The organism is Aminipila sp., assembly GCF_032051575.1.
GTDB lineage: Bacteria > Bacillota > Clostridia > Peptostreptococcales > Anaerovoracaceae > Aminipila.
On the sequence record NZ_DAMBYD010000008.1, the window covers coordinates 57,672 to 115,342 of the forward strand.

The 57,671-nt window shown below is 36.9% G+C and carries 52 protein-coding genes (2 of these 52 cut by a window edge); 47 read left to right on the plus strand and 5 right to left on the minus strand.

Annotation, left to right across the window (positions count from 1 at the left end; genetic code table 11):
- Positions 1-1,026 carry the 3' portion of a sensor histidine kinase gene (locus RTW14_RS12035; RefSeq protein WP_312651690.1) on the plus strand. 627 nt of this gene lie to the left of the window's left edge, so 1,026 of the gene's 1,653 nt are visible here — the last part of the coding sequence; its start codon lies beyond the left edge, outside the window; the stop codon is at positions 1,024-1,026.
- Between the two features lie 84 nt (positions 1,027-1,110).
- Here RTW14_RS12035 and RTW14_RS12040 read toward each other — a convergent pair whose 3' ends face one another.
- Positions 1,111-2,553, minus strand: coding sequence for a Na+/H+ antiporter NhaC family protein (locus RTW14_RS12040; protein ID WP_312651694.1), 1,443 nt, complete (start codon positions 2,551-2,553; stop codon positions 1,111-1,113).
- A gap of 297 nt (positions 2,554-2,850) precedes the next feature.
- Between RTW14_RS12040 and RTW14_RS12045 the strand changes: the two genes are divergently transcribed.
- The 11 genes from RTW14_RS12045 (at position 2,851) to RTW14_RS12095 (ending at position 15,232) form a co-directional block, all read left to right on the plus strand.
- Positions 2,851-4,866 (plus strand): transporter substrate-binding domain-containing protein, encoded by a 2,016-nt coding sequence (locus RTW14_RS12045; protein WP_312651696.1) that lies wholly within the window; start codon positions 2,851-2,853, stop codon positions 4,864-4,866.
- Entirely contained in the window at positions 4,866-6,245 is a 1,380-nt protein-coding gene (locus RTW14_RS12050) for a sigma-54-dependent transcriptional regulator (RefSeq protein WP_312651698.1), read from the plus strand. Before RTW14_RS12045 ends, RTW14_RS12050 begins: the two co-directional genes overlap by 1 nt.
- A gap of 177 nt (positions 6,246-6,422) precedes the next feature.
- Positions 6,423-7,589: a cyclopropane-fatty-acyl-phospholipid synthase family protein gene (locus RTW14_RS12055; protein ID WP_312651700.1), complete on the plus strand. Its 1,167-nt coding sequence runs from the start codon at positions 6,423-6,425 to the stop codon at positions 7,587-7,589.
- A gap of 97 nt (positions 7,590-7,686) precedes the next feature.
- Complete coding sequence (gene surE / locus RTW14_RS12060; protein WP_312651702.1) at positions 7,687-8,451, plus strand: 5'/3'-nucleotidase SurE; 765 nt, start codon at positions 7,687-7,689, stop codon at positions 8,449-8,451.
- 19 nt (positions 8,452-8,470) lie between these two features.
- Positions 8,471-9,403 (plus strand): DUF2156 domain-containing protein, encoded by a 933-nt coding sequence (locus RTW14_RS12065; protein ID WP_312651705.1) that lies wholly within the window; start codon positions 8,471-8,473, stop codon positions 9,401-9,403.
- A gap of 357 nt (positions 9,404-9,760) precedes the next feature.
- On the plus strand, positions 9,761-10,939 hold the full coding sequence (locus RTW14_RS12070) for an acetyl-CoA C-acetyltransferase (RefSeq protein WP_312651707.1): 1,179 nt from the start codon (positions 9,761-9,763) through the stop codon (positions 10,937-10,939).
- Positions 10,940-11,129: 190 nt separating this feature from the next.
- The gene (locus RTW14_RS12075) at positions 11,130-11,975 is read left to right on the plus strand and encodes an amino acid ABC transporter substrate-binding protein (protein WP_312651710.1); all 846 of its coding nucleotides are present in this window, start codon (positions 11,130-11,132) and stop codon (positions 11,973-11,975) included.
- A 14-nt stretch (positions 11,976-11,989) separates the two neighbouring features.
- The gene (locus RTW14_RS12080) at positions 11,990-12,733 is read left to right on the plus strand and encodes an amino acid ABC transporter permease (protein ID WP_312651712.1); all 744 of its coding nucleotides are present in this window, start codon (positions 11,990-11,992) and stop codon (positions 12,731-12,733) included.
- A complete protein-coding gene (locus RTW14_RS12085) occupies positions 12,709-13,476 on the plus strand; it encodes an amino acid ABC transporter ATP-binding protein (protein WP_312651714.1) in 768 nt (255 codons plus the stop codon). The genes RTW14_RS12080 and RTW14_RS12085 overlap by 25 nt, the downstream gene beginning before the upstream one ends.
- 174 nt (positions 13,477-13,650) lie before the next feature.
- Entirely contained in the window at positions 13,651-14,223 is a 573-nt protein-coding gene (locus RTW14_RS12090; RefSeq protein ID WP_312651716.1) for an RNA polymerase sigma factor, read from the plus strand.
- The gene (locus RTW14_RS12095) at positions 14,216-15,232 is read left to right on the plus strand and encodes a hypothetical protein (RefSeq protein WP_312651718.1); all 1,017 of its coding nucleotides are present in this window, start codon (positions 14,216-14,218) and stop codon (positions 15,230-15,232) included. The genes RTW14_RS12090 and RTW14_RS12095 overlap by 8 nt, the downstream gene beginning before the upstream one ends.
- A gap of 60 nt (positions 15,233-15,292) precedes the next feature.
- On the opposite strand, the gene coaBC is transcribed toward RTW14_RS12095, so the two are convergent.
- On the minus strand, positions 15,293-16,507 hold the full coding sequence (gene coaBC / locus RTW14_RS12100) for a bifunctional phosphopantothenoylcysteine decarboxylase/phosphopantothenate--cysteine ligase CoaBC (protein WP_312651720.1): 1,215 nt from the start codon (positions 16,505-16,507) through the stop codon (positions 15,293-15,295).
- Between the two features lie 192 nt (positions 16,508-16,699).
- Here coaBC and RTW14_RS12105 point away from each other — a divergent pair, with 192 nt between their 5' ends.
- The gene (locus RTW14_RS12105) at positions 16,700-18,376 is read left to right on the plus strand and encodes a glutamine--tRNA ligase/YqeY domain fusion protein (RefSeq protein WP_331654442.1); all 1,677 of its coding nucleotides are present in this window, start codon (positions 16,700-16,702) and stop codon (positions 18,374-18,376) included.
- A gap of 84 nt (positions 18,377-18,460) precedes the next feature.
- Positions 18,461-19,612, plus strand: a complete 1,152-nt coding sequence (locus RTW14_RS12110; protein ID WP_312651722.1) for an NAD(P)-dependent malic enzyme — start codon at positions 18,461-18,463, stop codon at positions 19,610-19,612.
- A 113-nt stretch (positions 19,613-19,725) separates the two neighbouring features.
- Here the strand turns inward: RTW14_RS12110 and RTW14_RS12115 are convergent, their stop codons facing one another.
- Positions 19,726-22,314, minus strand: coding sequence for an ATP-binding protein (locus RTW14_RS12115; protein ID WP_312651724.1), 2,589 nt, complete (start codon positions 22,312-22,314; stop codon positions 19,726-19,728).
- A 168-nt stretch (positions 22,315-22,482) separates the two neighbouring features.
- Between RTW14_RS12115 and yhbY the strand changes: the two genes are divergently transcribed.
- The 26 genes from yhbY (at position 22,483) to RTW14_RS12245 (ending at position 48,682) form a co-directional block, all read left to right on the plus strand.
- Entirely contained in the window at positions 22,483-22,785 is a 303-nt protein-coding gene (yhbY, locus tag RTW14_RS12120; RefSeq protein ID WP_312651726.1) for a ribosome assembly RNA-binding protein YhbY, read from the plus strand.
- Positions 22,786-22,796: 11 nt separating this feature from the next.
- Positions 22,797-23,600 carry a tRNA pseudouridine(38-40) synthase TruA gene (gene truA, locus RTW14_RS12125; RefSeq protein ID WP_312651729.1) on the plus strand — a complete coding sequence of 268 codons (804 nt, stop codon included), beginning with the start codon at positions 22,797-22,799 and terminating at the stop codon, positions 23,598-23,600.
- Positions 23,601-23,663: 63 nt separating this feature from the next.
- Complete coding sequence (locus RTW14_RS12130; protein ID WP_312651731.1) at positions 23,664-24,113, plus strand: deoxycytidylate deaminase; 450 nt, start codon at positions 23,664-23,666, stop codon at positions 24,111-24,113.
- A 7-nt stretch (positions 24,114-24,120) separates the two neighbouring features.
- Entirely contained in the window at positions 24,121-25,410 is a 1,290-nt protein-coding gene (locus tag RTW14_RS12135; RefSeq protein WP_312651733.1) for an MraY family glycosyltransferase, read from the plus strand.
- 12 nt (positions 25,411-25,422) lie between these two features.
- Positions 25,423-26,529, plus strand: a complete 1,107-nt coding sequence (gene wecB, locus RTW14_RS12140) for a non-hydrolyzing UDP-N-acetylglucosamine 2-epimerase (protein ID WP_312651735.1) — start codon at positions 25,423-25,425, stop codon at positions 26,527-26,529.
- Between the two features lie 59 nt (positions 26,530-26,588).
- Positions 26,589-27,881: an MATE family efflux transporter gene (locus RTW14_RS12145; RefSeq protein WP_312651737.1), complete on the plus strand. Its 1,293-nt coding sequence runs from the start codon at positions 26,589-26,591 to the stop codon at positions 27,879-27,881.
- Positions 27,882-28,568: 687 nt separating this feature from the next.
- Positions 28,569-28,895 (plus strand): hypothetical protein, encoded by a 327-nt coding sequence (locus RTW14_RS12150; protein WP_312651739.1) that lies wholly within the window; start codon positions 28,569-28,571, stop codon positions 28,893-28,895.
- The gene (locus tag RTW14_RS12155; RefSeq protein WP_312651741.1) at positions 28,882-30,855 is read left to right on the plus strand and encodes a V-type ATP synthase subunit I; all 1,974 of its coding nucleotides are present in this window, start codon (positions 28,882-28,884) and stop codon (positions 30,853-30,855) included. Before RTW14_RS12150 ends, RTW14_RS12155 begins: the two co-directional genes overlap by 14 nt.
- An 18-nt stretch (positions 30,856-30,873) precedes the next feature.
- Entirely contained in the window at positions 30,874-31,365 is a 492-nt protein-coding gene (locus RTW14_RS12160) for a V-type ATP synthase subunit K (RefSeq protein WP_312651743.1), read from the plus strand.
- A gap of 45 nt (positions 31,366-31,410) precedes the next feature.
- Positions 31,411-31,989, plus strand: a complete 579-nt coding sequence (locus tag RTW14_RS12165) for a V-type ATP synthase subunit E (protein WP_312651745.1) — start codon at positions 31,411-31,413, stop codon at positions 31,987-31,989.
- Between the two features lie 38 nt (positions 31,990-32,027).
- Positions 32,028-33,026 (plus strand): V-type ATP synthase subunit C, encoded by a 999-nt coding sequence (locus RTW14_RS12170; RefSeq protein WP_312651747.1) that lies wholly within the window; start codon positions 32,028-32,030, stop codon positions 33,024-33,026.
- Positions 33,019-33,339, plus strand: a complete 321-nt coding sequence (locus RTW14_RS12175; RefSeq protein ID WP_312651749.1) for a V-type ATP synthase subunit F — start codon at positions 33,019-33,021, stop codon at positions 33,337-33,339. The genes RTW14_RS12170 and RTW14_RS12175 overlap by 8 nt, the downstream gene beginning before the upstream one ends.
- 53 nt (positions 33,340-33,392) lie before the next feature.
- Positions 33,393-35,171 carry a V-type ATP synthase subunit A gene (locus tag RTW14_RS12180; RefSeq protein ID WP_312651751.1) on the plus strand — a complete coding sequence of 593 codons (1,779 nt, stop codon included), beginning with the start codon at positions 33,393-33,395 and terminating at the stop codon, positions 35,169-35,171.
- Complete coding sequence (locus RTW14_RS12185; RefSeq protein ID WP_312651753.1) at positions 35,164-36,546, plus strand: V-type ATP synthase subunit B; 1,383 nt, start codon at positions 35,164-35,166, stop codon at positions 36,544-36,546. Before RTW14_RS12180 ends, RTW14_RS12185 begins: the two co-directional genes overlap by 8 nt.
- Before the next feature lie 17 nt (positions 36,547-36,563).
- A complete protein-coding gene (locus RTW14_RS12190; RefSeq protein ID WP_312651755.1) occupies positions 36,564-37,250 on the plus strand; it encodes a V-type ATP synthase subunit D in 687 nt (228 codons plus the stop codon).
- A gap of 658 nt (positions 37,251-37,908) precedes the next feature.
- On the plus strand, positions 37,909-38,211 hold the full coding sequence (locus RTW14_RS12195) for a hypothetical protein (RefSeq protein ID WP_312651757.1): 303 nt from the start codon (positions 37,909-37,911) through the stop codon (positions 38,209-38,211).
- A 40-nt stretch (positions 38,212-38,251) separates the two neighbouring features.
- Complete coding sequence (atpB, locus tag RTW14_RS12200; RefSeq protein ID WP_312651759.1) at positions 38,252-38,944, plus strand: F0F1 ATP synthase subunit A; 693 nt, start codon at positions 38,252-38,254, stop codon at positions 38,942-38,944.
- 134 nt (positions 38,945-39,078) lie between these two features.
- Positions 39,079-39,297, plus strand: coding sequence for an ATP synthase F0 subunit C (gene atpE, locus RTW14_RS12205; protein ID WP_312651762.1), 219 nt, complete (start codon positions 39,079-39,081; stop codon positions 39,295-39,297).
- A gap of 45 nt (positions 39,298-39,342) precedes the next feature.
- On the plus strand, positions 39,343-39,849 hold the full coding sequence (atpF, locus tag RTW14_RS12210) for a F0F1 ATP synthase subunit B (RefSeq protein ID WP_312651764.1): 507 nt from the start codon (positions 39,343-39,345) through the stop codon (positions 39,847-39,849).
- Entirely contained in the window at positions 39,837-40,370 is a 534-nt protein-coding gene (gene atpH / locus RTW14_RS12215) for an ATP synthase F1 subunit delta (protein ID WP_312651766.1), read from the plus strand. Before atpF ends, atpH begins: the two co-directional genes overlap by 13 nt.
- A 16-nt stretch (positions 40,371-40,386) precedes the next feature.
- Entirely contained in the window at positions 40,387-41,895 is a 1,509-nt protein-coding gene (gene atpA, locus RTW14_RS12220) for a F0F1 ATP synthase subunit alpha (RefSeq protein WP_312651767.1), read from the plus strand.
- Positions 41,896-41,917: 22 nt separating this feature from the next.
- On the plus strand, positions 41,918-42,784 hold the full coding sequence (gene atpG, locus RTW14_RS12225; protein WP_312651769.1) for an ATP synthase F1 subunit gamma: 867 nt from the start codon (positions 41,918-41,920) through the stop codon (positions 42,782-42,784).
- Positions 42,785-42,819: 35 nt separating this feature from the next.
- On the plus strand, positions 42,820-44,214 hold the full coding sequence (gene atpD / locus RTW14_RS12230) for a F0F1 ATP synthase subunit beta (protein WP_312651771.1): 1,395 nt from the start codon (positions 42,820-42,822) through the stop codon (positions 44,212-44,214).
- A gap of 28 nt (positions 44,215-44,242) precedes the next feature.
- Entirely contained in the window at positions 44,243-44,677 is a 435-nt protein-coding gene (locus tag RTW14_RS12235; protein ID WP_312651773.1) for a F0F1 ATP synthase subunit epsilon, read from the plus strand.
- 133 nt (positions 44,678-44,810) lie between these two features.
- Entirely contained in the window at positions 44,811-47,036 is a 2,226-nt protein-coding gene (locus tag RTW14_RS12240) for a transporter substrate-binding domain-containing diguanylate cyclase (protein ID WP_312651775.1), read from the plus strand.
- A gap of 263 nt (positions 47,037-47,299) precedes the next feature.
- Positions 47,300-48,682 (plus strand): citrate/2-methylcitrate synthase, encoded by a 1,383-nt coding sequence (locus RTW14_RS12245; RefSeq protein WP_312651777.1) that lies wholly within the window; start codon positions 47,300-47,302, stop codon positions 48,680-48,682.
- A 69-nt stretch (positions 48,683-48,751) separates the two neighbouring features.
- Here the strand turns inward: RTW14_RS12245 and feoB are convergent, their stop codons facing one another.
- A complete protein-coding gene (gene feoB / locus RTW14_RS12250; RefSeq protein ID WP_312651779.1) occupies positions 48,752-50,785 on the minus strand; it encodes a ferrous iron transport protein B in 2,034 nt (677 codons plus the stop codon).
- Positions 50,778-51,020: a FeoA family protein gene (locus tag RTW14_RS12255; RefSeq protein WP_312651780.1), complete on the minus strand. Its 243-nt coding sequence runs from the start codon at positions 51,018-51,020 to the stop codon at positions 50,778-50,780. The genes feoB and RTW14_RS12255 overlap by 8 nt, the downstream gene beginning before the upstream one ends.
- Before the next feature lie 135 nt (positions 51,021-51,155).
- Between RTW14_RS12255 and RTW14_RS12260 the strand changes: the two genes are divergently transcribed.
- The 7 genes from RTW14_RS12260 to RTW14_RS12290 all read left to right on the plus strand — a co-directional run.
- Entirely contained in the window at positions 51,156-52,304 is a 1,149-nt protein-coding gene (locus RTW14_RS12260; RefSeq protein WP_312651782.1) for a radical SAM protein, read from the plus strand.
- 227 nt (positions 52,305-52,531) lie between these two features.
- Positions 52,532-53,629 (plus strand): lytic transglycosylase domain-containing protein, encoded by a 1,098-nt coding sequence (locus RTW14_RS12265; protein ID WP_312651784.1) that lies wholly within the window; start codon positions 52,532-52,534, stop codon positions 53,627-53,629.
- A gap of 215 nt (positions 53,630-53,844) precedes the next feature.
- Positions 53,845-54,510, plus strand: a complete 666-nt coding sequence (gene sdaAB, locus RTW14_RS12270; protein WP_312651786.1) for an L-serine ammonia-lyase, iron-sulfur-dependent subunit beta — start codon at positions 53,845-53,847, stop codon at positions 54,508-54,510.
- A gap of 19 nt (positions 54,511-54,529) precedes the next feature.
- The gene (sdaAA, locus tag RTW14_RS12275) at positions 54,530-55,417 is read left to right on the plus strand and encodes an L-serine ammonia-lyase, iron-sulfur-dependent, subunit alpha (protein ID WP_312651788.1); all 888 of its coding nucleotides are present in this window, start codon (positions 54,530-54,532) and stop codon (positions 55,415-55,417) included.
- Positions 55,418-55,485: 68 nt separating this feature from the next.
- Positions 55,486-56,559, plus strand: a complete 1,074-nt coding sequence (gene mtnA / locus RTW14_RS12280; protein ID WP_312651790.1) for an S-methyl-5-thioribose-1-phosphate isomerase — start codon at positions 55,486-55,488, stop codon at positions 56,557-56,559.
- Positions 56,560-56,584: 25 nt separating this feature from the next.
- The gene (locus RTW14_RS12285) at positions 56,585-57,469 is read left to right on the plus strand and encodes a DMT family transporter (protein WP_312651792.1); all 885 of its coding nucleotides are present in this window, start codon (positions 56,585-56,587) and stop codon (positions 57,467-57,469) included.
- Positions 57,459-57,671 carry the 5' end (the start) of a segregation and condensation protein A gene (locus tag RTW14_RS12290; protein ID WP_312651794.1) on the plus strand. Its footprint extends 567 nt past the window's final position, so 213 of the gene's 780 nt are visible here — the first part of the coding sequence; it begins with the start codon at positions 57,459-57,461; the stop codon falls past the right edge of the window. Before RTW14_RS12285 ends, RTW14_RS12290 begins: the two co-directional genes overlap by 11 nt.

Consider the following 57,671-nt stretch of genomic DNA (forward strand, 5'->3'; position numbering starts at 1 on the left):
CTTATAGAACAGACCTTTTCCATACTAAATAAGGAAAGAGAAGAATTTAAATCAATAACGCAGAACATGAATGAGGGGTTAATTGTATTAAATTCTATGGGAGAAATGTTAGTTGTAAACCAGAGGGCTGCTGAAATCTTTGGGAAGATAGTGGAAGGACATTATCTTACACTAAACAGAAGTGCTGAATTTAGGGAAGTTGCTGAAAAAGCGCTGAGTGGTGTAGCGGCGGAGAGCAGTTTAAAGCAGGATGGAAGGTTATATCATTTAATGGCAACACCTACATTTTCTCAAGATAAGAAAAATGCGAAGCCTGAAGGTGTCGTGGTGCTTGCACTGGATATTACAGAAAAAGAAGAAACGGAGCAAATCAGGAGAGAGTTTTCTGCAAATGTATCCCATGAGCTAAGAACGCCGCTGACATCTATCTCAGGGTATGCTGAAATTATTAAAGAGGGCATTGCTAAGCCTGAGGATATAAACGATTTTGCAGCAAAGATATATAATGAGGCGAAAAGAATGATATCTTTGGTTGAAGATATCATGAAGCTGTCTAAACTAGACGAAGGGGTTATGGAATTACCTGCTGACACCGTAGACTTACACATGGTTTGCCAGGATGTGATAGAACGGCTTAAAGAGAAAGCGCAAAATGCAGAAGTTTCCATTGAATTTGAAGGAGTACCCGGGGTTCATGTAATAGGTGTAAAAGCAATGTTAGATGAATTGGTATTTAATCTGTGTGAGAATGCTATAAAGTATAATAATAAAGGTGGAAAAGTGAATGTTAAGCTAACGAATCATCCAGTTAAACTGGCAATCGCTGATACGGGTATTGGTATTGCACAAGAAAACCAAAAGCGAATCTTTGAACGGTTTTACCGAGTGGATAAAAGTCATTCTAAAGAAACGGGAGGCACAGGTCTTGGACTTTCCATTGTGAAACATATCATAAAACAGACGAATGCAAGTATTAACTTAGAAAGTGAACTAGGAAAAGGAACAATAATAGAAGTTAAATTTTAAGATAATGAAAAGGCTTGTTCGCCAGACAACTTAGAAGTAGTTGCGTGGTTGAACAAGCCTTTTCAATTAATAGGTTATATGTAATTAATTGTTGTATTCAGCTCTTTGTTCAGGTGAAAGCTGATCCATAAGATCCTTTCTGCCAATGCCTAAGAAAATTGATACAATCATGACAGCAAGCATGGTGTAGCAATAAAATGCAAACGGCATAACATCAAAGGCGGTAATTGGATTTGAACTATCCGCCGCAAAGCCGAGAGTGTATACCATTGCAGGTGTCCAAGGCAGGCAATACACAAAGGTATTGGACTGACCATCCATAAGATTTGCAGTTCTGTAAGGACTGATACCATGTTTTTTAGAAAGCGGTTTTGCAAAGGAAGCTCCAACAGCAAGTATTGCAGGGGCATTTAATCCCATTAAAGCGGAAAGCGCTATAATCATAAGAGAAATGGTGATTTCTGCACTGAATGCATTTTTTGCAACCTTTCCTAATGCATTAAGTAAACAAACATCCCCTTCACCTTGTCGCATAATAGATATTGCGCCAAATAATAGCAGGGCTAAGATACAAACTTGCAGCATGCTTGCTATGCCATTATAAATAACACCATCTACAGTTCTGTCCAGGCCTTCTCCTGAAACGGATATAACTGCTGGAACCTGAGGATTCGCCACATCAATCTGAATAAAGTCGAACAAGCCGAAAGCACAGGCTACGACAATCCCCACAACAGTACCAATTGTAGTTGCAATAATGATATCTCCTGTTTTAATTGCGATATAAATAGTAAGGATAACAGGGAAAAACATAGTTAAAACCATAGGATTGTATTCATAAACAGAAGTTACTGCGCCTCCACCTCCACTCATGATTCCAGCGACAACGATGCAGATAATTGTAAGAACACCAGCTGCTATAGAATATTTTAAACGGGAACGTACAACACCAGGAACATCTACCCCCTGAGAAGTGGCAGAACAAATCGTGGTATCTGAAACAGGAGCCAGATTATCTCCAAAGGCTGCCCCTGAGATGATTGCACCTGCAATTAGTCCAGGATTTGCTCCCAAAGCAATACCGGCAGGATAAAGAACTCCCATCCCTGCGGCAATTGTACCAAATCCAGTACCGGAGGCTGTTGCAAATATGGCGGAGGCAATAAAAACAATAACAGCAAAAACTGTACTATCAACACCAAGGTTTGCGGCAATACCCGCAACCCCACTGGCTAATCCGGACATACGAAGAATTCTGGAAAATACTCCGGCGAAAATCCAACACACTACAGGGATGATTGCTTCTTTACTAGCCATGCCGTCTATAATTGCACTTGCGTAGTGTCGCTTATCCTTAGCTAGAAAAAAAGGAATAAGCAATGCACTAAAAGCAGGAACCCAAAGTGCTCCGTCAGAAATAGAACCCCATATGAAAGTAGTAAGAATAATTAGTACTAAAAAAACAATAAAGGGTAAAAATGATATCCATGGGCCACCATAAAATTCTAGGCGTTTTTTCTGTTCCATATTAGAACCTCCTTATCAAATTTAAAAAAATAACAAATATAACTATGTAAATATTAAAAGCAAACTTTGTGCCAAAAAAATAACAGTACTATTTTGTCTGAATTGCACGTTTTTTCGAAAAATTAGTACTAAAAAATAAATAGTGGAGAAAAATTACTAGGAAAAAAATTTCCATGTGGCAAAAAAATGCCTAGCGGTTTTTGTTAAATATGGTTTTAAGACACCTTGAAATACATATAAAAAGCCCATATAATGAGGGTATTAGTTAAACAAGAAAGAGTAATTAGGAGTCGGCAAATGCAACATCAAATATTTAAATCAGGTAGTCAGACTACAGAAAAATGGAAAAGAAGAAGAGTGGGTTTCATTAGTGCTGTTTTAGCCTGCCTACTGATTGCAGGATTCTTTGTTTGTATGTCACAGGAACAGATTAACAAGCAAAAGGATCAAAAGATTTTAAAAAAATATTTAAGAGAAGGCGTGTTTATTTACGGAGCAGATAAAAGTGCGCCTCCATTACGGTTTATAGATGAGGACGGGACATATAAAGGTGTAGTAGTTGATTACATGAATCAATTATCATTGGAATTGGGAGTAGAAATAAAGGCCGTGCCTTATCAATGGCAGGGTGCACAAGAAGCACTAAAGAACGGAGATACTGATTTTGCGGATATGTTTATAAATTCAGAACGTGCCAAGTACTTTGCGTTTACAGATCCTATTTACAATCTTCGTACAGTTCTTGCGGTCAGGGTGGGAGAAGAATACACGCTGGCTGATGTAAAAAATATGGTCATTGCTACTCAAAAAGGGGATTACGCAATTGGGTATTTAACCAAGAATTATCCAGAAGCAAAACTGGTTCTTGTAGAGGATGTTGCAGAAGGATTAAAGCTTTTAAGCGAGAAAAAAGTGGATGCAGTTATTGGTGATGAGCCAGTTGTTTATTATTATATAGAGAAACAAAAAGAAGGCAGTCAGTTTCAGATGATTAATACGGCTTTATACGAGAAACCGGTTGTATTAGCACTTCCAAAGTCTAAGGCGGAAATTGTACCTATCGTAAATGAAGCCATTAAACAAATTAATAGAAAAGGACTTCTTGAAAAAATACAGCAAAAGTGGTTTGGAATATCCACACCATTATTGAGAACTACTGGAAATATATTATGGTTGAAAATTCTTACTGCATGCGTAGTTGTGGTTGTGATCTGGCTGCTTCTAATGCTGCATAACAATAAGAACCTGAAGAAGCTGGTAAAAGAGCGAACGCATGAGCTGGAAAGCAGCAGAAACGAACTACAGATTATTTTTGATGGAATACCAGAATTTATCGTTGTATTATCAGGAGATAAAAAGGTTACAAATGCTAATCAAGGATTATTAAGTTATTTAGGATTAAAAAGTGAAAATATAAATACAAAGTCATGTGAATATATTATTCATGGGTTTTGCGGAGAGTGCCTTAACTGCATTGTTGATCAATGCATAGAGGTAAACAAAGAGGTGAAAAGGGAAGTATCTTACAACGGAGAGATTTATGAAATGATTGCTTATCCTTTAGAGGCTGCAGAAGGTACTCTTGTAATGTTCAGAAATGTTACTGTGGACATAATAAAGAGAAAACAGTTATTGCAATCCAGAAAGATGATAGCTGTGGGTCAGCTTGCAGCAGGAATGGCCCATGAAATCAGAAATCCTTTAGGTATAATCCGAACACAAAGCTTTTTACTTCAAAAAAATAAGGAACTGCCGGCAAATGCACAAAAATCATTGGAATTTATAGATGAAAGTGTTCGTAGAACTGGAAAAATTATTGATAATGTCATGAACTTCTGGAGAGAAAGTGATGATAGTGTTGAAGAAGTAAATTTATATGAAAACATTCAAAACATATTGGAACTACAGAATGAGTATATAAAAAAGAAAAGAATTCAAGTTGCTGTGGATTGTGATAAGGCAATCCATATATATAGTAATGGGGAAACCCTGAAACATATACTTATAAATCTTATTTCAAATGCTGTTGATGCCATGGAAAGGCATGGAAGGATATATATAAAGGGTTATATAAGACAAAGAGAAGTAATAATTGAGTGTCAGGATTCAGGAGCCGGTATAGAGGAGAAGGATTTAGAAAATATTTTTAATCCTTTTTTCACCACAAAAGACCCGGGTAAGGGAACAGGACTGGGATTGTTTATTGTATATTCTGAAGTCGAAAAGTTATCGGGGACCATAGAGGTAAAAAGTTCTATTGGAAATGGGACAACATTTATTATAAGAATACCTGCGGGACGAAAGGAACAATAATGGAAGTTAATAATAATTTGTTTAAAATATTAATAGTAGATGATGAAGAGGATTATAGAGAAACTTCAAAAATGCTGCTTGAAGAATTTGGTTACAGAGTAGAAACGGCAGCTTCTGGAGCTGAGGCACTAAAAATAATGGAGATTGAATATTACCCTCTCATTATTACGGATATTAGAATGGGTGGACTTAACGGAATAGAATTTTTACAGAAAGTTAAAAGTATCTATAACCAGAATGTAGAAGTAATCATGGTAACAGGATATGGTAGTGTTGAAACTGCCGTACAAACTATGAAAATGGGAGCATTTGGTTATTTTATTAAAAGTCATAATCCAGAAGAGTTAATTTTGGAGATAGAAAAAGCTAAAGATGTAATTGATTTAAAAAGATTAAACAACTTACATAAAGAAAGTAGAGAACAAAACTATTTAGTAAATAGTAAAAATATAAAAATGCAGAAAGTTTGGAATCTGGTAGAAAAAGTAGCTGAGTCAAATGCAAATATTCTCATAACAGGGGAGTCGGGTGTGGGTAAAGAGATCATTGCCAATAAGATTCATACCGCAAGCTCAAGAAGGAATAAGCCTTTTGTCCCTATTAATTGTCAGCATTATCCGGATAAATTAATTGAATCAGAATTATTTGGGCATGAAAAAGGAGCGTTCACAGGGGCTGTTGCAAGACGTCTTGGGAAACTGGAGGAAACCAACGGGGGAACGATATTTCTTGATGAAATTGGAGAGATGGATTTAGGGACTCAGGTGAAGCTTTTACGTGTGTTAGAGAACCATGTAATTGAGAGGATCGGCTCAAACCGTTTAATTACAGTAGATTTCAGGCTAGTCTCAGCCACTAATAGAGATATTTATGCAGCGGTTGAAGAGGGACTGTTTAGAAAAGATTTCTTATATCGAATAAATACTATTGAAATTGATGTACCTCCACTTAGGGAAAGACCTGAAGATATTGAAGATTTAATAGACTTTTTCATAGCAAAGTTTGCAAAACAGACGGGGAAAAAAATTATTGGCATTGAGCCAGAATCAAAGGCCATATTAATGAAATATAAATATCCTGGAAACGTACGAGAACTTAAAAATATTATAGAAAGAATGATTATTCTTTCTAATGAAGGAATACTGACTCTTGATAATAAGAAAGCTTATGGCATAAATACAATACAATATGCGCAGGAGGTTTCCCATGCGGTGACGAGTTTATCTTATAAGGAGGCAAAACAGGAGTTTGAAAAGCAATATATAACAGGCATGATAGCTGCATGCGATGGAAATATTACACATGCTGCTGAAAGAATGGGGATGAGCAGAAGGCAACTTTTTAATAAAATTGCAGAGTATGGTATAAAAAACAGCTAATTATTTGTTTTTACCAATAAAATGGTAAAAAACGCAACTGGGGTGGATTAATTAAATTGAAAGTATTAAAATATAAAAGATGGATAAAACTAAATTAATTATTGTTTAATTGATAGAACCTGACCAAATGTAGTTTGTACAGAGCAAGGCCAGATTATTAAAGGGAGGAAATCTATTATGAAAAAGAAACAGGAGTTACTGATTGACTTTATTAGTCAGTTTGATGAGCATCCATTCACCGTTGAAGTGGGGGGAGAAAAACATCTGATAGGCAAAGGAGAATCAACTTTTACAGTAAAAGTAAATAAGCCTATAGATATAAAAGAGCTGACTATAAGCACCTCTATTGCATTGGGTGAAGCCTACATGAGAGGTGACATTGAAATTGAAGGAGACTTGTATACTGCACTAAATAATTTCCTTGGTCAGCTAGGAAAATTCTCTACAGATACTAAGGCCTTAAAAAAACTAATGCTTACATCAAAAGGAAAAAAGAATCAAAAGAAAGAAGTTTCCGCACATTATGACATCGGTAATGACTTCTATGAATTGTGGCTGGATGAGTCCATGAGCTATTCGTGTGGTTATTTTAAAAAGAAGAGAGATACACTTTATGAAGCTCAGATGAATAAAATTCATCACATTTTAGATAAACTGAGCTTGAAAGAGGGTATGCACTTATTAGATATTGGCTGCGGCTGGGGCCAGCTGCTGATTGAAGCAGCTAAAAAATATAAGATTAAAGGCTTAGGAATCACATTAAGCGAGGAACAATATAAAAAGTTTAACGAAAGAATAAAAGAAGAGGATTTGGAAGAATACCTGACAGTAGAAATTATGGATTATCGTGATTTGCCAAAGCTAAAAACTTCTTTTGACAGGATAGTAAGTGTAGGGATGATAGAACATGTGGGCAGAGATAATTACAATCTGTTTATGTCCAGTGTAGATAAAGTGCTAAAGCCTTCTGGCTTATTTTTATTGCATTATATAAGCGGTATGAAGGAACATCCGGGTGATGCGTGGATGAGAAAATATATATTTCCAGGAGGAATGTTACCAAGCTTGAGAGAAATTATAAACTTATGTGCAGATTACAATTTCTGTATACTTGATGTAGAGAGCTTAAGGAGACATTATACAGAAACTTTACTACGATGGGATAAGAATTTTAATGATCATAGAGCAGAAATTGAAGAGAAAATGGGGATAGAATTTACGCGGATGTGGGACTTATACCTTTGTGCCTGTGCAGCTACGTTTAATAGAGGCGTGATAGGATTACATCAGATTTTAATTTCCAAAGGTGTAAATAACGAACTTCCTATGACTAGATGGTATTAAAAACTGTGTGTGCCTGCTACATTTTTTTCATGGATAAAATAGGATATTGGTGATAGTATTAATAGTAATCGGATTAAAAAGGAGAAAGATAATATTTATGAATATTTTAGTTGCCAATGATGATGGGATAAAAGCAAAAGGCATTTTTGAACTTGTAAAAGCTCTATCTACAGCCGCAGATGTTTATGTGTGTGCACCCCATGTAGAGAGAAGTGCGGCAGGCCACAGTATTACAGTAAGACAAGGACTTGAGGCAAAAGAAGTTTCCTATGAAAATGCTAAGCTTGCCCTTGAAATAAATGGAACTCCAGCAGATTGCGTAAAATTAGGTGTTTTGATTTTGCAGGAAAGGGGTATAAAAATAGATATGGTTTTTTCCGGAATAAACCACGGAGGAAATCTGGGTACGGATACCCATTATTCAGGTACGGTCTCAGCAGCTATTGAAGGCTGTATTTGTGGAATTCCATCAGTTGCTGTCTCTGTAGAGGGCCATAGACCAAAGCACTTTGAAGTGGCTGCAGAACTGGCTGTACAAACATTGCAGAAGTCGGTTGGAAGACTTGATGGAAAAACGGTATTAAATATAAATTTGCCCGATGTCTCCAGGCATGAACTTAAAGGGGTAAAAATTACAACTTTAGGGCCTAGAGAATATGATGGGTGGTTTCAGAACAAGCCGGCTGAAGACAGCGGAGAGCCCCAATATTGGTATAGCGGCAAGCCCGTGGTATATGATAATCTGCCGGAACATTATGATGTAATAGCTGTACAGGATGGATTTGCCTCAATTACTCCACTGCATTATGATTTTACAAATTATGAGCTAGTTGATGAAGTAAAAAGCTGGGGTATAGAATGATAAAAGGAAAGAGTAGTAAATGAGTATATTTAAAAATGAAATAACCATAGAAAGCAGGGAGGTTTTAGACGAATATTTATCTGCGTTTGAATATAGGACTTCAGGTTTGTCTTTCTCTTCGCTATATATGTGGAGAGATCAGAATGAATTTTCATGGGAAATTATAGGAGATTACCTTGTAATAGCAGGGTTGAGCCATTTAGAAATAGAGAAGCATGAATATTTTTTATTTCCGCCGTTGACTAAGACTGGTGTTTATAATCCAGAGAGCCTTAGGGAAACTTTATATATTGCCAGACAAAGGTTTAAAGAAAAGGACTCTAGCTTTACAATCAGGTTACTGCCAGTACATATGAAAAAGATAGTTGAGGAGGCTTTCCCAGGTGATGTTGAATTTATTTCGGATAGACCTAATTATGACTATTTATATTTAAAACAGGATTTGATTGATTTAAAGGGCAGGACATATCATGCAAAGAAAAATCACTTAAACTACTTTCTAAACAATTACAACTATAAGTATGTCAGCCTGACACCTGATATGTTAGATACTGTAATGGTATTTCTAGAAGAGTTTAATGCACGGAAAAACATAGAGCCCCATGAAATGAAATGGCTCCTTATGGAGACTGATGCTATGCGTGATGTGGTGACAAATCTTGATAAGCTTAATTATATTGCGGGAGCCATTGTAATAGATGGTAAAGTGGAAGCCTTTAGTATAGGCGGCAGATTAGGAGAAAACACTGTTACAGTACATGTGGAAAAGGCAAATAGCAATATCAGAGGACTATATCCAGCTATAAATAACGAATTTTGTAAACATTTAGATGAATCCATAAATTATGTGAACCGTGAAGAGGATATGGGGATAACTAACTTGCGAAAGGCAAAACTTTCATATAAGCCGATTGAATTAGTAGAAAAGTATATCGTCAAATTCACAAAGTAAATTAAATTTTTTATTTTAGAAAAGCTCCCGGAAGAGGAGTTTTTTTGTAGAAATTTTTTGTTAATAAAGTAACAAAATGGACCTAAGATATATTGACAAGAAGATAAACAAGGATTAGAATGTAATATATATTGTGAAATATATAACGAATATATAAGATTTTGTCTTGCAAGTGTATTGCATTTAGTAGAAATTGTGATATGATATAATATAATGAGGGCAATATGTTATATTTGTCCATCAAACTAACTAGGTTAATTATGTTATGTTAATTTTTAAGAAAATACTCTTAAATTAAATTCATAATTTATTTATAACACATTTTATTTGCAAGTGGTTTTAAGGAGGACTAAAAACATGAGAGAAGTAGTAATTGTAAGTGCAGCTAGAACACCTCTTGGCAGCTTTGGAGGAGCTTTAAAGGATATTCCTACAAGAACTCTTGGCGCTATCGCAGTTAAAAGCGCTATCGAAAGAGCTGGAATCAAGCCTGAACAGGTTGACGAAGTTGTTATGGGTTGTGTATTACAGGGTGGCCTTGGACAGAACGTAGCAAGACAGATTTGTCTTGATGCAGGACTTCCTAAAGAAGTTCCAGCAATGACTATAAATAAAGTATGCGGTTCAGGACTTAGAGCTGTATCTTTAGCAGCACAGCTTATTAAAGCGGGAGATGCTGATATCGTTGTTGCAGGTGGTGCAGAAAACATGTCAAAGACAGCTTATGCTATGCCAGCAGCTAGATATGGTGCTAGAATGAATAACACTCAGTTGATTGATATGATGGTAAACGATGGTCTTACTGACGCATTTAATAATTACCACATGGGTATCACTGCTGAAAATATTGCTGAACAGTGGGGCATTACAAGAGAAGAATTAGATGAATTCTCAGTAACTTCACAGAACAGAGCAGAAGCAGCAATCAAGGCTGGTAAGTTCAAAGATGAAATCGTTCCAGTAGAAATCCCTCAGAGAAAAGGCGATCCAATCGTATTTGATACTGATGAATTCCCTAAATTCGGGACAACTATTGATAAAGTTGCAAAATTAAAGCCTGCATTCAAGAAAGATGGCGTTGTTACAGCAGCTAATGCTTCAGGTATCAATGATGCTGGCGCAGCAGTAGTAGTTATGTCAAAGGAAAAGGCTGACGAATTAGGACTTAAGCCTCTTTGCACAATTAAGTCATACGCTTCAGCTGGTGTTGATCCAACTATCATGGGTATTGGACCAGTTCCTTCATCAAAGAAAGCTCTTGAAAAGGCTGGATTAACAATTGATCAGATTGATTTAGTAGAAGCTAACGAAGCTTTTGCTGCTCAGTCATTAGCAGTTAGAAAGGATCTTGGACTTGATCCTGAAAAGACAAACGTAAACGGTGGAGCTATTGCAATTGGTCACCCAATCGGAGCTTCCGGAACAAGAATCCTTATCTCACTTATCTTTGAAATGATGAAGAGAGACGCTAAGACAGGTCTTGCTACACTTTGTATCGGTGGTGGACAGGGAACTGCGCTTATCGTTGAAAGATAGTCTCAATTACATAAATGTGTAATTAAAAAATTGGCGGTTGGTTTTCCAACCGTCTTTTTTAGTTATTGACAAGAGTATAAACTTATGCTACTATTGTCTAGTAATACTTTAGAGAATTAAAGCGTTACTACGAAAAGCAATAACATTAGAAAGAGGAAAGCTAAAATGTTTTAGCTAGGAGGGTGGCATAATGAAAAAAATATTAACTATTTCACTTACAGTAACTTTGGTGGTTGGAATGATTGCGATGGTTGGATGCGGCAAGACAAAGCAGGAAACGGATAAAGATAACGCTGAACTGACAGGATGGTCATACATTGAAGATAAGGGAGAACTAGTTATCGGATTAGATGATACTTTCGCACCAATGGGGTTTCGTGATGAATCTGGAAATTTAGTAGGGTTTGACATTGATCTTGCAAATGCAGTAGGAGAACAACTTGGTGTTAAAGTTACTTTTCAACCGATTGACTGGGACGCTAAGGAGATGGAATTAACATCAAAAAGAATTGACTGCATTTGGAATGGCATGTCTGTAACGGATGAAAGAATGAAAAAAATGGCTTTGACGGATAAGTATATAAACAACAGCATTATTATAATGGCCAAAGACAGCTCGGTTAAAGTAGAAAAAGCTGAGGATTTAGCTAAATATAATGTAGGAACACAGGCTGATTCTTCTGCTCTTGAAGTGTTAAAGTCAAATAAAGCTTATGATACATATGCTGATAAAATTTCTGAATATAAGACTTATGATGAGGCCATTATGGATTTGCAGGCAGGCAGAATTGACTGCATTGCAGTTGACCAGGTATTAGGTGAATATAAGAATACGAAATTAGACAAGAAGATGGTCGTATGTGACTATGGCTTTGGTGATGATTTCTACGCTATCGGATGTCGCGCGGAAGATAAGGATGTAGCAGCTAAGATAACAGAGGCTCTTGCGGCTGTAATCAAAAGCGGAAAAGCGGAAGAAATCAGTAATAAGTGGTTTGGCCGTAATATTGTTATACTTGAGGGATATGATAAATAAGGAGTAATAGTACAGTGAATCAGATTTTTTCACAGCTGGCAGAGACTATGAACTATGTGGGCGTGCTAATGCCGTCTTTATTAGAGGGAGCTTGGGTAACAGTCAAGCTCTTTACTTTTACATTAGTATTGTCCGTGCCATTCGGACTGCCTATTGCGTTAGGCAGTAATAGTAAATTCATGCTTTTCAGATGGATTTCGAAAGTTTATATTTGGATATTCAGAGGGACCCCTCTGATGCTTCAATTATTTTTCTTCTATTTTTATATACCTATTGCAACGGACTTAAGGCTAGATGCTTTTACAACTGCGGTTATAACCTTTGTACTAAATTATGCTGCGTATTTAGCGGAAATCTACAGAGGTGGAATAGAAAGTATTGACAGAGGGCAGTATGAAGCAGCCCAGTCTCTTGGTTTAGATAAAAGACAAACTATGTCTGGCATTATACTGCCTCAAATTGTAAAAAGAGTATTACCAGCAGTATCCAACGAAGCCATTACCCTGATAAAGGATACGGCATTAGTTTCAGTACTTTCTGTAGCCGAATTATTTAAAGCATCAAGGGGGGCAGTAAACAGAGATGTAAACGCTACGGCATTTGTCATAGCAGCACTAATTTATTTGATGTTTACCTTTGTATTGACATTATTATCAAGTTATCTTGAAAGACGGTATTCAAAGTACGAGGGTAAAGAGGTGTTAGTTAAGAATAAACCAAGGAGGGGTGACAGATGGAATCCGTTATTCTGGATATGAAAAATATTGTAAAGCAGTTTTCAGGCTGTCTTGCTCTTGATAACGTGAACTTTGCTATGAACAAAGGAGAAACAGTGGCTATTATAGGGCCATCTGGTTCAGGAAAAAGTACGCTTTTAAGATGTATTAACTGTCTAGAGAGAATTACCAGTGGCAGGATTACATTGAACGGAGATACTTTTGTTGATACAAAATCAGGGCAAAAGGCCACTTACCTTTCAGATAAGGAACTTAAAAATATATGTGCAGAAACAGGAATGATTTTTCAGCATTTTAATTTATTTCCTCACATGACTTGCCTGGAAAATGTATGCTATGCACCTATAAAGGTAAAAAAACAAAGCAGAGCAGAAGCGGAGAAGAGGGGCCGCAAATTATTGGAAATGGTGGGATTAGATTATAAGGCGGCAGCTTACCCCGCACAGCTTTCTGGTGGACAGAAACAGAGAGTTGCTATCGCTAGAGGCCTTGCTATGAATCCTGAAATTATGCTGTTTGATGAGCCTACCAGTGCTCTTGATCCAGAAATAACCGGGGAAGTGCTAAACGTTATGAGAAGACTGTCAGAGGAACATACCACTATGGTTATCGTGACTCATGAAATGGCATTTGCAAGAGAAGTAGCAGACCGTGTGATTTTTATGGATGCTGGAAGGATTGTAGAAGAAGGAACCGCAGATGAAATATTTCAAAATCCAAAGAGTGAGAGATTGAAAGACTTTTTAAGCTCTGTATTACGATAAGTGTAAACTACCTCTTGAATGGTGTAGAATCAATACATCATTCAAGGGGTTTTTTAATATGCCAAGAAAAATCCAATTGCACTGTTTTGAAATAAAACATATAATTTTGTCGGGTTTCTCTAAATAATTTTGAATGTATTAGTTGAGATGTCTCAGAAAAAAGGAGGTGACCCTGTGTCAAGGGATTCGGACGAAAGGCTTATAGCACTTTTAGATATAGATTCACAACAAGGATATGTTGAACTGATAGATAAATATTTAGGGTTTGTTTATAAAATTGCGTATAGCAAACTTTTAGGAATATGTAGCAAAGAAGATATTGAGGAATTCGTGTGTGATATCTTTTATGAATTTTACTGTAACCGGGATAAGATTAATCTTGAAAAGGGTTCAATAAAAGCTCTTTTAACAGTATTTACTAAACGAAGAGCAATAAATCTATTTAATAAAAAAACAAAAGAACAAGAAGGCATTTCTCTATACGATGATAGCCTGCAGAACATCTTGATTGACAATGAAAATGTGGAACAACAGATTTTAGATACGGAGAGAAAAGCAAAATTAATTACTGCAATCAAATCTCTAGGAGCTCCAGACAGCCAAATCCTCATCAGAAAGCATTACTTGGGGCAGACCCTAAGAGAGATCAGCATTGACTTGGATATGAGAGTTAAAACTGTAGAAAAACGGTATGAGAGAGCGTTAAAAAAATTGAGGAATGTCATTGGAGGTGTTGAAAATGCGTAATAACAGAAATAATATACCTGACAATAGCGTAGAGATTTTAAATGGTTTGGATGAACTAAATTTTGAGGAAGTAGAGACCCTTTTAACGGGAATCAACAGAGTGACTCTTTCTCCTGATGAGGAGATGCATTTGAAAGCAAAAATACTGGAGAAAGCGGGAGGCGGAGAATGGAAAAAGGTGCAGGATGCAGAAAGAAAAGCTGCAATGAAAAAAAAGGTTGTGTACACTAAAAGCAGAATATATATGAGAAGGGCAGCTGCTTGTATTGCGGCAGTAATGATTTGCTCTATTGCTGCAATAGCAGCCACAAATATGGATGGATTACAACGATACTGGGGGAAAGATACAATAACTTACAGAGACAGCACCATAGAAACAATTCAGAGTGTTGAAAATGAAGACGTCAAGGCCAACATCGAGGGTATTGTTACCGACAATTATCAGTGCGTTTTTGTATTTAGTGTAGAAGCGCTTACAGAAGAAGGACGAAAGATCATAGATACCAATATAAGCAAGCACTATATTATCGCACTGAAAATAAAGCCTAAAATGATAGAAGGTTATCCAAGTACGGGAATATTTCAGTATCCCGATGATAACAAAAACAAGGATTATAAAGCCTATAAGTGTGATCTTGAACTTGAAAATGTAGATGTTACGCAGCCTGTAACCGTAGAATTTGCAGGGCTAACTATGAATTTTGATATTCCCCAATACATGCAGGTAATCACACTCTATCCTGATTCGAAAGCAGGATTTGAAAGTGTTGAGCTATCACCAATCGGCTACTATTATAAAGCTGCAGAATATGCGGAAGAGATAAGACTGATTAAGAAAGATGGTACGTTAGAAGATGATGAGATGGGGTATTTCGGTTCAATGAGCCAAAAAGACAATGGGGAGGTAACAAGTATAGTAGGCTCTTTTTCAAGACTGATAGATTTAAACGACTATTTGGGTATACAAATTGATGGGATAAACTACACTGCAAAGAAGTCAACTATATAAGTCATAAAAAAACAATGTGAATTATTTATTTCCTTAAATAACTTACATTGTTTTTTGTTTTTAGTATCCAATTATATTTTTATTTTCATAGCATTTTAATGCTTCACCTATAATGGCATTAGCGGTATCAAACTTTGACATGATTGGAAGCTCATCATAGCCGCCTTTGGTGATGATTGTTACTATATTGGTGTCTGTACCAAATCCAGCACCAGCAACTTTCAAGTTATTGGCCACAATCAGATCTACATTCTTTTTCACAAGTTTTGCCTGTGAATTTTCCAGCATGTTTTCTGTCTCCATAGAGAAACCACACAAAACCTGCCCTTGCTTTTTTATAGAGCCTAAATGTTTCAGGATATCTTCCGTCCTTTTTAAAGGGATAGCTAAATCTTCATCTTTCTTTTTCACTTTATTGTCATAAGTAACAGAAGGGGTATAATCCGCAACGGCGGCAGCTTTAAATACCATATCAGCAGATTCAAATCTTTCACTTATAGCATCATACATATCTTTGGCAGAAGTGACAGAAACAATGTCAATAAACATAGGTGGTTGAATAGCTGTTTTTCCTGTAACTAATGTGACTTGCGCCCCACGGAGCATGCAGGCTTTTGCTATGGCATAACCCATTTTTCCTGTAGAATGATTCGTAATATATCTGACCGGATCTATAGCTTCCTGAGTAGGTCCAGCAGTTACAATAACATTTTTCCCTGCTAGGTCTTTTTTCATAGCGAGATGTTTTAGAATATACTCAAATAATATTTCGGGCTCAGGCATTTTTCCTTCGCCTACATCGTTGCAGGCAAGTAAGCCTGTAGCGGGGGTGATGATTTCGAATCCATAATCACCTAATTTCTTTAAATTATCCTGTGTAATAGGATTTTGATACATATTGGTATTCATGGCAGGAGATACTAGTTTTATAGCCTTAGATGCTAAAACAGTGGTTGTAAGCATGTCATCTGCGATGCCGTTTGCAAATTTTGCGATAACATTTGCACTAGCAGGAGCAATCATCATTAAATCAGCCTTTTTTGCAATGGAGATATGTGTCACATCAAATTTAAAATCTCTATCAAATGTATCAACAAGGCATTTGTTACCTGTTAGTGTTTCAAAAGTCAGCGGTGTTATAAATTCACAGGCATTTTTAGTCATTATTACATGTACATCACAATGGTGCTTCTTTAAAGCACTTGCTAAATACGCGGTTTTATAAGCAGCAATACTGCCTGTTATTCCTAGAACAACGGTTTTTCCTGTTAACATAATGAAGTTACCTTTCTAAATCAATTTAATTTATAAATTGTATATAGCCACAACATTTTTGTGGCGGACATACCATTATTTTAAATACTTATTGCACGAAAAGCAACTAGAATGTTATAATATTAATTTAGATAGTGACGGCGTTGCCGTAAGGAAATCAACATTGAAAAAAGAAAATTAGGGGGAAGGATAATGGCTGACATGAACAAGGACGTTAATTCTGAAGTGACAGAAACACAGGCAGCTTCCAATTTTATTCATAATATTATAGATAAAGATTTGGAAACTCAAAAATATGGAGATAAGGTATACACCAGATTTCCTCCGGAACCAAATGGATATCTTCATATAGGACACGCTAAATCAATATGTTTAAATTTTTCAACTGCACAAAAATATGGTGGAATGTGCAATTTAAGATATGATGATACAAATCCCGTGAAAGAGGATGTGGAATATGTGGATTCCATTGAAGAAGATGTGAAATGGCTGGGATTCCAATGGGATAAAAGACTTTGGGCATCCGAATATTTTGATAAAATGTACGAAGCGGCGATTGAACTTATAAAAAAGGGTAAGGCTTTTGTATGTGACTTAAATGCAGAACAAATTAGAGAATATAGAGGGACTTTAAGAGAACCTGGTAAGGAAAGCCCATATAGAAACAGAAGTGCAGAAGAAAATCTTGCGCTTTTTGAGGAAATGCGGGAAGGCAAGTATACTGATGGAGAAAAGGTCCTTCGTGCCAAAATAGACATGGCTTCTCCGAATATTAATTTAAGAGATCCAGTTATTTACAGAATAGCACATACTACTCATCATAACACAGGCGATAAATGGTGTATTTATCCGATGTATGATTTTGCACATCCAATTGAGGATGCCATTGAAGGAATCACACATTCAATATGTACACTTGAATTTGAGGATCACAGGCCACTGTATGAATGGGTGCTTAATGAGCTTGGCTGGTGGCAGGCTCCTCCACAGCAGATTGAGTTTGCAAGATTAAATATTACAAATACTGTAATGTCTAAGAGATATTTAAAAGCTATGGTTGATGATGCAGTTGTTGAAGGCTGGGATGACCCTCGTATGCCTACTATTGCAGGCTTAAGAAGAAGGGGATATACCCCGGAATCTGTAAGAGATTTCTGCGAAAGAATTGGGGTATCAAAGGCAAATAGCCTAGTAGATATCGCATTACTTGAACATTGTGTGAGGGAAGATCTTAAGAATAAAGTTCTGAGCAGAAATGTTGTAGAGAATCCGATTAAGATTGTTATAACGAACTATCCTGAACATCAAACGGAAGAAGTGGAAATTGAAAACAGCAAGGAAGTTCCAGAAATGGGTAACCGAATGGTTCCGTTTTCAAGAGAACTTTATGTAGATGGTGAAGACTTTATGGAAGTTCCTGTTAAGAAGTACTTTAGGTTATTTCCAGGTAACGAAGTTCGATTTAAGGGAGCATACTTTATTACTTGTAATGAAGTAATTAAGAATGAAGATGGCAGTATAAAAGAACTTCACTGTACTTATGATCCAGAAACCAAAAGTGGAAGTGGCTTTGAAGGGCGTAAGGTAAAAGGTACCATTCATTGGGTAGACGCTAAAACCGCAGTTAAAATCAGGATTCGTCAATATGGATACCTGATGATAGAAGATGAAAATGGCGAAAATGTTATGAACCCTGATTCATTAAAGGAAATTGAGGCTTATGCAGAACCTGCGATTGCAGAAGCAAAACCGGGCGAACGCTTCCAGTTCTTTAGACACGGCTATTATATTGCCGATACAAAACTTTCAAATGATACGGAGAAAGTATTTAATAGAATTGTAGACTTAAAGAGCTCTTGGAAGAAATAAGGGAATTTAAACGCAGGCTGGTGGGTTTTGGCAAAAAGCTGAAACTTATCAGCCTTTTATAATAATTTGAAAGGTGAAACAGATATGAACTATTACGAAAAGTCATTAGAGGCACATGAAAAGAATAAGGGGAAATTAGCGGTAAGAAGTAAACTAAAAGTTACAAACAGAGATGAACTTTCTATTGCATATACGCCAGGTGTTGCAGAACCTTGCAGAAAAATACATGAAAATCCGGAAGACGTATATAAATACACAGCTAAAGGAAACATGGTAGCAGTAGTAAGTGACGGGTCTGCTGTATTAGGCTTGGGGAATATAGGAGCAAAGGCAGCCATTCCTGTAATGGAAGGGAAGGCTGTACTATTCAAGGAATTCGCAGATGTGGATGCGATCCCTATCTGCCTTGAAACTCAGGACACAGAGGAGATAATAAATATAGTAAAAAATCTTGCCCCAACATTTGGAGGCATTAATCTTGAAGATATTTCAGCACCTAGATGTTTTGAAATCGAACGCAGATTGCAGGAACTTGTGGATATTCCGGTATTCCATGATGATCAGCATGGCACAGCTGTAGTTGTTTCCGCAGCAGCTATTAATGCGTTAAAAATCGTAGGAAAAACACTGGAAGAAATAAAAGTAGTAATAAATGGAGCCGGTGCAGCGGGTACTGCCATTGCTAAGATGTTTTTAAACTTAGGTGTAAAAAATGTTATAGTATGTGACAGATCTGGTGCTATTTGCAGGACAAATGAAAAGTTGTCACCAGCAAAAATGGAACTGGCAATGATAACAAATGAAAACTTAGAAACGGGTACTTTACAGGATGTCCTTGCAGCAGCAGATATGTTTGTCGGGGTATCAGCACCAAAGAGTCTGACGGAAGAAATGGTCAGGAGTATGGCTAAAGATCCTATCGTCTTTCCTATGGCAAATCCTGAGCCTGAAATTATGCCTGAATTAGCAAAAAAAGCAGGAGCTAGGGTTATAGGAACAGGAAGATCCGATTTTCCAAATCAGATAAATAATGTACTTGCTTTTCCTGGAATTTTTAAAGGGGCGTTATCTGTAAGAGCTTCAAGGATTACGGAAGAAATGAAGGTCGCAGCAGCTTTTGCGCTGGCAAACCTAGTTAAAGAAGATGAGTTAAAGGAAGATTATATTATTCCAAGCCCATTCACTGAGGGGGTTGCTGACATAGTGGCAGCTGCAGTTGCTGGTACTTGGAAATAAACTATTTAATCCGATGAATCATTCATGAAGTAAATTATTAATGATAAAATTAACAAATGAAGAAAAAAGCATAGGAGCGCAAAAGTTATACTTAAGTATGCTGCGCTCCTTTTTTAATTACAACCAGAGCTTTTTTTGCATACTCCGTCAAGCTTATCCCTAAATATAGGAAGAAGTGTTGTTGCTTTTTCGGACTCTTCTTTAAGGGCTGCCTCTAATTCAGCAGCTACTTGTTGTAAAGGAAGAAGACCTAAAGTGCCAGCAAGACCTTTTACAGAATGAGCTATTCTGTGTGCTTCTGTATAGTTCTTGTCTAAAAGCAACTCTTGAATATCGTTATCAACATGAGCATAAGAAGTTTTGAATTTCGTTAAGTGTTTTATGTATTGTTTCTCTGAACAGCCTAAATTCTTAGCTGCTTCGGCTAAATTTAAATCAGAGGTACACTCACTTTCCAATTCCAAATCAGAAGGCACTGGAATCGGTTTTGAATCCTTACAACCACCGAAGTATGGCAGCAGAGTACGGTGAAAATCCTGATAACGGAAGGGCTTGCTTATAAAGCCATCCATAATTCCTTTGTATTTGTTTTTGGTTGCAGTATCTATATTTGTCGCAGTTAAGGCAATGATCGGACAAGTAATACCAATTTCTGTTTTTAAGATCTCAGCAGCAGTATAACCATCCATATTTGGCATATGTATGTCCATGAGGATTACGGTATAGTAATCTTCAGGAACTTTAATACACATATCTATAGCTTCCTGACCATCACAAGCATGCTCACAAATAATTTGGGAATCAGCTAACATATTCTGAGTCACTTCATAATTTAATTCAGTATCTTCAACTACCAGCACTCTGTGGCCTTTTCCGTCAAGAAGCGGCAAGGAATTTGAAGCACCGCTTGAAACCTCGCATCCAGCTGGGTCCGCAGTACGTGCCCAAATTGTAAATTGGAACTTACTGCCAATACCCTTTTGGCTTTCTACCCAGATGTCTCCGCCCATAGCATTTACTACATGTTTACAAATGGCAAGGCCAAGGCCAGTCCCTTGATGCTGCTTGGTCAGATGATTTTCTAATTGTTCAAATTCCTGGAAGACTTTTGATAAATCCGTCTCTTCTATGCCTAATCCAGTATCCTCAATAGTGAACTTTAATAAAATAGAGTTTGCTTGTCCTCCAAGCTGTTCAATAATGAGGCGGATATGCCCGGAATTTGTAAATTTGCAGGCATTATTCACCAGATTAAGGAGAACTTGTGCAAGTCTTGTCTTATCCATGGATAAGCATAAATCAGCAGAAAATTTGAAGTCTTTAATGAATTCAAGACCTTTACTATATATAATTGGTCTAAAAATCTCTTCATATTCATCAAGCATATTCTGTAGATTAAAATCTGAAGGATATAAAACAAAATTTGATTTTTGTATTTTTGATATATCTAAAACATCATTAATGATGTTTAACAGAAGCTCTGAAGAAATATGTATTTTGGATAAAATATCATTCTGCTTATTGGTTAGTTCAGTGCCCTTTAAAATATGAACCATGCCACTAATTACATTTAATGGTGTTTTTATTTCGTGAGATACATTTGCGATAAACGAAGATTTTGCATTTGCAAAAAACTCAATTTCTTTTAATTGCTGCTTTAATTCATTATCTTTTCTTTTACTTTCAGTACAGTCTTGTATCAAACTAACAAACTTTGGCTCATCTTTATCATCGAATATAGCGAAACAATTGTAGTTAATGCAGTGTATTTCACCTTCGTGGGTATATGAAAGTAAGATATTTTTCTGGTTTTCTGCAAAAGAATGGGATGGCAATGTTGTTGCTATTTCTTCTGGAAGTATAGCAAAGGATGTCTGACCAAGTGGATTCGGTGACTGAATATTTAGAAGCTGCTTATAAGTAGCATTCATATATTCATATTTATAATGCTTGTCCACTATGGCCATACCTACATCGGCGTTTTCAATTGCTTTACTGTAAAGCTGATTAAAGTATGCATTATATTGGTTGGCTTTTAAATATAGTGAGACGGCTCTTGAGGCACATAAAGCCAATATTGTACCAATAAAAATCGAGAAAGTCGATATAATATGAAGAAGATACTGTAAGTGGGCTTCTTTTCCTTTAATACGCTCCACGTAATGTAAAGTATATTCATTAGAAAAGTCGGTTTTTGTGGAATATAGATCAGCAAAGGTACTGCGATATATATAGGATGTATTTTTCTGATCTACAGCTGATAAAGTAATGTCTACCAGCTGGTTATAACAATCCAGAGTGGATAACAGTAAATTTTGTTCCTTGGAATCCAAAGAAAATTTTGTGGGTACACGATCTGCTGACTTGTTATGGTCTTTTGGAATTTCAAAATCACTAAGTTCCTCACTGTTAGCAAATCGAAGGTAATTAGTGTTTACGTTGGTACAGCTTATAAAGTTGTTTGCATAATTGGTGAATTTATACTTGGCAGAGGCATCACCAGTAGATATATAATCTTTTGCTTCTGCAATTAATCCGTTAAATACTTTATCATATGTATTGTTAAAACTTAAAAGGCTATTTTTACTTTTTTCGTAATTAATAAGCTGGCTATTTGCTGATACATAACATACCAGACAACATACAAAAATTAGAGACAATATAGTAATTGTCACTAAAATATATTTCAGTTTGTGCAGCATACCGGATTCCTCCTTTCTTATGTCAAAATTCATTTACAAATGCATTGTAATCTGTCGAAAAATAAATGTAAATAGGTTCGACAAAAGCAGACAATTTACTACTACTTTTATTTTTGAAAATGATGTATAATACTAATCAATAATGCATTTTGAAAGGGAAAATAAAAAATGATTACAAGTAAACAAAGAAGTTATCTAAGAAGTTTGGCTCATAGCCTAGAACCATCTGTATATTTAGGCAAAAGCGGGCTTACAGATAACGTTATTAAAGAGGTAGATGTTAACCTTGAAGCTAGAGAACTAGTAAAGGTAAAACTTCAAGAGGGCTGCAGCCTTGAGCCTAAAGATGTTGCAAACCAAATTGCAGAGCAGCTAGGGGCAGAATTTGTCCAAGCCATTGGCAAGAAGTTTACTCTTTATCGGGAATCAAAAGAAAATAAACAGATTGAACTTCCTAAAGCTAAAAAATAGTGGTATAGCTTATGAAAAATATATTACTGACAATAGAATATGATGGGACTTCTTTTGCCGGATGGCAGAAACAGCCTGAAAAAAGAACGGTTCAAGGGGAATTAGAACGGGTGCTTAGTATAGTTTGCAACTGTTCTATTCAAGTAAATGGAACAAGCCGGACGGATGCAGGTGTTCATGCCTTAGGGCAGCGGGCCAGCTTTAAAGGAGATTTTGGTATCCCCACGGACAGACTTATGCTTGCAGCTAATAATATATTAGCTGGAGGTATGAATTCTATTGGCAAAATTGGAGATTTGAGAATTACTTCGGCAAAGGATGTACCAGAGAACTTTCACGCTAGATTTGATGCAAAAGGGAAAAAATATGTCTATAAAATCTTAAATTGTCAAGAAACGCAAATTTTTAGCAGAAATCTAGTCTATCAAGTGAGAAAAAATCTGGATGCAGAGGCTATGAAGCAAGCCGCAGCCTATATTGTAGGAACTCATGACTTTAAATGTTTTCAAGCGGCGGGCGGCGAAGAAAAAAAGACTACAGTTAGAACGATATACAGTCTTAATATTAATGAAGGAAAAACAGAGACAGGTCAAAAGACTCTTTTATTAGAGGTTAAGGGTGATGGATTCTTATATAATATGGTTAGAATTATTACAGGGACCCTGGTGGATGCGGGCTTAGGAAAGATTAATCCTGAAACCTTACCAGAAATCATTGAATCCAAGGAAAGGCAAAGGGCAGGTCATACTGCGCCACCGCAAGGCCTGTATTTGGCAAAAGTTTACTATAACCTTGAAGATTTGATTTGTCTTTGATACAATAGATAGGTTAAGATAAAAATGCTTTTCTAAGAATAGCAGAATTCTGGAGGAATAAAGATGGAAAGACCTAGTTGGGACGAGTATTTTATGGGAATAGCAGCTTTAACTGCACAGCGCTCAACTTGTTTAAGACGGCAGGTAGGTGCTGCAATCGTATGTGACAAACATATTGTAGCTACAGGATATAATGGTGCCCCTAGAGGAATAAAGCATTGCGAAGAAAGAGGCGGATGTCTAAGACAGAAGCTGAGTATTCCCTCGGGGGAAAGACATGAACTGTGTATGGCACTTCATGCAGAACAAAACGCTATAATTCAAGCAGCAACTCTTGGACAAAGCATTGAAGGTGCGACTATATATATTACACATCAGCCTTGCGTTATTTGTGCAAAGATGATTATTAATGCTGGAATTGAGAGAATTGTTGTTAAAGAGGGGTACCCTGACGAATTATCAATAGAAATACTAAAAGAAGCGGGACTTAAAATAGAAAAGATAGGGGATTAGATTAATCATGGTTTTTTGGATAGCATTTTTAACAGCTTTTGTGCTGTCAATTATTTGTACGCCTATGGCGATTAAACTGGCACCTATGATTGGTGCAGTGGATATACCAAAGGATTCAAGGCGTATGCATACAAAGCCAATGCCTAGATTTGGTGGGTTGGCTATATTTATAGGTGCAATGGTATCTATATCATGGGTAACATGGTATGGTTGGCCGATACTGGAACAACAATTTCAACAAATGGGAGCGATTATATTAGAACAGCCTACAAGACATATGCTAGGAGCACTTTTAGGCGGTACATTGATATATATATTAGGTGTCATAGATGATTTGAAAGGAATGCCTGCAAAGGTGAAATTTTTAGGACAGGCTCTTATTGCTTGTGTTCCTTATGCTTTTGGAGTAAGAATCCAATTTGTAACAAATCATTTTGGTTCGAGTTTCGGGGATACACATAGCTATTTTGCAGGGGCCTTGTGCTTTTTTATAACTATAATCTGGATTGTGGGTATTACCAATACGGTGAACTTAATTGATGGTTTAGATGGACTGGCTTCCGGCGTAGCAGCTATTTCTTCTTTATGCCTTGCGTATACAGCATACATTCACGGCTCATATTTGCCAGCGCTTGCGATGCTTGCTTTAGCAGGGGGGGCACTAGGGTTTTTACCTTATAATTTTCATCCTGCTAAGATTTTTATGGGGGATGGAGGTTCATTATTCTTGGGATTTATGTTAGCGACCCTTTCTATAGTAGGTCCAGTAAAAGGCGCGACTATCATGGCTGAAATAATTCCGGTACTTGTTCTTGGCCTGCCGATTTTTGATACTGCTTTTGCCATCTTTAGGAGATTAGTGAACCATAGACCTATTATGGAAGCAGATAAAGGCCATCTTCATCACAGACTTATGGCAGCAGGACTGGGGCAGAGAAGAACCGTTCTTACTCTATATGGTATAAGTGGTGTAATGGGTGTAGCAGCAGTTCTTTTTAGCAGAGACTTGTTTGTAGAAACAGCAGGTCTTATTGGTATAGCGGCTATGTATATCTATGTATTTTTGACGGATGCAAATAACTGGAGACTGCAGATAAAAGCAGTAAATATTGCTCACGAAGAAAAGCAGCAGAAAAAAATGGAAAAGAAATTAAAAACTATAAATATAATAGAAGATATATCAAAAGAAGATGTATGCGGAGTAGGCGAATGCATGGAAGATGAATGCACAGAAGATGAATCTAAAGAAGATGAATCTAAAGAAGATGTACCGCAGGAAGATGGGTCAAAGGAATAGGAGAGTGTAACAATGAAAGTAATGACTGTCTTTGGAACAAGACCAGAAGCCATAAAGATGGCACCTTTAGTAAAAAAGCTAAATGAAACAGAGGGAATAGAATCTGTACTTTGCGTAACAGCGCAGCATAGAGAAATGCTGGATCAGGTATTGGAACTATTCCAATTAACCCCTGATTATGATTTAAATATAATGAAGCAAAACCAAACAATCAGTCAGATTACTTCAAATGTGTTAATTGGGCTTGAAGAGGTATTAAAAAAAGAAAAACCAGACGTAGTGTTAGTCCATGGAGATACAACAACTACTTTTGCAGCAGGGCTTGCAAGTTTTTATCAGCAGATAAAAGTAGGTCACGTAGAAGCAGGGCTTAGAACGTATGACAAGTATTCCCCTTACCCTGAAGAAATAAATAGGGTATTGACTGGGCATATTGCAGATTTTCATTTTTCGCCTACAGAAAGAAACAGAGTTAATCTTTTAAAGGAAGCAATTGATGACGACAATATTTACATAACAGGAAATACTGTAATAGATGCACTTCTGGAGGTTGTTGACAAACCTTATCAGTTTGAGGATGAAACACTTAAACATATTGATTTTGATGGCAGACGTGTTATTACTGTAACTTGCCACAGAAGAGAAAATTTAGGGGAAAATATGGAACATATTTTCGGAGCAATTAGAAAAATTGCAGAAGAATTTCATGATGTAGAAATTATCTACCCTATGCACATGAACCCAAAAGTCAGAGAAACAGCAAACAAGATTTTAAATGGAATGGAAAGAGTTCATTTAATTGATCCATTACAGTATCAGCCTTTTGTAAATCTTATGGCTAAATCTTATTTTATTATAACCGATTCAGGTGGAATGCAGGAAGAAGCTCCATCCTTGGGAAAACCAGTGCTCGTGGTCAGAAAAGAGACAGAGAGGCCAGAAGCTGTTGAAGCAGGAACAGTTAAGTTAGCAGGTGTTGAAATGGAAACCATCTACAACATGTCTAAACAACTTTTGACAGACAAATCCGCTTATGAAGCTATGGCCCATGCTGCGAATCCGTATGGAGACGGGCACGCATGTGAAAGGATTGTTGACATATTAAAGAAGAAACTTTAGTAACCATTGAAAATAAATATTTATTCAAAAAACTAGCGGTTATAGCTCTCCCAATAGCAGTGCAGAGCTTAATCGCTTCTTCATTAAGTCTGGTAGATAATTTAATGGTTGGAAGCCTTGGAGAAACTGAATTGGCAGCTGTGGGCATATCCATACAGATGTATTTTATACACTGGATGGTAATGTTTGGGTTTACCAGTGGGGCTTCAACCTATATGGCCCAGTTCTGGGGAGTTAAGGACTTAAAAAACATAAAAAAAACTACAGGGCTAGCAGTATGCATATGCTTTTCTATTAGTGTAGTTTTTTTTACTATTGCTATGTTTTTTCCGCATATGGTAATGCGTCTGTTTACAGATATACCAGAATTGGCTGAATTAGGAACCGGATATGTTCGAACAGGTGCGTTTACTTTCCTTACTATAAGCATTACAGTACCCTTTACCGCAGCGCTTAGAACAACTCAGCAGACACAATTACCGCTTTATATAAGCATATTTGTATTTACTACCAATACTTTTTTAAATTATGTATTTATATTTGGAAATTTTGGAGCTCCGAAGCTAGGGGTAGTGGGTGCTGCATTAGCTACACTTATTGCAAGATGCTTTGAACTTCTACTAATTCTATTTGTGGTATTTGGCAGGAAAAACATAGTAGCCGGGCATTTTTCAGAGTATTTTGGGTGGTCAAAAGAGCTTGTAGGCCGAATTGTTAAAAATGCTGTTCCAACAACGATGAATGAAACTTTATGGAGTGTAGGGACTGCCATGTATGCAGCAGCTTATGCTCGTGTAGGTGTTACAGAATATGCAGCAGTACAAGTAAGTAACACAATTAATAATTTATTTGTAATGGCAGCTTTCAGTGTCGGTGATGCTACACTGATTCTCGTTGGACAGAAACTAGGAGAAGGAAGACTAGATTTTGCTTATGAACTCGGGAGAAAACTCCTGCATGTAGGTGCGGCTTTAGGTATTGTCTTCGGGGGGCTGCTTATAATCTGTGCAAAACCTATCATAAGCTTGTTTGATTTAACTCCGGAAGGACAAAAGTATACATTTTATGTTTTGATTGTATATGGACTATTTATGTGGCTTGCAGTGTATAATGGAATCAACATAACAGGTATTTTAAGGTCTGGAGGAGACACAATCTTCGCTATGGTTACTGAAATGGGTTCCATCTGGCTTTATGCGGTTCCTATGGCATTTCTATCAACTTTAGTCCTGCATCTGCCAATTTACTTTGCGGTATTACTGGTAAAGACTGAAGACCTTATAAAGTTTTTTATATTACTTAAGCGGTTCTGGTCAAAAAAATGGGCTAAGAATGTAATACACGATATATAAGACATACATATAAAAGCAAAATAATTAAACAATAAAAACATAGTTTGCCATAATTCAGTGAACTATGTTTTTTTATTTGTGAAATGGGTAACAATAAAATCATTTGAACTGCATCTTTACAAGTTTGTTGTGACTAAGGACGTAAAATAAAATAAAAGCAATTAATTTGCTCATGATAGTTTTTGCATATGATTGAATAAAAATAAACTATCAATGCAAGTGTAACCCGAGAATTTCAATCATCATGAGAGATTTTTCGACAAAAGTATGCAATATACATCAAAAAATTTAGGAACAATTCTTTACATTCAGAAAATTACAAGTATAATATTAAGTATATTCATAATTGTATATTGGGGGAGAATCGTTAATTTACCATATATAGTTTTTATATGAACTGAATTTCCAGTTGCTAACAATAAGTTTATTCTTGCAAGTTTATTTTCGATTAAATTTTTAATCTTTTTTTTTAATAATATAATAATAACAACAAGTGAATAAATTCTGACGATAGATAAAATTACCCGTTTCCATATGATCATTCTGTGGCAGGTATAAATCATAAATGGGTGCTTTTACTATATATAAATAGGCGGTAAGGAGTTTTGCCATGGGTCTTAAGCCTACAAATACAAGCATAGTTGAAGTTATGAACATGGCTGCATACAGACTTTAGGAGGTGATAAAATGTCTCTTGAGCAAATCAAGGTAATTAAAGATATGGAAGAGAGCGCCGATAAAATTCGCAAAGAAAGTGTAGAAGAAAGCAAACGATTATTGCAGAAGGCCAATCAGAGGGCTAACGAGATTATTCAAGCCGCGAAAATAAAAGGAGAGCTATCGTACAAAGAAGTTATTTCTGAAGCTGAAACTGAAGCGCAGCTCGCTTATGACAAAATTATAAGTGAGGCGGAAGACCAGTGTAAGACTATACTGTCAACTGCAACTGAAAAGTTAGATGATGCGATTTCAGTAATTGTAGGGAGGGTAGTGAAAACAAGTGGCAATAGTTAAAATGAGAAAATTCTCCGTCATTGCACTTGATTCTGTAAAAGAAAATTTGGTTGTGGAACTTATGGATTTAGGAGTAACCGAATTGAATAGTCAAGATGAAAAGATGGCTGAGAAAGAATGGTCTGCCCTTGTAAGAAAAGATGGAAATGAAAATGAAGTAGCGAAACTAGACGGCCTGCTTGGAAAAACTGATCTGGCAATAAAGGTTCTCGAAGAAGTTGACACAAGTAAAAAACCACTTTTCAAGACGAGAAAGGCAGTAACCAGCGAGCAATTTGCAGAAGTATTATTAAACAGAGACAAAATCGAGGAAGACATGAACAATGTTATTTCTCTGAATAATGAATTAAAAATCCTTAAAACTAGTGCAAATAAAGTAGAAACGACAATGGGAAGTCTAAAACCATGGGAATCTTATTCAGTGCCGCTAGAACTTAGGGAAACAAAGAGTACGCTTATAACCATGGGAGTAATGCCGAGTATTTCTGATATTACACGCTTAGAAGATAACCTGAAATCTATCACTAATTTGTGTGAGATTGAGATTGTTGGCAGTGATGAAGAGCTACATTATTTAGTAGTTATGTACTATAAAGAAGTAGAAGAAGAAGTGTTAGACGGTCTTAGACAAAATGGATTTAGTAAAGTAACGTTTAAAGACATGCAGGGCAGTGCTGTTGAAAACTTGGCCCTATGCCGTAGTCAACTTAATGAAATTGCTAATCAGGTGGAAGATATACAAGTTAAGCTGGTGGAAAAGATTAGCTGTAAAGAAAGTATCGAATATCTACATGATGAGTTAAACATTAACAAGGACCGCCAAAAGATTAGAGGAAGAATGCTTAAAACTGGGCATACATTTTATGCTGATGGATGGTTACCAGAGGATGCCGTGGGTGATGTTGAAAACGTGTTCAAAAAGTATAAATGCTGCTATGAAGTGACAGAACCGGATAAAGAAGAGGAGTTTCCTGTATTATTAAGGAATAATTCATTTGTTACACCATTTGAATCCGTTACAGCTCTTTATTCTGTCCCCAATTCAAAAAATATTGATCCAACGCCTATATTTGCCATATGGTATTTTATTTTCTATGGGATGATGTTTAGTGATGCGGCATATGGGCTCATTATGGTGCTGGTGTGCGGAGTGGCTCTGAAAAAATTCAGATTGGAAGGTATGCCATATAAATTGGTCAAAATGTTCTTCTTTTGTGGGATTTCTACAGCCATATGGGGAGTCATCTTTGGTGGTTATTTTGGAGACTTGATTACCGTAATAGGCTCAACCTTCTTCAATCAGGAAATCACCGTACCAAGTGTGTTTGTTCCACTTGATGATCCAATAAGTTTGTTGGGATTCTGTTTGGTTTTGGGCATAATCCACTTATTTATCGGTATGGGTGTTAGTGCATATATGTCTTTCAGGAACGGTCGTCCTTTGGATGCCATATTTGATGTCTTTTCGTGGTACTTGCTAATCCTGGGGCTACCTATTTGGTATTTAGGAGGTTCAATAAATCCTGCGGTATCTAAGGCAGGGTTAATTATGACAGTTATAGGCGCATTAACAATTGTTTTAACTGGTGGAAGAAACAAGAAGGGAATTGGCAAGATAACGGGTGGTTTAGGGTCCATTTATGGAATCACGGGGTACCTTTCAGATATTTTGTCTTACTCAAGATTACTTGCTCTAGGGCTGGCAACAGGCGTAATTGCATCGGTAGTAAATACGATGGGGTCTCTTGCTGGAGGCGGTATAATTGGCGCTGTAATTTTAACAATTGTTTTGATTTTTGGCCATACCTTTAACTTTGCAATCAATGCGCTAGGGGCATTTGTTCATGCCTGCAGATTACAGTATGTAGAATTTTTCGGAAAGTTTTTTGAAGGTGGAGGCATAGCGTTTCAACCGTTAAAGAAAAATACGAAATATGTTGAAATAATTAATAAGAATTAATAACGGAGGTAAAAAATAATGGAAGTAACAAATTGGATTTTTAATGGTAATTCAATCGCTATGGTTGGTGCAGCTGTTGCATGTTTAGCAGGGGTTGGAAGTGCTATTGGTGTTGGAGTTGCAGGTCAGGCAGCAGCAGGGGTTGTTGCAGAGGATCCATCTCAATTTGGTAAAACATTAATCATGCAAGCATTACCAGGTACCCAGGGAATCTATGGGCTGCTGGTTTCATTTTTAATATTAATGAAGATTGGATTTATTGGTGGCGGAAATGTAGCTGCAATTGACAGTGTAACAGGAGCATATATCTTTGCTGCTTCTCTTCCAATTGGAATTGTCGGCATTTTCTCCGGTATTGCACAGGGTAAAGCAGCGGCAGCAGGTATTATGCTGATTGCCAAGAGACCAGGAGAAATCGCAAAAGGTATGATTTTTGCAGCTATGGTAGAAACATATGCGGTATTAGCGCTTCTTGTATCGATTATTATGCTTAACAGCGTTACGGTTTAATTAGATAATGGTAAACGTAAAAGAGTTAAGGATAGGAGGTCGGATATGAGTATACAAGATATTACTGGAAAAATATTAGATGATGCGAAGGAACATGCAGAGAAAATAATGACCCAGGCAAAGAATCAAGAGACTTCTATCTTAGAAAGTGCAAATAAACAAGCGGAAAATATTCTAAAGTCTTATGCAGAGAAAAGTCAGGCGGATACTGAAATCATAAAGAATAGGAAAATTTCAGTAGCAGAACTTGAAAGTAGAAAGATTAAGCTTGGTGCAAGGCAGAAAGCAGTAGCAATTGCTTTTGATAAAGCAATTGACAAGATTGCAGGCTTTCAGGACGATGAATATATTGATTTCTTACTTGCAATGTATGCAGAAGTCACAATTGAAGGCGGAGAAATATGCCTGAATGAAAAAGATAGACAGAGAGTTGGCGAAAAGCTAGTGGCAAAAATTAATGACGGTTCTCAAAAGGAACAAGTAAAATTGTCAGAGGACAAAATAAGCGCTAGAGGTGGATTTATTTTAAAGAAGGGATTCATTGAAATTAATGCAACTCTTGAAACTTTAGTAAATTCAGTAAAAGAGGATGCAACTGGTCAGATTGCAGAAATATTGTTTTGATAAAATTACAGGATTCTGCACTGAAAGGAGGGAGCGCTTTGGGAGAAAATAGTTATGTATTCGCTTGTGCCAGAGTTCGAGGCAGTGAAAAAAACCTAATGTCAAAGGAACAGATGGAAAAAATGTTGGAATCTAAAACCCCGGCAGAGGCGTTAAAAATATTATTAGAACTTGAATATGGCTCAGGTCAGGAACAGGTAGCACCAGAAAACTTTGAAAGGTTACTTGCCTGGGAGCAAAAAAAGACTTATGAATTTATTATGTCAATTGCGCCTGAGAAGGCTCATTTATTGATGTTTACTTATGCAAACGATTATCATAATTTAAAAACCTTGCTTAAAGCAGAGTTCTTAAACATTGATGCATCTGAAAGCTTAAGCCCAGTTGGTACTATTGAACCGATGAAGATGGCGGCTTTGGTCCGAGAAAGGAATTTCTTGCCATTTACATCAGAAATGAAAAATGCGTTTAATGAAGCAGTAGATTTATTCTCAAGAAGCAATGATCCTCAAACCATTGATTTGGTTTTAGATAGAGCATGCTATGCAGACATGCGGGCAATAGCGGAAGAAGCTGAAAATGATTTCTTGACAGGATATGTAAAACTACTGATTGACACTATTAATTTAAAAACTTTTGTACGGCTTCGTCAGATGGGGAAACCGTGGGACTTTTTCCTAAGAGTATTCATTAATGGTGGAAATATCTCAGAGAAGTTGTTTGTAGAAGGTTATGATGAACCATTTCTGCAGTTTGCAGAACGGTTGCATCCTTATGGAATGCAGGGAGCTATGACTGAAGGCGGGGCTATTCTTAAGAATACAGGCAAATTTACAGTATTTGAAAAGTGCTGTGATAATAAGCTGATAGATTATGTGAAAAATGCAAAATACGTATATGCTGGGATTGAACCACTTGTAGCCTTTTTAGTTGCTAAAGAAAACGAAATAAGAAACGCAAGAATTATTATGGCGGGAAAGCTTGCTGGACTCTCTTCGGAGCTGATCAGAGAAAGGTTAAGGGAAACATATGCATAAAATTGGCGTTATAGGTGATCGTGAGAGCGTAAGAGGGTTTAAGGCTGTAGGCCTGGATGCATTCCCCTGCGTCAGCACGGAGGAAGCTAAAAAAACACTTAATAAAATTGCAAAAGAAGACTATGTAATTATATTTATTACCGAAGGCTTGTGCAAAGATATGCAAGAGACGATGGATAATTATAGAGAAATGCGATTACCAGCTATTATCCCGATTCCAGGGGTAGATGGAAATTATGGTGTAGGCTTTGGGAACTTGAAAAAATTAGTTGAAAAGGCCGTTGGCGCGGACATTTTGTTTGGCGGACAATAGAAAATAGAATCATTGGTATGTTAATTTAGGTAATGAAAGTAGGTGACTATTAATTGAGCCAAGGTAAAATAGTAAAAGTTTCAGGACCTTTGGTTATAGCTGAGGGTATGGAAGAAGCAAATATGTTTGATGTTGTTCGTGTAGGCGATCAGGGTCTAATCGGTGAAATAATTGAGATGCGTGATGGCATGGCATCCATTCAGGTATATGAAGAAACTGCGGGTCTTGGTCCAGGAGTTCCAGTAGTGAGCACAGGTGCACCGTTGAGTGTTGAGTTGGGGCCCGGACTGATTGAAACTATGTATGATGGTATTCAAAGACCCCTTGAAGAAATGCGTGCCATGGTAGGAGCAAATATCACAAGAGGAATCCAGGTTTCTTCATTAAATAGAACGAAGAAATGGGATTTTGTTGCTACTGCTAAAGTTGGTGAGCAAGTAGAAGCAGGGGATATTATTGGAACCGTTCAGGAAACAGTACTGATTGAACAAAGAATTATGGTACCGTATGGAATCAGTGGGGTAATTGAAAGTATCCAGAGTGGAAACTATACCGTAGAGGAGATTATCTGTGTTCTAAAAACTGCTGAAGGCGAGAAAAAAGAATTAACCCTAATGCAGAAGTGGCCGGTAAGAAAAGGTCGTCCCTATAAAGAAAAATTAGTGCCTAATATGCCTTTAATTACAGGACAGAGAGTTATTGATACCATGTTTCCTATTGCTAAGGGAGGCGTTGCGGCGGTACCAGGGCCTTTTGGTTCAGGAAAGACTGTTGTTCAACATGCGTTGGCCAAATGGGCAGATGCGCAAGTTGTGGTTTATATTGGCTGCGGGGAACGTGGAAATGAAATGACCGATGTACTGATGGAGTTTCCAGAACTGATTGACCCTAAGACAGGTGAAACTTTAATGAAGAGAACGGTATTAATCGCAAATACTTCAGATATGCCGGTAGCTGCGCGTGAAGCATCTATTTATACAGGTATTACTATTGCGGAATACTTTAGAGATATGGGTTATTCTGTTGCTTTGATGGCAGATTCTACTTCTCGATGGGCAGAAGCATTACGTGAAATGTCAGGCCGTTTAGAGGAAATGCCTGGTGAAGAAGGATATCCTGCGTATCTTGGCTCTCGTCTTGCTCAATTCTATGAAAGAGCAGGGAGAGTAATTAGCTTAGGAAAACAAGGCAGAGAGGGAACCCTGTCAGCCATTGGCGCGGTATCTCCCCCAGGTGGTGATATTTCCGAACCAGTATCACAAGCCACATTACGTATAGTAAAAGTATTCTGGAATTTGGATTCTGGTCTTGCCTATAAGCGTCACTTCCCAGCAATCAACTGGCTGAATAGCTATTCTCTTTATATTGATAGCTTGAATGCTTGGTTTATGGAAAACGTGGCAAGTGATTTTCCTGCATTACGTCAAGAAGTAATGAAGCTGTTGCAGGAAGAAGCCGAATTAAATGAAATAGTACAGTTAGTAGGTGTAGATGCCTTATCACCTTCAGACAGGATTAAGCTTGAAGCGTGTAAATCAATAAGAGAAGATTATCTGCATCAGAATGCATTCCACGAAATTGATACGTATGCCTCGATGGATAAGCAGTACATGCTGCTAAATTTGATTATGGGCTACTATAAGCAATCCATGGAAGGACTCCAACAGGGAGCAGATTTTAATTCTTTAATCTATTTACCTGTCCGAGAAGAGATAGGACGTTTCAAATACGTGGAAGAAGAAAAGTGCTCAGAGGCATTTAAAATGATTATGTTAAAATTATCTGAAAGTATTCACAATTTAATAAGCGAGGGGGCTGAGCAGGATGATTAGAGATTATAAGACAATTTCGGAAATTGCAGGCCCGCTAATGCTTGTAAAGGGAGTTGAAAATGTAACTTATGATGAGCTTGGTGAAATAGAACTGACAAATGGTGAGCGAAGACAGTGTAAGGTTTTAGAAATCAACGGTTCAGATGCAATGGTACAGTTGTTTGACAGTGCTGCGGGGATAAACTTAAGGGATTCTAAGGTAAGGTTTTTAGGAAAAGGAATCGAATTAGCTGTATCGCCTGACATGCTTGGGCGTGTATTTGATGGGATGGGCAGGCCTAAAGATGGTGGACCTGAAATAATACCAGAAAAAAGATTGGATATCAATGGATTGCCAATGAACCCGGCAGCCCGTGACTACCCAAATGAATTTATACAAACGGGAATATCTGCCATTGATGGATTAAATACATTGGTAAGAGGGCAGAAACTTCCTATTTTTTCAGGCTCTGGTTTGCCGCATGCAGAGCTTGCAGCACAAATTGCTCGTCAGGCAAAGGTACGCGGAGGGGAATCTAACTTTGCAGTAGTATTTGCTGCAATTGGTATCACCTATGAAGAAGCGGATTTCTTTGTTTCAGACTTTAAACGTACAGGAGCCATAGACAGAACTGTACTTTTTATGAACTTGGCAAATGATCCTGCTGTAGAGCGTATTTCTACGCCTCGTATGGCGTTAACCGCTGCTGAATATTTAGCCTTTGAAAGAGGCATGCACGTGCTGGTTATCATGACGGATATTACAAACTATGCTGAGGCGCTGCGTGAAATTTCTGCTGCGCGTAAGGAAGTTCCAGGGAGAAGAGGTTATCCGGGATATTTATATACGGATCTTGCAACCATGTATGAAAGAGCGGGCAGAAAGCGTGGATACGACGGCTCTATTACAATGATTCCGATTTTAACAATGCCAGAGGATGATAAGACACATCCCATTCCTGACTTAACAGGATACATTACAGAGGGACAGATTATCTTATCAAGAGATTTATACAGAAAAGGAATCACGCCGCCAATTGATGTATTACCATCACTTTCCAGATTAAAAGATAAGGGCGTTGGTAAGGGCAAAACCAGAGAAGATCATTCGGATACGATGAATCAGCTGTTTGCGGCTTATTCAAGTGGTAAGAATAGTAAGGAATTAATGGCGATTTTAGGCGAAGCTGCTTTGACTGAAATGGACTTACTTTATGCAAAGTTTGCAGATAAATTTGAAAGTGAATATATCTCGCAGGGATACAATGCGGACAGAGACGTGTTAGAAACATTGGATATTGGCTGGAAACTGCTAGGCATGCTTCCTAAGTCAGAGCTAAAGCGTATCAAGGACGAAAATATTGAAAAGTATTATCCAAAGAACGACGCTGAATAAGTGAGGAGGAATCAGGAATGGCACGGTTAAATGTAAACCCAACTAGAATGGTACTTTCCTCTTTAAAAAAACGTTTAAAGACGGCAACTCGCGGCCATAAATTGATGAAAGATAAAAGAGACGAACTAATGAAGCGGTTTATTGATCTGGCTAGGGAAAACAAGGTGCTAAGGGATAAAGTAGAAGAGCAGCTTGTAGAAGTCTACGGAAATTTCACCATAGCTAGTGCGGTTATGTCTTCTCAGATTTTAGAAGAGGCTTTGATGTTTCCGAAACAGAGTGTGGAAGTTGGAGTGGAAAATGAGAATATCATGTCTGTAGATGTTCCAGTATTCGATTTCAAGTATACAGCTGAGGACACTTCTAATATATATCCTTATGGTTTTGCAACTACCTCGGGAGAATTAGATGGTGCTGTTAAAAATTTGTCAGAAATATTTCCAACAATGCTTCAACTGGCAGCAATGGAAAAAAAGGCAGCTCTGCTGGCAGTTGAAATTGAGAAGACGCGTAGACGTGTAAATGCTTTAGAGTACGTTGTGATACCGCAATTGCAGGAAACTATTCGTTACATTAAGATGAAGCTTGATGAAAACGAACGAGGAAATCAGACTAGGTTAATGAAAGTTAAGGATATGATGCTTAAAGAAGCAATTTTGGAAAAGAAAGCGGCAACAGAAGAAGCTTTAAAAAACTTTAATTAGCAAATAGTTAGGAAGAATATTAAAATTAGGCATAGGGACACTCCCTTTATGATTGAGTTAATTACTTTAATTATAAAACAGAGTTGGTTCCTATGCCTTTTTTAATCTACAGCTTACAGAAATTGCAAAACGAAGTAAAAATATTTAGAAAAATTACACATTACACAAACTTGTTGTGTTAAAACCCTCAAAATAGGATAAAAATAACTAAATTGCTCATAATAGCTTTTATGAATGGGCTGATAAAAATAAATAATAATAACAAACATAAGCCTCTAATTTAAAGGGGTTTGGGCCTTTTTCGACAAAAAAGGTCAAAAAAGAATATTTAAATAAAAAACATATGCTTTACATTTGGAAATTTAGGACTATAATATAATTTAATTTGTAAAAATACAGGGAATTTACGGGCATCTTGTCAAAAGCAAAAAAATGATTTTTGTTTGTTTATGTTTATGGCTCGTATCAGTGATTTAACTATTTTGCCATAGATTGATGAGATGGTTTTTAAAATGACTCACACCAAGCAGGCATTAAATTAGTAGAAACTGAATATAAACAAAATGATAAATTTTAATAATTGTTTTATTGTTGTAATAGAGTCAATATCAAAAAATGTAAATTGGTGTAGTTTTTTTATAGGAGAGGATTGTTAGATTTGGAATATGTTTTGGGTGCCGTGGTCGGTATTATATATGGTGGATTAGTCGGATTTTTTAAGTATTTTTTTCTTTGGAGAAAATTAGTTAAAGAGTCCAATAATACGGTTAAAATAAAAACAGTAACTATAAGAATGTTTATTAGTTATGCAACTAATGTGATTACATTAACCATAGCATATTTAGTAAGAAATATTATTCCATTTGACTTTATTGCTTTTGTGATTGCTACTGCGTTTGCATTAGTTTTAGCTGGAAAACTGTTTTCCATACAAAAACTATTACTGAGAACACAGATGTAAAATTATATGAAATTAAAAATGCATTTAGGAGGAAAGCAAAATGATACAAATGCTAAATTCAATGGGGATGTCCAGTGCTATGATAACGAGCTCGATTATAACGCTGATACTTTGTGGTTTAGCCATATTGGCAAGTAGCCGTATGGAGATGATTCCATCAGGTATTCAGAATGTTATGGAGGTTATAATAGAGAAGCTGAGTGACTTCTTTGAAGATTTAATGGGTGAGTATGCAGGCCGTAAATATTTTCCATTGGTTGCAACCTTATTTATTTACGTGCTGATTTGTAACTATTCTGGATTAATACCGCTTTCAGGTGAATTACCAGGATTAAAAGCACCCACAAGTTCAATAAACTTCCCGGCAGCATTAGCGATTATTGTGTTCTGTTGCGTACAATATATTGGGGTAAAAGAAACACATGGGTTAAAGTATTATAAGCACTTATTACAGCCTATCGCTTTGTTATTACCGCTTATGTTGTTGGAAGATATTGTAAAACCAATATCGCTGACATTACGACTTTATGGAAACATCTTTGGTGAAGAATCTGTAACTAGCGCATTCTTTAATATGATCCCTTTGGGTCTGCCAGTGGTTATGCAGATTTTCAGTGTACTTATGGGTCTAATACAGGCAATGGTATTTTCCTTGTTAGCAGGAATTTATATTTCAGAGGCAGCAGAACATGGGGCTGAAGAATTCGAGCATTTAAAAACACAAAATATTTAGTAAATAGCTTACTACAACATATTATTAGTGATATCTATTTTAACTGAAGGAAGTAAACCTTGCAGGAAAATATATATAAATTATTAAAAAGATGAGGCTGAAGTTTATCAGCAGAAACGAAAGGAGAAAATAAAATGACAATTGCATTAGCAGCAGCATTAGCTATCGGTCTATCAACTATCGGCCCTGGTATAGGACAAGGTATTGCATCAGCAAAGGCTTTAGAAGGCATGGCAAGACAGCCTGAAATGGTAGGAACTTTACGTACAAATCTGATTCTTTGCATGGCTTTTATGGAAGCTTTGGCAATCTACGGATTACTAGTTACTTTTATCTTATTATCAAAAATGTAGTGAATTCGTTTGAGAAAGTAACTCAAACACAAGGAGGGTTTATTTATGGTTGAAGCATTAGGTCTGGACTTAAAAGAGATTATTTTTGCTATTGTAAACTTTGTGATCCTTGTGAGCGTATTGGCTAAGTTTCTATATCAACCGTTTCTTGAGATGCTTGAAAACAGAAAGCAGACTATTCAGGATTCATTTGATCATGCAGCTGAAACGAATAGAAGAGCTGATGAGAAAATGGATGAATACAACGAGCGTATTTCAAATGTGGAACATGAAGGTAGAGAAATAATTAAAAGTGCAAAAATAAAAGCAGAAGTTCAGGCAAGTGATATTATTAATGAGGCTAAAGTTAAAGCTACAGAGATAACTCTGCATGCAGAAAAAGAAGTGGAACGTCAAAAGGCAAAGGCTTTATCAGAGATGAAAGCTCAAGTTGCTGCCATGGCGTTGCTTGCCGCAGAGAAAATCCTGGAGAAGGAACTAGAAATAGAAGGTCAGGAGCATCTAATTGATAATATCATTGAACAGGTAGGTGCGGCGAAATGGCAGAATTAACAATCGGAATGACATACGGTAATGCATTGTTTCAAGCTGCTTGTGAGCTTAACAAGAAAGAACTAATTCTTGAGGAAGCAACACAAGTTCTTGAAATAATAAATCAGGAGCCTGATTTGTGTGCCTTTATAAACACTCCGGTAATTTCCATTGGCGAGAAGAAAGATGTTTTAAAGTCTATCTTTGAAAGCCGTATTTCTGAAGAACTTTTGAATTTCCTATTTGTTATGGTGGACAAGGGAAGAACAAGGCATTTTGCGAGAGCCATAAAGGTTTACAAGGATCTTCAAAATGAACAAGAGGGAGTTTCATACGGAAAAATATTTTCTGTAAAATCTCTTAGTTCTGAGAGACTTGAAAAATTTGAAGCTGAAACAGGGAAACTATTACAACAAAAGGTTAAGCTTGAAAATGAAACAGACACTAGCTTAATTGGTGGTGTAAAAATACTCATTGACGGCAAGGTTATTGACGCATCTTTAAGAAGGCGTCTTGAAGACCTAAATAATACTATTATATAGAGAGGGGGTTGATAACATGAACCTCAAACCAGAAGAAATAAGTGCCGTAATAAAAGAGCAGATTAAAAATTATAAAAATAAGCTTGAAATCTCAGATTTTGGCACTGTTATACAGGTTGGAGATGGTATTTCCAGGATTTATGGATTGGAGAAATGCATGGCAGGCGAGCTGCTTGAGTTTCCAGGAGAAGTATATGGTATGGCGTTAAATCTTGAAGAAGATAACGTTGGCGCAGTAATGCTTGGCTCCGACAAACACATAAAAGAAGGAGATATCGTAAAACCTACAGGAAAGGTAGTTGAAGTTCCAGTAGGCAACGATCTAATTGGTCGTGTTGTAAATGCGTTAGGACAACCGCTTGACGGAAAAGGCCCTATTAGTGCAGAAGCTCACAGACCTATTGAATATCCAGCACCAGGAATATTACAAAGAAAATCAGTTAGTCAGCCTTTACAGACTGGTATCAAGGCTATTGATGCTATGATACCTATTGGTAGAGGACAAAGAGAATTGATTATTGGAGATAGACAGACTGGTAAAACAGCCATTGCTATTGATACGATTCTTAACCAAAAGGATGCAGATGTAATTTGTATTTATGTTGCTATTGGACAGAAGCAATCTACAGTAGCTCAGTTGGTACAGACACTTGAAGGCAAGGGAGCTATGAACTATACAATTATTGTTTCTGCAACAGCCAGCGACGTTGCCCCACTTCAATATATTGCTCCTTATGCAGGTAGCGCTATGGCAGAACACTTTATGTATCAGGGCAAAGATGTTTTGATTATCTATGATGATTTATCAAAGCATGCGGTTGCATATAGAGCGATGTCCCTATTACTTAGAAGACCACCTGGAAGAGAAGCTTATCCGGGAGACGTATTCTATTTGCACAGTAGGTTACTAGAAAGAGCAGCTAGACTTTCTGATGATTTAGGAGGAGGATCTATTACCGCTTTACCTATTATTGAAACTCAGGCTGGAGACGTATCTGCGTATATTCCTACAAATGTTATTTCCATCACTGATGGACAGATCTTTCTGGAATCAGAATTGTTCTTTACAGGTCAAAGACCAGCGGTTAACGCAGGTATTTCAGTATCTCGCGTAGGTGGTAATGCACAGATAAAAGCAATGAAGCAGGTTTCCAGTAAGGTTAAACTTGAACTGGCACAGTACACAGAATTGGCAAGTTTTTCACAGTTTGGTTCGGATGTTGATAAAGACACAAGAGCAAGGCTTGATCACGGTTTAATTTTAATGGAAATATTAAAGCAGGGACAGTATAAACCAATTGCAGTTGAACATCAGGTTATGATTATATATGCTGCGATTAACCACTACCTTGCAGATGTCCCGGTAGAAATGATTAAAGAATTTGAACAGGGCCTTTATGAGTTTATGGATACACAATATCCACAGGTAGGTAAAGATATTAAATCTACTGGAAAGCTTGATGAGGCTACAGAAGAAATTCTAAAAGAAGCAATTAATAAGTACAAAGAGGTACGAGACAAGTAGGGATAGGTTATAGGAGGAGAATATGGCTTCAAATAATATGCAGGACATAAAACGCCGCATAAAGAGCGTAACCAGCACAGAGCACATAACCAGTGCGATGAAGCTTGTTTCCGCTGCAAAGCTGAGAAGAGCAAAGGCCACCTTCGAAAAAACAACTGAATATTTTCATTATATTACAGAATCTATAGCGGATATCTTCAACAATATTAGTGATGTTCCGCAACAGTATCTAACTGGAAACCATGAGGCTGATAAAACTGGTTATATCATTATTACAAGTTGCAGAGGATTATGCGGAGGCTTTAACTCAAACGTTATAAAGCAAGCAGAAGCTGAGATTAAAGCTGCAGGTAAAAAAACAGTAATTGTTGCAGTAGGAACAAAGGGCAAGGAATATTTTGTTAAGAGAGGGCATGAGATTTTTAGCGAATACTTGGCTCCTCCAGAAGATATTTCTTTCTTAGAAACAAAACACATTAGCAAACCTTTTATAGATATGTACAATTCTGGTGAAATTGATAAAGTAGTGCTTATTTATACTTCTTTCAAAAACTCCATGGAGCAGGAAGTTAAATGTGAAACTTTGCTACCTTTTGATATAGAAAATGATCTGGAAGTAATAAAACATGATAGAGAAGTTGAGTACGAACCATCCGTAGAGGCTGTATTTAACTATCTGGTTCCTAAATATGTTGAAATTAAGGTATACGGAGCTATTGTTGAATCTGCTACTTGTGAACATGCTGCAAGAAGAATGGCTATGGAAAATGCTACAGATAGTGCCAGAGAAATGCTGGATAACCTATCCTTGTTCTATAACAGAGCAAGACAGGCTGCTATTACAGATGAGATTATTGAAATTGTTGCAGGGTCAGAGGCCCAAAAATAAGTTGTTACAAAAGAAGTAGGGAGGTGGTTTGGAATATGGAACAGAATAAAGGTATTATTCACCAGATTATCGGACCGGTTATAGATATAAAGTTTTCACCCGAATATATGCCCGAACTGTTAAGTGCTATAGTAATTAAGCATGAAGGTAAGGATATCGTAGCAGAAGTTGCTCAACACGTTGGAGATGATGTCGTAAAATGTGTAGCCCTATCCGCTACAGATGGTCTGACAAGAGGTATGGAAGCTATTAATACAGGAGCTCCTATTCAGGTTCCTGTAGGAAAAGAAGTACTAGGCAGATTGTTCAATGTTATAGGTGAGACAATAGACGAAAAAGGACCTGTTGTTACAGCGGAAAAGCACTCTATTCATAGAGAAGCTCCTCCTTTTGAAGAACAGGATACAAATGCAATGATTTTCGAAACGGGGATCAAAGTAATTGACTTAATCGCACCATACACCAGAGGTGGAAAAGTTGGCCTTTTCGGAGGTGCTGGTGTAGGTAAAACAGTTCTTATTCAGGAACTTATCAGTAATATCGCAAGAGAACATGGTGGTATTTCTGTATTCGCAGGAGTTGGCGAAAGGACAAGAGAAGGTAATGACCTGTACTATGAAATGATAGAATCAGGCGTTATTGATAAAACGGCTATGGTGTTTGGTCAGATGAATGAACCGCCGGGAGCTAGAATGAGAGTAGCCCTGACAGGTTTGACTATGGCAGAATACTTTAGAGATGTTGAGGGACAGGATGTACTTCTGTTTATTGACAATATATTTAGATTCACACAGGCGGGTTCGGAGGTATCGGCACTACTTGGACGTGTACCATCAGCAGTAGGCTATCAACCAACACTTGCAACTGAAATGGGTGCATTGCAGGAAAGAATTACTTCAACTAAGAAGGGTTCTATTACATCAGTACAGGCTATTTATGTGCCAGCTGATGACTTGACTGACCCAGCACCGGCTACAGCTTTCGCTCATTTGGATGCTACAACAGTATTGTCTCGTTCAATTAGTGCGCTTGGCATTTATCCGGCAGTTGACCCACTTGAATCTACTTCAAGAATGATGGATCCTAATATTGTTGGTGAAGAACACTATGAAACAGCTAGAAATGTACAGGAAGTTCTTCAAAGATATAAGGATTTACAGGATATTATTGCTATTCTGGGTATGGATGAATTGTCAGATTCTGATAAACTTATTGTATCCAGAGCAAGAAAAATTCAGAGATTCCTTTCACAACCGTTTAGTGTTGCAGAGCAGTTTACTGGTATACAAGGCAAATATCTTCCATTAAAGGAAACTATACGTGGATTTAAAGAAATTCTTGAAGGTAAACACGACGAAATCCCTGAATCTATGTTTTTGCTTGCAGGCGGCATAGATGAGGTTGTAGAAAAGTTTAAGGCGTCAAAATAATTTTTTCGCCGGGAAGGAAGATAAGAAAATGGCTAAGAGTATATTACTTGAGGTTATAACACCTTCAAAACTATTCTATAAGGATAAGGTTGAGATGGTTATAGTCAGAACCTTAGCAGGTGAAGAAGCATTTATGGCTGGGCACACTTGGGCATGTAAACTTTTAGATGTAGGAGTTATGTGGATTAAGGAAGAAGGAGCTAATGAGTTTAAGGCTGCATCTATCGCAGGAGGATATATTGATATAAGGGAGAACTTTGTAATATATACTGATGCTGCTGAATGGGTTGAAGAGATAGATGTTGAAAGAGCCAAAAAGAAGAAAGCGACTGTAGAGGAATGGCTTGAATCTCATGATGAGACTAATACCGATAAAAATCAGATTATTAAAGCGCAAATCAGTTTAGCAAAACAGATTACTAGAATGAATTTAGCAGAAAATGGCGCAAGACGTAAAAGATAATGAATTAAAGGTGGATTTAAGTATCCACCTTTTTTTAACCTTAATTATTTTTTGAAAATTCTAATATTATATAGAAAATTGTCAAAAATTTGTATATAATATTAATAAATTCAATTTCAGGGAGAATAGTATTATGAAGAAAGATAATCAGCAATTATTGCAGATATTGATTAGAATTTCTGGTGGTTTTATGATTTTTTTTATGATGCTTTTTTCTATGCAATCTCAGTTTGCATTCGGGGGATCTAAGGTTTCTCAAGAAAAGAAAGTTGTAAAAGTTGGATATTATTTATATGAAGGATATCAGGAAGCAGATGAACATGGTGTATATTCAGGATATGGATATGATTATTTAAAAGAGATATCACAGTTTGCGGGCTGGGATTATGAATTTGTCGTTGCATCTTTTCCTGATTGCATTAAGATGTTAGAAGATGGTGAAGTAGATATTGTTGGAGGTATAGACAAGGACACCTTAAAATCCAACAAGATTATATATTCACATTTTTCGAATAGAGTCTCGCAAACCCAGTTATATACGAAAGCTAGTAATACTGAACTGAATTTTGACGATTTTTCAAAACTGAATGGCATTTTTGTAGGCATTGTGGAAAACGACTACAAGGAAGCATACTTAGATGAATATTCCGGCCAAAATCACATCAGGTTTAATAAAAAATATTATAAAACATTGGAGGATATGGAAACTGCCTTAGAACAGGATCAAATACAGGCTATTTTTACATCGGTGGAATCAAACAAGAGGTACGATAAAGTCATAGGCAGAATGGATGAACATCCTTTATACTACGGAATAAATAAAAACAATAAAGAATTATTAAAAGAATTAAATCTGTCTATGCAAAATATTAAAAATAGTAATCCATCCTATGATATGCAAATACAAAACAAATATTTTATAAAAGGAAATGTTGCAGCGCCTTCGTTTACTGTTGAAGAACTGAACTACATTAAAGAGAAAGGCATTGTAAAGGTTTCTTATGACCAGGGGTGGCAGCCAATCGAATATTATGATGAAGAAACAGGTGGAATTAAAGGCGTAACAAAGGATTTGTTTGATTTATTGTCAAAGTATACAGGATTAAAATTTGAATTTGTAAAAGCAGAAAATTTAAGCCAGGCATTAGATGATGTAAAGGCGGGTAAAACGGATATGATCAGTTTAGTCTCCCATGACTATGACATATCAGAGAAGAGAGGAATATATACATCTAGTATATGTATCAATGCATCACTAGTAGGGGTAATAGCAAAAGACAGAAATTTTGATGGTATAAAGCAGGTCGCTATGCCAAAAGATTATTATTTAGATATTCTTGAAAATTATGATGTAAAAGAATACGAAACTGTTGAAGAATGTTTTGAAGCTGTTAACTCTGGCATGGCGGATGCTACTATTGCAAATGCATATGCGGCAAATTATTATCTGGCCAATCCCAAATTTGTAAATCTCATTAGGCAGGACCTGATTGGATATTCAGAAGATTTGTCATTAGGTGTTTCTAAGGATGAGGATATTGAACTCTTAAATATATTGAACAAAGGCTTGCATTGCATTTCTGATATGGATTTGTCAAATATAGTGTTAAGTAATTATGTTGTATATGAACAACCAAAATTTAGAAAGCTGTACTATTCAAATCCTACGTTCTTTTTAGGTTTAGTAGTGTTCGTAGTTACAGCTGCGATTGGAATCCTAATTTACATAATAGTATTAAAGAATAAAGTGAATACAACAAACTTGAAAATGATTGAATTTTTAAATGTAGAAAAAAGCAGAATGGAAAATTCGTTGCGAAATGAAGCCGAGACAGACTCACTAACGGGTTTATTTAATCGGCGAAAAATTGAATCAGAGTTAAAGGAATTTTTATTAAAAATTAGCGTAGATAACCAAATGAGCCTGCAAAGTACGAATTCCCCCAACTACGATATTCACAGCATGATGATTATTGATTTGGATGGATTTAAAATTATAAATGACAGATATGGACATCCTGAAGGTGATACTTTATTAAAGAAGGTTGCCATGGAATTGGAATTGGTTGCAGGTCAGGGTAATTTAGTGGGCAGATTAGGTGGAGATGAATTTGTATTTTTATTTAAGAATATTACTGGTATGAGTGAGGCGAATCGTTTAAAAGAGAAAATTCATAAAGTTATCAGACAAATTGCAAAAGAAGACGAAAAATGGAATACAATATCTGTAAGTATTGGAATAACTTTGTTTGGATATGAAACATATAGTTTTAAAGAATTATATCAGAGGGCTGACCAGGCTTTGTATCAGGCAAAAAAATTAGGCAAAGATAGAGCAATATTTTATGAAGAATTGTGACAAAATAGATAAAGCATAGTTAGAGGATTAGATTTGGTTTATGACAGATTTAATCCTTTTTTTGTATGTTTTCTATGCTCATTGCGATAAAAATATATATAAATTTGATTAATTTGCTCTATAAAAAAATAATATATTTTTTTCATTATTGAAAGAATGTTGAAAATGTAGTATAATAGAATCCGTTACTAGTATATTACTATAACTAAATAAAGTAAAAATATATTAATTTGCTTTTAAAATATAAAAGGGGGGTACAAAATATGTATGGAGATAAATTAGATGATAAATATTCTAGAATAACGACGGAAATACAGGCGTTAGCCAATAAATGTATAGAAAATAGCACAATTGAAGCATCGTTATATAAAAAATATGAAGTCAACAGGGGTCTAAGAGATTTAAATGGAAATGGTGTACTGACAGGGCTTACGGAAATTTCAGGTATATATGCTTTTGATATAGATGAGAAAACTCACGAAAAGGTTCCTTGTCCTGGCAGACTGTATTACCGTGGAGTTAATATTAACGATATAGTGAGAGGCTTTGTTAATGAGAAACGCTTTGGGTTCGAAGAGGTTGCATATCTGCTTATATTTGGTAAACTCCCAAGCAATGAGCAGTTAAATGATTTTAAAAAGATTTTAGCAGAATATCGAACGTTGCCGCCAAGTTTTGTGAGAGACATAATTATGAAAGCACCTAGTACCGATATGATGAATAGTTTGGCAAGAGGCGTCTTAACTCTTCACTCTTATGATATGAACCCAAATGATACATCTATACCAAATGTACTTAGGCAGTGTTTGCTGCTTACGGCAGTTTTTCCATTATTAGCGGTATATGGATATCAGGCATCAAGACATTATCACTATATGGACAGCTTATATATACACATACCAAAGCCAGAATTATCTACTGCAGAGAACATATTGCACATGCTTAGACCTGACAGTCAATATACCGAACTTGAAGCAAAGATTTTAGATTTGGCTTTGGTTCTGCACGCAGAACATGGAGGTGGGAATAATTCCACTTTTACTACGCATGTAGTTTCTTCGTCAGGGACTGATACGTATTCTGCCATAGCTGCGGCTTTGGGATCTTTAAAGGGACCGAAGCATGGCGGCGCAAATATTAAAGTTGTGCAGATGTTTGATGATATGAAATTCAGTATTTCTGATTGGAACGATGAAGATCAGATTAAAGAATATTTGCACAAGCTATTAAAAGGGGAAGCCTTTGATAAATCAGGACTGATTTATGGAATGGGACATGCGGTATATTCTTTATCGGATCCTAGGGCGGAAATCTTTAAGAAGTTTGTAGAAAGCCTGGCGGTAGAAAAACAAAGAGGTAAAGAATACAAATTATATGCCAATGTAGAAAAAATTGCGGCAGATTTAATTTGCCAAGAGCGGAAAATCTATAAAGGTGTTAGCGCAAATATTGACTTTTACAGCGGGTTTGTATATAGCATGTTAGATTTGCCGTTGGAACTTTACACTCCTATTTTTGCAATAGCAAGAATGGCGGGATGGAGTGCTCATAGAATTGAAGAATTGATTAATGTGGGTAAAATTATTAGACCTGCTTATAAAGATGTGGCTGAATCATGTGAGTATGTGCCTATTCGTGAACGATAGGAAGATAAATAAAAGAAGCTGCTGCAAATTTATTTGTAGCAGCCTCTTTTGCTAATATATGAAAATTTGTTACAAAAATAAGCTTCCCACATTATATATTATAAAGGCGACAATCCATGCGACTGCTGTCTGGAAACATACTGTTAGAATGGCGTAATGCCAGCCTCCCATCTCTCTTCTGATTGTTGCCAGTGTGGCCACGCAAGGCATATATAACAGGCAGAAAGCTAAGAAAGCAAATGCAGATAAGGGCGTGAAAATCTGTGTAAGCATTGCGGTTAAAGAGCCCCCTTCTGTGGCTCCTGTTAAAACCGCCATAGTGCTTACCACTGCCTCTTTTGCTGAAAGCCCAGTGATAAGTGCAGTGGCAGCTCTCCAATCCCCAAAACCCAATGGTTGAAATATTGGAGAAACAGCTCTTCCTAAAGAAGCTAAAATGCTATCTTCACTGCTTGTTACTAAATTTAGGCCATAGTCAAAACTCTGCAAGAACCATATTACAATTGTAGCTATAAATATTACGGTAAAAGCCTTTTTGATAAAGCCTTTTACGTTTTCCCACATACGGAGACAGACACTTTTGACTGCTGGTACACGATAGGGAGGCAGCACCATGATAAATGGCACTGGATTTCCTTTAAATATTGTACTTTTAAAAATCGAGGCACATATTATTGCGACTATAATTCCTGTCAGATAGATTGCAGTCATAATAAGGGCTTTATTACTGCTGAAAAATGCAGCAGTAAACATCGCATATATAGGAAGTTTAGCGCTGCAAGACATAAATGGAATTAAAGTAATAGTTAAATGCCGATCTCTTGCACTGGATAGAGAACGGGTAGCCATAATTGCAGGAACCGAACAGCCGAAACCAATAAGCATTGGTACGATAGAACGACCAGAAAGACCTAGCTTTCGTAAAAGTTTATCCATGACAAAGGCAACTCGCGGAGTATAGCCACTGTCTTCTAAAATGGACAAGAAGAAAAAAAGCACAGCGATAATAGGCAGAAATGATAGCACGCTTCCTATACCGGCACAAATCCCGTCTATGATTAAAGCGTAAAGAACAGGACTTACCCCTGCACCTATAAGGCCAGAACTTATAAGCCCAATTGCTATATCTATGAGTTTGGAAAGCTGATCACTAAGATAAGCTCCTATGGAGCTGAATGTGAAATAAAAGACCAAAAACATAATCCCCATAAATATAGGAATGGCAAAAAACCGATGAGTTAGGATTTTATCTATTTTCACCGAGCGTGCATGTTCCTTAGTGCTTTCTGATATACGTGTTACTACTTTAGCACATATTTTTTCGATAAAGGCATACCTCATATCGGCCATAGCAGCTTCCCTGTCTGTATGCAGATGATTTTCCATGTCTTCTACAATATGCCATATAATATCCAGTTCGGGACCCTGCAGCTGAAGTTGTTTCAACATAGGTTCGTCACCCTCTACAACTTTAGTGCAGCAAAATCGTAGGGGGAGGCCGACTCTTTCTACATCATCACTTATTAGATGCGCAATAGAGTGAATGGCGGTGTGGATATAGCCTGAGCAAAAGTCGATTTTTTCAGGGATAGTGTGTTTATGTGCGGCTTCTATAGCATAATGAATTAAATCATGAATCCCATCATTTTTACTTGCAGAGATAGGAATCACTGGGATTGTAAGTTCTTCTGATAATTTTTGAATATCTATAAAAATTTTATTATTTTTAACTTCATCCATCATGTTGAGCGCTAGAACCATAGGTATTTCTAACTCCATAAGCTGCAGCGTTAAATATAATGTCCTCTCAATTGCAGTAGAATCAATAATATTAACGATTACATCGGGCTTACCTTTTAATAGGATATCCCTTGTTTCTACATCATCTAGAGTGTAGGCTGAAAGAGAATAGGTTCCAGGTAGTTCTATGACGCTGACACCCTTATGCCTTCGTACAGGGCCTTCTTTAGTGGCTCTGTGTGGAGCAGAGAAATGCCCAGTATGCTGCTGCCCGCCAGTCATCTGATTGAAAACAGTTGTTAATCCACAGCTGGGGTTTCCTATTAAAGCGATATTAATTTTATGCAGATGCTTTTTATTCATTAATTGACACCTCTTTAACTTGGATATGACTTGCATCCTCTTTTCTTAAGGTAAGTTCAAAACCTCTTAGGTAAACCTCAATGGGGTCACCTAAAGGGGCCACTTTTCTTACTAAGACGGAAGTGTTGGGAGTCAGGCCTAAATCAAAAAGTCTTCGCCGGATGGCGCCCTCGCCGCCTACGGAACTTATAATCCCACTGCTCCCGGGTTTTAATTTATCTAAAGTTAAAATCATTTATTACCTCGAATTATAATTGTAGTATAATAACATAATGTTTATAGTGTACTTATACCTCTTAGTTAGCTTATGCGAACAGTATAGTGAAAAACCTTCAAAAAGTCAAGAAAACGAAAGGATGAAGATATGGTTATGGAAAAACAAATGGTGTTTAGGGTTGGGCTCTTTAGGCCACCCAGTGAAGCAAATAGTTTGCTTTTGCAAGTGACCCAGGGATGTACGTGGAATAAGTGCAAATTTTGCCAAATGTATAGGCAGACTCCTTTTGAAACTTTTTCAGTAGACAGCATTAAGAGAGATATTGATATCATGAAATATTATGCGGATATGCTGCTGGAATGCAAGGATTCTTTGGAGCAATGGGAATCACAAAAACTAAAAGATAAGTTGCGGAGTATGTCCCGGCCAGAGGCCGATTGCGCACGTTTGATTTTTAACTGGATGGTGAACGGAGGGAGGACTGTATTTCTGCAAGATGGAAATACTTTGGTATTAAGTGTGGCAAGATTAAAAGAGGTTTTGGAATATATAAGAGAAGTGTTTCCTCAAATTGAAAGAATTACTTCCTACGGCAGAGCGCAGACCTTAGCAAAAGTAACTGCGGACGAATATGCACAGCTTAAAAGTGCAGGGTTAGATAGAATTCATTCTGGATTTGAGTCTGGGTCTCAGGATGTGCTTGATTTTATAAACAAAGGAGTTTCTGTTGAAGAATTGATTAAAGCTGGACGCAATATAAAGGATGGAGGAATTCAATTGTCTGTTTACTTTATGCCTGGGGTTGGAGGGAAAGCTTTGTCAGAGCAAAATGCACTGGGAATGGCACATGTAGTTAATGAAATCAATCCAGACTATGTAAGAATAAGAACGGCTGCGATAAAAGAAGGAACAGAACTTTGGAATGAGTACAAAAGTGGGCGGATGAAGTTGTGCAGCGATGATGACAAAATAAAGGAAATTCGTATGCTGATTGATTCTGTAGAACGCTGTGAAGGCAGATTAGTAAGCGACCATATCGTAAATTTATTACAAAATGTGGAGGGCAGTTTTAAGAAAGATAAATCTTCAATGCTTAACAAAATAGATGCTTATTTAGAAATGCCGGAAACGGATAGGAAAATGTACCAAATTTCTAGAAGATCGGGTCGTGTAAGTTCTATAGAAAGTTTAAATGAATTACATGAAATTCAGAAAAACCAATTACAAAAAATGGTACTTGCGTATAGTAGCGAAGAACAGTGGAATGAGACGATAAATAATATGTTGACAAGGTATATTTAGGAATATTTTGTCAGATAAGGAAGAGCATATTTGTAATGTCAAGTAATAAATAAAGTTTTTTTAAACGAACATAGTGTGAATAAACGTTCAAAAATGAAGAAGTTAGCAATCGGTTACTCTGGTTGTAATTTTCTGAATATAAGCAAAACAGTATACTTTTTGCTAAGAAGTGTTATAATAATAATGTCTTATAAAAAAGACGTAGAGAAAGAGAGGAGAAACAAGGTATGGCAAAGAAGCTTATATCTGTGTGGCTTTCATTGACCATTGTACTTTTCTCATCAATTTCTATATATGCTGACGAATACGTTCAAGGAGATTTTTTTAACAAAAAAGTCGTTATAAATGGAAGTGAGATTGTAAATTACAATCTACAATATCCGTTCTTCCTTTATAAAGACACGACTTACATTCCATTAAGTACAGATATGGGTAATATCTGTGGATTTCAAGCACAAATGGACTGGGAAAGCCGCACATTAAAACTTCTTAAGACGGAAGGGACTCAAAAGACAATTAGTAACAATTGGGCCAAGAATAATGGGTACGATATGAAACTAGAAGTTATATCAGGAGTCAAAGTAATAGCTTATCAAGAACTTTCAGACAAAAAGGAGGCAGCTACTACTGAAGAGACAAAAGATTCTCTTGGGGTAATAGAAGCACCTGAAATGTTAGTCGAAGAAGTTAATTTAGAAGGACTGCCAGTATTGGCGGTTGGAAAGTATTTGTTCATTCCTGTAAAGGTAATGGATAAAAGTAAAGTGTTTAATTGGGACTTATATTTTGATTCATATTATGGATTGTGTATAAGTACGGTTAAAGACAAAACTGCAAAAAGTTTCTGGAGTGAATCAGAATCCAGATACAACACAGGGTTAGTAAACTATATATTGAATTATAATGGGAGCTTATCGAGGTCTTATGCACAGGAGTTGGTGTTTATGTTCAAAAGAGCCGCCAATGTGTATAAAGTGGACGAAAAACTGTTATTGGCAATAGCGCATAAAGAGAGCACTTTTAATGCAAAGGCTGTTTCTAATAGCGGTGCAATAGGTCTGATGCAGATAATGCCTGCCACAGGAGCAAACTTTGGATTAACTACACAGCAATTACTTGATCCGCGTTCAAATATAAACGTTGGAGCTTGTATGATCGGTACAGGGATTACTAACTACAACGGGGATAAAACGAGAGTTTTGTCCGCATACAACCAAGGCTCCTCAAGAGTTAGCCGAGGAAACTACTCTACAGCCTATGCGACAAGAGTTATGTCAGCATATAGTGGAGTACAAAATTTTCTTTCTGTAAACGGATATAATTAAAATTGGGAAAACAGATTTTTCACAAGTAGGAAAAATTGCAGAACAGAAAGAAGATTAAAAAAATCATGACACAAAAGCATATAGTATAGAAAAGCAAAAAACCGAGGGATGTTATCCTTCGGTTTTTTGTTTGTAAAATATCAGTAATCAAAGTATAATAAAGCAGGTTAAGGTTAAATTTATTAATAAGATATAATGAATATAGAGGTATAGATATGAATACAAGTATATTTCAGGTAGCTGGGCCAATTATGATTGGGCCGTCAAGCTCGCATACTGCTGGAGCAGCTAGAATTGGCAGGATATCAAGACAGATAATAAATGCAGATTTTGATAAAGTTACTTTTGGTCTTTACGGTTCATTTGATAAAACAGGAAAAGGCCATGGAACGGACAAAGCATTACTTGCAGGTGTCATAGGGATAAGAGAGGATGACGAAAAAATTTCAAAGTCTTTTGAGCTTGCAAAAGCGGCTGGTATTGAATTTGAATTTTACTCTGTTGAATTAGATGGGGCTCATGAAAACACGGTAGTAATAACTTTTTATAAAAATGGAAACATTAAAACGAAGATACAAGGGGCATCTGTAGGCGGAGGAAATATAAGAATTGAGAAAATTGATGGATACGAAATTGGCATCAGCGGAAATTTGCCTACTATATTTGTAAAGCAGGATGACCAGAAAGGCGTCATAAGCCATGTGGCTACTATATTGGCTGATAATGGCATAAATATAGCCACTATGAAAGTAAGCCGTGTACAGAAAAGTGAGGATGCTATTTGTGTTATAGAAATAGATGATGCAGTGGATGATGAGATTTTACAGAAATTGAAGGAACATCCACATATTCAGCTTGTTACACTTATTGCTTGTGCATAGAGGAAAGGAAAAATAGGAGATGTATAAGAACATAAAAGGACTTTTGGCATTAGCGCAGGAAAGAAATGTGAGCCTTTCACAAATTGTTTTAGAGAATGAAGTAAAGCATAGCGAGAAAACCTCAGAAGAAATATTGCAAATTATGAAATATAGATATGAAGTAATGAAAGCTTCGGCAGAAAAGGCACTAGAGAGACCAACAAATCCAGAGGGAAATCTTATTTGCGGAATCGCGTCAACACAATATTCTTATGCCACAGGAAATAAAAATACACTTTGCGGAGAATTCCTAAATCTTGTTATGGCCAGAGCTCTTTCTTCTAGTGAAGTAAATGCCTCCATGGGCAAGATTTGTGCCATGCCAACGGCAGGATCTTGTGGAATTGTTCCATCAGTGGTGATATCTGTGGCAGAAAAGCAGAAAGCAACGGAGGAACAATTGCTTATGGCAATGATTACAGCTTCAGGCCTTGGTGCAGTTGTTACAGAAAACGCTACTGTAGCAGGAGCAGAAGGTGGCTGCCAGGCCGAATGTGGAGTGGCGGCTGCTATGGCTGCTGCTGCATCTGTTGAACTTAGTGGAGGGACGCCTTCACAGGCGATCACTGCCTTTAGTTTATCCCTTATGAATGTTATGGGATTAGTTTGTGATCCTGTAGGTGGATTGGTTCAGATTCCATGCGCTCAGAGAAATGCTTCCCAGGCAGTCAATGCATTACTTAGCGCAGACCTTGCTATGGCGGGAGTCCAGAGCTATATTGATGCAGATGAAGTTGTGGAAGCAATGTATAAGGTTGGAAAGCTTCTTCCTATGCAGCTTAAAGAAACCGCATTAGGCGGGGTTGCTGCAACCTGCAGTGGGGCGTGTCTAATTAAGACTATTCAAGAACGTGATAAAAGTGTATAATTAAATGTTAGGATTATAAGTGAAATGGATTTAAAAGATTCGTTGATTTTAGATTTGGGGGGAATGGTATGGCAGTATTTATATCACCTATAAGATATGAAAATGAAAAAATGTATTTACTGGATCAGACTTTATTGCCTGGTAAGGAAATTTACATTGAAATTCAAAGCAAAGAGGACTTATGGGAGGCGATTTATAAACTGAAGGTAAGAGGTGCTCCGGCTATTGGTGTCGCGGCAGCTTACGGGCTTTATGTTTGTACAAGAGAAATTAGGACGGATAATTATAAGGAATTCTGTGAAAGGTTCCATGAAGTTAAAGAATACATTGCTTCCTCAAGACCTACAGCGGTAAATCTTTTCTGGGCACTTAACCGGATGGAGGGAAAATTGATTTCTCTCCATTCGAAAGCCGGTATTGAAAATTGGGAAACAGAACAAATACATATAAAAGAAGAATTGAAAGAAGAAGCCCGCAGGATTTATCAGGAGGATGTGGATGCCTGTTATTCAATGGGAGAACATGGATTGTCTCTTTTGAAACCTGGTATGGGTATTCTGACTCACTGCAATGCAGGAACCATTGCTACGGCTAAATACGGGACATGTCTTGCTCCGTTATATCTGGGTCATGAACAAGGTTATGATTTTAAAGTTTTTGCAGATGAAACAAGACCTCTTCTGCAAGGCGCTAGGCTGACTTCATGGGAACTAAATAAAGCGGGTATTGATGTGACTCTTATCTGTGACAATATGGCATCTATCGTTATGAAGAATGGCTGGATTAATGCGGTAGTAGTTGGTTGTGACCGAATGGCAGCAAATGGCGATGGAGCAAATAAAATTGGAACTTCAGGCGTGGCTATTTTAGCAAAAGAATATGGAATCCCATTTTATATGTTTGTACCTACATCAACTATTGATATGAATACTCCTACCGGAAAGGATATTCATATAGAAGAAAGAAAAGGCGAAGAAGTATATAAGATGTGGTATGAACAGCCAATGGCACCAGAGGACATCAAGACATACAATCCGGCTTTTGATGTAACGGACGCAAAGTATATTACTGCAGTGGTAACAGAGAAGGGTGTAGTATATCCACCTTATACTGTGAATTTACCTAAGTTATTTGATAAATAAATTTTAATTGAATATTGGAGCGCAAATGAATATTTTTGAAAAAAATGTTAAAAAAATAGTAATTTTAGCTGTAGTGGCTGCTGCATTTTCATCAATTTTTGTAAAGTTGACATCAGCGCCGCCTATGGCAATTGGTTTTTATAGATTAACTTTTGCATTACCTATATTTGCTGTAATGACCTTGACCAAGTATAAGGCCGAAGTGATGTCTTTAACGAAAAAACAACTGGCAGGTTGTGCATTAGCGGGTGTTTTTCTGGCAGGGCATTTCTTCTCCTGGTTTACAGGTGTAGGGCATACAAGTGTTGCCAGTGCAACGGTATTAGCTATGACAGACCCTTTTATGATACTAATTATATCGGTCTTTATATTTAAAGAGAAAACGAATAAAAAAGCAGTAGCCGGAGTAATTGTCGCCTTTATTGGAAGTGTGATTATATCGGGAAGCGATTACAGTATCTCGGCAGATGTCTTATTTGGCGACGTAATGTGCCTGTTTGCAGCACTCTTTATAGGGCTTTACTTTATTGTGGGCAATAAATTCAGAAAAGGTATGAATGCCGCCGTATATGTATTTTTTGTATTTCTTTTCTGCTGGATTACCTTCGCGATTGGAATGCTGGTAACAGGAACTCCTTTTACAGGCTATAGCACAAACGATATGTTTTGGATATTTGTCATGGCCATGGTCTGCCAGATTGGTGCACATGCAGTATTTAATTGGTGTCTAGGATATACATCAGCTTTATATGTGGCAACATGTGAAAACCTGGAGACCTTTATTGCAACAGGTCTTGCAGTAGTATTATTTGCTGAGATACCTTCCTTGTGGCAGATTATTGGAGGGATTACCATTGTTGCGGGTGTAATGTACTACACGAGACATGAGGGCGATAGTAATGGCGTATAAAGTAAAAATTGATATATTTGAAGGACCATTTGACCTGCTTGTATATTTAATTGAAAATGCAGAAATGAGTATCTATGATATTCAGGTTGCAGCAATTACAAGTCAGTATCTGGCATATGTAGAGCAAATGCAGGAGGCTGATGTAACGGTTGCTACCGAATTTATGGTGCTTGCGGCGGCATTAATTGAAATAAAATCTAAA

Coding starts and splice junctions, on each gene's coding strand:
- RTW14_RS12040 (WP_312651694.1), bottom strand. CDS start 2,553: ATGGAACAGAAAAAACGCCTAGAATTTTATGGTGGCCCATGGATATCA.
- RTW14_RS12045 (WP_312651696.1), top strand. CDS start 2,851: ATGCAACATCAAATATTTAAATCAGGTAGTCAGACTACAGAAAAATGG.
- RTW14_RS12050 (WP_312651698.1), top strand. CDS start 4,866: ATGGAAGTTAATAATAATTTGTTTAAAATATTAATAGTAGATGATGAA.
- RTW14_RS12055 (WP_312651700.1), top strand. CDS start 6,423: ATGAAAAAGAAACAGGAGTTACTGATTGACTTTATTAGTCAGTTTGAT.
- surE (WP_312651702.1), top strand. CDS start 7,687: ATGAATATTTTAGTTGCCAATGATGATGGGATAAAAGCAAAAGGCATT.
- RTW14_RS12065 (WP_312651705.1), top strand. CDS start 8,471: ATGAGTATATTTAAAAATGAAATAACCATAGAAAGCAGGGAGGTTTTA.
- RTW14_RS12070 (WP_312651707.1), top strand. CDS start 9,761: ATGAGAGAAGTAGTAATTGTAAGTGCAGCTAGAACACCTCTTGGCAGC.
- RTW14_RS12075 (WP_312651710.1), top strand. CDS start 11,130: ATGAAAAAAATATTAACTATTTCACTTACAGTAACTTTGGTGGTTGGA.
- RTW14_RS12085 (WP_312651714.1), top strand. CDS start 12,709: ATGGAATCCGTTATTCTGGATATGAAAAATATTGTAAAGCAGTTTTCA.
- RTW14_RS12095 (WP_312651718.1), top strand. CDS start 14,216: ATGCGTAATAACAGAAATAATATACCTGACAATAGCGTAGAGATTTTA.
- coaBC (WP_312651720.1), bottom strand. CDS start 16,507: ATGTTAACAGGAAAAACCGTTGTTCTAGGAATAACAGGCAGTATTGCT.
- RTW14_RS12105 (WP_331654442.1), top strand. CDS start 16,700: ATGGCTGACATGAACAAGGACGTTAATTCTGAAGTGACAGAAACACAG.
- RTW14_RS12110 (WP_312651722.1), top strand. CDS start 18,461: ATGAACTATTACGAAAAGTCATTAGAGGCACATGAAAAGAATAAGGGG.
- RTW14_RS12115 (WP_312651724.1), bottom strand. CDS start 22,314: ATGCTGCACAAACTGAAATATATTTTAGTGACAATTACTATATTGTCT.
- yhbY (WP_312651726.1), top strand. CDS start 22,483: ATGATTACAAGTAAACAAAGAAGTTATCTAAGAAGTTTGGCTCATAGC.
- truA (WP_312651729.1), top strand. CDS start 22,797: ATGAAAAATATATTACTGACAATAGAATATGATGGGACTTCTTTTGCC.
- RTW14_RS12130 (WP_312651731.1), top strand. CDS start 23,664: ATGGAAAGACCTAGTTGGGACGAGTATTTTATGGGAATAGCAGCTTTA.
- RTW14_RS12135 (WP_312651733.1), top strand. CDS start 24,121: ATGGTTTTTTGGATAGCATTTTTAACAGCTTTTGTGCTGTCAATTATT.
- wecB (WP_312651735.1), top strand. CDS start 25,423: ATGAAAGTAATGACTGTCTTTGGAACAAGACCAGAAGCCATAAAGATG.
- RTW14_RS12150 (WP_312651739.1), top strand. CDS start 28,569: ATGTCTCTTGAGCAAATCAAGGTAATTAAAGATATGGAAGAGAGCGCC.
- RTW14_RS12160 (WP_312651743.1), top strand. CDS start 30,874: ATGGAAGTAACAAATTGGATTTTTAATGGTAATTCAATCGCTATGGTT.
- RTW14_RS12165 (WP_312651745.1), top strand. CDS start 31,411: ATGAGTATACAAGATATTACTGGAAAAATATTAGATGATGCGAAGGAA.
- RTW14_RS12175 (WP_312651749.1), top strand. CDS start 33,019: ATGCATAAAATTGGCGTTATAGGTGATCGTGAGAGCGTAAGAGGGTTT.
- RTW14_RS12185 (WP_312651753.1), top strand. CDS start 35,164: ATGATTAGAGATTATAAGACAATTTCGGAAATTGCAGGCCCGCTAATG.
- RTW14_RS12190 (WP_312651755.1), top strand. CDS start 36,564: ATGGCACGGTTAAATGTAAACCCAACTAGAATGGTACTTTCCTCTTTA.
- atpB (WP_312651759.1), top strand. CDS start 38,252: ATGATACAAATGCTAAATTCAATGGGGATGTCCAGTGCTATGATAACG.
- atpE (WP_312651762.1), top strand. CDS start 39,079: ATGACAATTGCATTAGCAGCAGCATTAGCTATCGGTCTATCAACTATC.
- atpF (WP_312651764.1), top strand. CDS start 39,343: ATGGTTGAAGCATTAGGTCTGGACTTAAAAGAGATTATTTTTGCTATT.
- atpH (WP_312651766.1), top strand. CDS start 39,837: ATGGCAGAATTAACAATCGGAATGACATACGGTAATGCATTGTTTCAA.
- atpA (WP_312651767.1), top strand. CDS start 40,387: ATGAACCTCAAACCAGAAGAAATAAGTGCCGTAATAAAAGAGCAGATT.
- atpG (WP_312651769.1), top strand. CDS start 41,918: ATGGCTTCAAATAATATGCAGGACATAAAACGCCGCATAAAGAGCGTA.
- atpD (WP_312651771.1), top strand. CDS start 42,820: ATGGAACAGAATAAAGGTATTATTCACCAGATTATCGGACCGGTTATA.
- RTW14_RS12235 (WP_312651773.1), top strand. CDS start 44,243: ATGGCTAAGAGTATATTACTTGAGGTTATAACACCTTCAAAACTATTC.
- RTW14_RS12240 (WP_312651775.1), top strand. CDS start 44,811: ATGAAGAAAGATAATCAGCAATTATTGCAGATATTGATTAGAATTTCT.
- RTW14_RS12245 (WP_312651777.1), top strand. CDS start 47,300: ATGTATGGAGATAAATTAGATGATAAATATTCTAGAATAACGACGGAA.
- feoB (WP_312651779.1), bottom strand. CDS start 50,785: ATGAATAAAAAGCATCTGCATAAAATTAATATCGCTTTAATAGGAAAC.
- RTW14_RS12255 (WP_312651780.1), bottom strand. CDS start 51,020: ATGATTTTAACTTTAGATAAATTAAAACCCGGGAGCAGTGGGATTATA.
- RTW14_RS12260 (WP_312651782.1), top strand. CDS start 51,156: ATGGAAAAACAAATGGTGTTTAGGGTTGGGCTCTTTAGGCCACCCAGT.
- RTW14_RS12265 (WP_312651784.1), top strand. CDS start 52,532: ATGGCAAAGAAGCTTATATCTGTGTGGCTTTCATTGACCATTGTACTT.
- sdaAB (WP_312651786.1), top strand. CDS start 53,845: ATGAATACAAGTATATTTCAGGTAGCTGGGCCAATTATGATTGGGCCG.
- sdaAA (WP_312651788.1), top strand. CDS start 54,530: ATGTATAAGAACATAAAAGGACTTTTGGCATTAGCGCAGGAAAGAAAT.
- mtnA (WP_312651790.1), top strand. CDS start 55,486: ATGGCAGTATTTATATCACCTATAAGATATGAAAATGAAAAAATGTAT.
- RTW14_RS12285 (WP_312651792.1), top strand. CDS start 56,585: ATGAATATTTTTGAAAAAAATGTTAAAAAAATAGTAATTTTAGCTGTA.